This is a genomic window from Streptomyces griseus subsp. griseus (assembly GCF_003610995.1).
Taxonomy (GTDB): Bacteria; Actinomycetota; Actinomycetes; order Streptomycetales; family Streptomycetaceae; genus Streptomyces.
The window spans coordinates 4,301,890-4,358,635 of record NZ_CP032543.1 but is presented as its reverse complement, the minus strand read 5'-3'; the positions used below and the strand labels follow the sequence as shown (position 1 = coordinate 4,358,635).

General features: G+C 72.9%; 50 protein-coding genes and 6 pseudogenes (2 of these 56 running past the window's edge). 26 read left to right on the top strand and 30 right to left on the bottom strand.

The genetic code is table 11. The features are described 5' to 3' along the window. On the top strand, positions 1-945 hold the 3' portion of the coding sequence (locus D6270_RS19640; RefSeq protein WP_109167360.1) for a helix-turn-helix domain-containing protein. Its footprint begins 174 nt before the window's first position; the window shows 945 of its 1,119 coding nt (coding positions 175-1,119); its start codon lies beyond the left edge, outside the window; its stop codon occupies positions 943-945. Positions 946-957: 12 nt separating this feature from the next. Continuing rightward, complete coding sequence (locus tag D6270_RS19635; RefSeq protein WP_109164258.1) at positions 958-1,539, top strand: HD domain-containing protein; 582 nt, start codon at positions 958-960, stop codon at positions 1,537-1,539. Between the two features lie 337 nt (positions 1,540-1,876). Here the strand turns inward: D6270_RS19635 and D6270_RS33265 are convergent, their stop codons facing one another. Together D6270_RS33265 and D6270_RS19630 are read right to left on the bottom strand one after the other, a co-directional pair. Then, positions 1,877-2,215, bottom strand: a complete 339-nt coding sequence (locus D6270_RS33265) for a hypothetical protein (RefSeq protein ID WP_225976907.1) — start codon at positions 2,213-2,215, stop codon at positions 1,877-1,879. A 29-nt stretch (positions 2,216-2,244) separates the two neighbouring features. Beyond that, the gene (locus D6270_RS19630; protein WP_225976906.1) at positions 2,245-6,342 is read right to left on the bottom strand and encodes a hypothetical protein; all 4,098 of its coding nucleotides are present in this window, start codon (positions 6,340-6,342) and stop codon (positions 2,245-2,247) included. A gap of 122 nt (positions 6,343-6,464) precedes the next feature. Here D6270_RS19630 and D6270_RS33260 point away from each other — a divergent pair, with 122 nt between their 5' ends. After that, positions 6,465-7,202 (top strand): hypothetical protein, encoded by a 738-nt coding sequence (locus D6270_RS33260; RefSeq protein WP_225976905.1) that lies wholly within the window; start codon positions 6,465-6,467, stop codon positions 7,200-7,202. 147 nt (positions 7,203-7,349) lie between these two features. On the opposite strand, the gene D6270_RS19625 is transcribed toward D6270_RS33260, so the two are convergent. From D6270_RS19625 to D6270_RS19590, 8 genes are all read right to left on the bottom strand, one after another. Further along, on the bottom strand, positions 7,350-7,958 hold the full coding sequence (locus D6270_RS19625; RefSeq protein ID WP_109164259.1) for a TetR/AcrR family transcriptional regulator: 609 nt from the start codon (positions 7,956-7,958) through the stop codon (positions 7,350-7,352). Continuing rightward, complete coding sequence (locus D6270_RS19620; RefSeq protein WP_109164260.1) at positions 7,946-8,680, bottom strand: enoyl-CoA hydratase family protein; 735 nt, start codon at positions 8,678-8,680, stop codon at positions 7,946-7,948. Before D6270_RS19620 ends, D6270_RS19625 begins: the two co-directional genes overlap by 13 nt. Beyond that, on the bottom strand, positions 8,677-10,269 hold the full coding sequence (locus D6270_RS19615; RefSeq protein ID WP_109164261.1) for a 4-coumarate--CoA ligase family protein: 1,593 nt from the start codon (positions 10,267-10,269) through the stop codon (positions 8,677-8,679). The genes D6270_RS19620 and D6270_RS19615 overlap by 4 nt, the downstream gene beginning before the upstream one ends. Positions 10,270-10,408: 139 nt before the next feature. Beyond that, on the bottom strand, positions 10,409-11,569 hold the full coding sequence (locus D6270_RS19610) for an acyl-CoA dehydrogenase family protein (protein WP_109164262.1): 1,161 nt from the start codon (positions 11,567-11,569) through the stop codon (positions 10,409-10,411). Then, a complete protein-coding gene (locus D6270_RS19605; protein ID WP_109164263.1) occupies positions 11,566-13,548 on the bottom strand; it encodes an acetyl/propionyl/methylcrotonyl-CoA carboxylase subunit alpha in 1,983 nt (660 codons plus the stop codon). The genes D6270_RS19610 and D6270_RS19605 overlap by 4 nt, the downstream gene beginning before the upstream one ends. Before the next feature lie 7 nt (positions 13,549-13,555). Further along, positions 13,556-15,154 (bottom strand): acyl-CoA carboxylase subunit beta, encoded by a 1,599-nt coding sequence (locus D6270_RS19600; protein ID WP_109164264.1) that lies wholly within the window; start codon positions 15,152-15,154, stop codon positions 13,556-13,558. After that, positions 15,151-16,884: an acyclic terpene utilization AtuA family protein gene (locus tag D6270_RS19595; protein WP_109164265.1), complete on the bottom strand. Its 1,734-nt coding sequence runs from the start codon at positions 16,882-16,884 to the stop codon at positions 15,151-15,153. The genes D6270_RS19600 and D6270_RS19595 overlap by 4 nt, the downstream gene beginning before the upstream one ends. Further along, on the bottom strand, positions 16,881-17,687 hold the full coding sequence (locus D6270_RS19590) for a TIGR03084 family metal-binding protein (RefSeq protein WP_109164266.1): 807 nt from the start codon (positions 17,685-17,687) through the stop codon (positions 16,881-16,883). Before D6270_RS19590 ends, D6270_RS19595 begins: the two co-directional genes overlap by 4 nt. Before the next feature lie 181 nt (positions 17,688-17,868). Between D6270_RS19590 and D6270_RS33255 the strand changes: the two genes are divergently transcribed. Both D6270_RS33255 and D6270_RS33840 read left to right on the top strand, forming a co-directional pair. After that, positions 17,869-18,009, top strand: a complete 141-nt coding sequence (locus D6270_RS33255; RefSeq protein WP_225976904.1) for a hypothetical protein — start codon at positions 17,869-17,871, stop codon at positions 18,007-18,009. A 45-nt stretch (positions 18,010-18,054) separates the two neighbouring features. After that, positions 18,055-18,192 carry a hypothetical protein gene (locus D6270_RS33840; RefSeq protein ID WP_318780027.1) on the top strand — a complete coding sequence of 46 codons (138 nt, stop codon included), beginning with the start codon at positions 18,055-18,057 and terminating at the stop codon, positions 18,190-18,192. A 139-nt stretch (positions 18,193-18,331) separates the two neighbouring features. On the opposite strand, the gene D6270_RS19580 is transcribed toward D6270_RS33840, so the two are convergent. Then, complete coding sequence (locus tag D6270_RS19580) at positions 18,332-19,294, bottom strand: EamA family transporter (protein WP_109164267.1); 963 nt, start codon at positions 19,292-19,294, stop codon at positions 18,332-18,334. Positions 19,295-19,586: 292 nt separating this feature from the next. Here D6270_RS19580 and D6270_RS19575 point away from each other — a divergent pair, with 292 nt between their 5' ends. Beyond that, a complete protein-coding gene (locus D6270_RS19575) occupies positions 19,587-20,438 on the top strand; it encodes a LysR family transcriptional regulator (protein WP_204117084.1) in 852 nt (283 codons plus the stop codon). A 79-nt stretch (positions 20,439-20,517) separates the two neighbouring features. On the opposite strand, the gene D6270_RS19570 is transcribed toward D6270_RS19575, so the two are convergent. After that, complete coding sequence (locus D6270_RS19570) at positions 20,518-23,511, bottom strand: FAD-binding and (Fe-S)-binding domain-containing protein (protein WP_109164268.1); 2,994 nt, start codon at positions 23,509-23,511, stop codon at positions 20,518-20,520. Positions 23,512-23,753: 242 nt separating this feature from the next. On the opposite strand from D6270_RS19570, the gene D6270_RS19565 reads away from it, so the two are divergent. The 8 genes from D6270_RS19565 to D6270_RS19525 all read left to right on the top strand — a co-directional run bounded on the left by D6270_RS19565 (position 23,754) and on the right by D6270_RS19525 (position 31,148). Continuing rightward, positions 23,754-25,298, top strand: a complete 1,545-nt coding sequence (locus D6270_RS19565) for a sensor histidine kinase (RefSeq protein ID WP_109164269.1) — start codon at positions 23,754-23,756, stop codon at positions 25,296-25,298. Continuing rightward, complete coding sequence (locus D6270_RS19560) at positions 25,295-25,717, top strand: roadblock/LC7 domain-containing protein (protein WP_109164270.1); 423 nt, start codon at positions 25,295-25,297, stop codon at positions 25,715-25,717. Before D6270_RS19565 ends, D6270_RS19560 begins: the two co-directional genes overlap by 4 nt. Next, entirely contained in the window at positions 25,714-26,085 is a 372-nt protein-coding gene (locus D6270_RS19555; RefSeq protein WP_109164271.1) for a DUF742 domain-containing protein, read from the top strand. The genes D6270_RS19560 and D6270_RS19555 overlap by 4 nt, the downstream gene beginning before the upstream one ends. Then, on the top strand, positions 26,066-26,713 hold the full coding sequence (locus D6270_RS19550) for a GTP-binding protein (protein ID WP_109164272.1): 648 nt from the start codon (positions 26,066-26,068) through the stop codon (positions 26,711-26,713). Before D6270_RS19555 ends, D6270_RS19550 begins: the two co-directional genes overlap by 20 nt. Continuing rightward, positions 26,710-27,972, top strand: coding sequence for a cytochrome P450 (locus D6270_RS19545; protein ID WP_109164273.1), 1,263 nt, complete (start codon positions 26,710-26,712; stop codon positions 27,970-27,972). Before D6270_RS19550 ends, D6270_RS19545 begins: the two co-directional genes overlap by 4 nt. After that, complete coding sequence (locus D6270_RS19540) at positions 27,969-29,198, top strand: cytochrome P450 family protein (RefSeq protein ID WP_109164274.1); 1,230 nt, start codon at positions 27,969-27,971, stop codon at positions 29,196-29,198. The genes D6270_RS19545 and D6270_RS19540 overlap by 4 nt, the downstream gene beginning before the upstream one ends. 96 nt (positions 29,199-29,294) lie before the next feature. Next, positions 29,295-30,413: a phosphoserine transaminase gene (gene serC / locus D6270_RS19535; RefSeq protein WP_109164275.1), complete on the top strand. Its 1,119-nt coding sequence runs from the start codon at positions 29,295-29,297 to the stop codon at positions 30,411-30,413. 210 nt (positions 30,414-30,623) lie between these two features. Then, entirely contained in the window at positions 30,624-31,148 is a 525-nt protein-coding gene (locus D6270_RS19525) for a DinB family protein (protein ID WP_109164276.1), read from the top strand. A gap of 13 nt (positions 31,149-31,161) precedes the next feature. Here D6270_RS19525 and D6270_RS19520 read toward each other — a convergent pair whose 3' ends face one another. The 3 genes and pseudogenes from D6270_RS19520 to D6270_RS19510 form a co-directional block, all read right to left on the bottom strand. Further along, positions 31,162-31,575, bottom strand: coding sequence for a DUF4259 domain-containing protein (locus D6270_RS19520; protein ID WP_109164277.1), 414 nt, complete (start codon positions 31,573-31,575; stop codon positions 31,162-31,164). Between the two features lie 22 nt (positions 31,576-31,597). Beyond that, positions 31,598-32,307, bottom strand: a pseudogene (locus D6270_RS19515) (class I SAM-dependent methyltransferase). Positions 32,308-32,389: 82 nt separating this feature from the next. Next, positions 32,390-32,653 (bottom strand): annotated as a pseudogene (locus tag D6270_RS19510) (ABC transporter permease); the annotation flags it as partial. 134 nt (positions 32,654-32,787) lie between these two features. Here D6270_RS19510 and D6270_RS19505 point away from each other — a divergent pair. After that, positions 32,788-33,759 (top strand): TetR/AcrR family transcriptional regulator, encoded by a 972-nt coding sequence (locus D6270_RS19505; protein ID WP_109164279.1) that lies wholly within the window; start codon positions 32,788-32,790, stop codon positions 33,757-33,759. A 31-nt stretch (positions 33,760-33,790) separates the two neighbouring features. Beyond that, positions 33,791-34,192 carry a PPOX class F420-dependent oxidoreductase gene (locus D6270_RS19500; RefSeq protein WP_109164280.1) on the top strand — a complete coding sequence of 134 codons (402 nt, stop codon included), beginning with the start codon at positions 33,791-33,793 and terminating at the stop codon, positions 34,190-34,192. 24 nt (positions 34,193-34,216) lie between these two features. On the opposite strand, the gene D6270_RS19495 is transcribed toward D6270_RS19500, so the two are convergent. Then, entirely contained in the window at positions 34,217-35,245 is a 1,029-nt protein-coding gene (locus D6270_RS19495) for an SdiA-regulated/phytase-like domain-containing protein (RefSeq protein ID WP_109164281.1), read from the bottom strand. 175 nt (positions 35,246-35,420) lie between these two features. On the opposite strand from D6270_RS19495, the gene D6270_RS19490 reads away from it, so the two are divergent. Beyond that, positions 35,421-36,140 (top strand): GDSL-type esterase/lipase family protein, encoded by a 720-nt coding sequence (locus tag D6270_RS19490; RefSeq protein WP_109164282.1) that lies wholly within the window; start codon positions 35,421-35,423, stop codon positions 36,138-36,140. On the opposite strand, the gene D6270_RS19485 is transcribed toward D6270_RS19490, so the two are convergent. Beyond that, complete coding sequence (locus tag D6270_RS19485) at positions 36,124-36,840, bottom strand: N-acyl homoserine lactonase family protein (RefSeq protein ID WP_225977070.1); 717 nt, start codon at positions 36,838-36,840, stop codon at positions 36,124-36,126. The two genes, D6270_RS19490 and D6270_RS19485, sit on opposite strands and share 17 nt — an antisense overlap. Positions 36,841-37,094: 254 nt before the next feature. On the opposite strand from D6270_RS19485, the pseudogene D6270_RS19480 reads away from it, so the two are divergent. Beyond that, positions 37,095-37,391: pseudogene (locus D6270_RS19480) on the top strand (HAD family hydrolase); the annotation flags it as partial. Between the two features lie 21 nt (positions 37,392-37,412). On the opposite strand, the gene D6270_RS19475 reads toward D6270_RS19480, so the two are convergent. Together D6270_RS19475 and D6270_RS19465 are read right to left on the bottom strand one after the other, a co-directional pair. Beyond that, on the bottom strand, positions 37,413-38,054 hold the full coding sequence (locus D6270_RS19475) for a TetR/AcrR family transcriptional regulator (protein WP_109164283.1): 642 nt from the start codon (positions 38,052-38,054) through the stop codon (positions 37,413-37,415). Positions 38,055-38,736: 682 nt separating this feature from the next. After that, positions 38,737-39,324 carry a MarR family winged helix-turn-helix transcriptional regulator gene (locus D6270_RS19465; RefSeq protein ID WP_109164284.1) on the bottom strand — a complete coding sequence of 196 codons (588 nt, stop codon included), beginning with the start codon at positions 39,322-39,324 and terminating at the stop codon, positions 38,737-38,739. Between the two features lie 19 nt (positions 39,325-39,343). Here D6270_RS19465 and D6270_RS19460 point away from each other — a divergent pair, with 19 nt between their 5' ends. Beyond that, positions 39,344-40,285 carry a DMT family transporter gene (locus D6270_RS19460; RefSeq protein ID WP_204117086.1) on the top strand — a complete coding sequence of 314 codons (942 nt, stop codon included), beginning with the start codon at positions 39,344-39,346 and terminating at the stop codon, positions 40,283-40,285. 53 nt (positions 40,286-40,338) lie between these two features. Here D6270_RS19460 and D6270_RS19455 read toward each other — a convergent pair whose 3' ends face one another. Continuing rightward, positions 40,339-42,621 carry an exo-beta-d-1,3/1,6-glucosidase gene (locus tag D6270_RS19455; RefSeq protein WP_109164285.1) on the bottom strand — a complete coding sequence of 761 codons (2,283 nt, stop codon included), beginning with the start codon at positions 42,619-42,621 and terminating at the stop codon, positions 40,339-40,341. 188 nt (positions 42,622-42,809) lie between these two features. Here D6270_RS19455 and D6270_RS19450 point away from each other — a divergent pair, with 188 nt between their 5' ends. Then, on the top strand, positions 42,810-43,409 hold the full coding sequence (locus D6270_RS19450; protein ID WP_109164286.1) for a TetR/AcrR family transcriptional regulator: 600 nt from the start codon (positions 42,810-42,812) through the stop codon (positions 43,407-43,409). A gap of 51 nt (positions 43,410-43,460) precedes the next feature. Here the strand turns inward: D6270_RS19450 and D6270_RS19445 are convergent, their stop codons facing one another. Further along, positions 43,461-44,363 (bottom strand): CPBP family intramembrane glutamic endopeptidase, encoded by a 903-nt coding sequence (locus tag D6270_RS19445; protein WP_109164287.1) that lies wholly within the window; start codon positions 44,361-44,363, stop codon positions 43,461-43,463. Between the two features lie 573 nt (positions 44,364-44,936). Continuing rightward, on the bottom strand, positions 44,937-45,515 hold the full coding sequence (locus tag D6270_RS19435) for a TetR/AcrR family transcriptional regulator (protein WP_109164288.1): 579 nt from the start codon (positions 45,513-45,515) through the stop codon (positions 44,937-44,939). A 97-nt stretch (positions 45,516-45,612) separates the two neighbouring features. Between D6270_RS19435 and D6270_RS19430 the strand changes: the two genes are divergently transcribed. After that, positions 45,613-46,059 carry an anthrone oxygenase family protein gene (locus D6270_RS19430; RefSeq protein ID WP_109164289.1) on the top strand — a complete coding sequence of 149 codons (447 nt, stop codon included), beginning with the start codon at positions 45,613-45,615 and terminating at the stop codon, positions 46,057-46,059. Positions 46,060-46,313: 254 nt separating this feature from the next. Here D6270_RS19430 and D6270_RS19420 read toward each other — a convergent pair whose 3' ends face one another. The 3 genes from D6270_RS19420 to D6270_RS19410 all read right to left on the bottom strand — a co-directional run bounded on the left by D6270_RS19420 (position 46,314) and on the right by D6270_RS19410 (position 48,787). Further along, on the bottom strand, positions 46,314-46,958 hold the full coding sequence (locus D6270_RS19420; protein WP_109164290.1) for a dihydrofolate reductase family protein: 645 nt from the start codon (positions 46,956-46,958) through the stop codon (positions 46,314-46,316). Positions 46,959-47,261: 303 nt separating this feature from the next. After that, a complete protein-coding gene (locus tag D6270_RS19415) occupies positions 47,262-47,585 on the bottom strand; it encodes a hypothetical protein (RefSeq protein WP_109164291.1) in 324 nt (107 codons plus the stop codon). Positions 47,586-47,686: 101 nt separating this feature from the next. Next, positions 47,687-48,787: a hypothetical protein gene (locus D6270_RS19410; protein ID WP_109164292.1), complete on the bottom strand. Its 1,101-nt coding sequence runs from the start codon at positions 48,785-48,787 to the stop codon at positions 47,687-47,689. Positions 48,788-49,011: 224 nt separating this feature from the next. Here D6270_RS19410 and D6270_RS19405 point away from each other — a divergent pair. Together D6270_RS19405 and D6270_RS19400 are read left to right on the top strand one after the other, a co-directional pair. After that, positions 49,012-49,340 (top strand): annotated as a pseudogene (locus D6270_RS19405) (SAM-dependent methyltransferase); the annotation flags it as partial. A 69-nt stretch (positions 49,341-49,409) separates the two neighbouring features. Further along, complete coding sequence (locus D6270_RS19400; protein ID WP_109164293.1) at positions 49,410-49,889, top strand: NUDIX hydrolase; 480 nt, start codon at positions 49,410-49,412, stop codon at positions 49,887-49,889. Positions 49,890-50,018: 129 nt separating this feature from the next. On the opposite strand, the pseudogene D6270_RS33245 reads toward D6270_RS19400, so the two are convergent. Beyond that, positions 50,019-50,333 (bottom strand): annotated as a pseudogene (locus tag D6270_RS33245) (hypothetical protein); the annotation flags it as partial. Between the two features lie 7 nt (positions 50,334-50,340). On the opposite strand from D6270_RS33245, the pseudogene D6270_RS33240 reads away from it, so the two are divergent. Further along, a pseudogene (locus D6270_RS33240) lies at positions 50,341-50,595 on the top strand (RNA polymerase subunit sigma-24); the annotation flags it as partial. Positions 50,596-50,691: 96 nt separating this feature from the next. Here the strand turns inward: D6270_RS33240 and D6270_RS19380 are convergent. The 4 genes from D6270_RS19380 to D6270_RS19365 form a co-directional block, all read right to left on the bottom strand. After that, entirely contained in the window at positions 50,692-51,018 is a 327-nt protein-coding gene (locus D6270_RS19380) for a nuclear transport factor 2 family protein (protein WP_109164294.1), read from the bottom strand. A 223-nt stretch (positions 51,019-51,241) separates the two neighbouring features. Then, positions 51,242-52,243, bottom strand: coding sequence for a hypothetical protein (locus tag D6270_RS19375; RefSeq protein WP_109164295.1), 1,002 nt, complete (start codon positions 52,241-52,243; stop codon positions 51,242-51,244). Positions 52,244-52,433: 190 nt separating this feature from the next. Further along, positions 52,434-53,336 carry a LysR family transcriptional regulator gene (locus tag D6270_RS19370; protein WP_109167364.1) on the bottom strand — a complete coding sequence of 301 codons (903 nt, stop codon included), beginning with the start codon at positions 53,334-53,336 and terminating at the stop codon, positions 52,434-52,436. A gap of 33 nt (positions 53,337-53,369) precedes the next feature. After that, a complete protein-coding gene (locus D6270_RS19365; protein ID WP_109164296.1) occupies positions 53,370-54,128 on the bottom strand; it encodes an SDR family oxidoreductase in 759 nt (252 codons plus the stop codon). A 349-nt stretch (positions 54,129-54,477) separates the two neighbouring features. Between D6270_RS19365 and D6270_RS19360 the strand changes: the two genes are divergently transcribed. Next, positions 54,478-55,230, top strand: coding sequence for an SDR family oxidoreductase (locus D6270_RS19360; protein ID WP_109164297.1), 753 nt, complete (start codon positions 54,478-54,480; stop codon positions 55,228-55,230). Positions 55,231-55,321: 91 nt separating this feature from the next. Continuing rightward, on the top strand, positions 55,322-56,746 hold the 5' portion of the coding sequence (locus D6270_RS19355; protein ID WP_109164298.1) for a serine/threonine-protein kinase. It continues 717 nt past the right edge of the window; only the first 1,425 of its 2,142 coding nucleotides appear in the window; the start codon lies at positions 55,322-55,324; its stop codon lies off the right edge, out of view.

Here is a 56,746-nt window from a genome sequence, read left to right as displayed (position 1 = left end):
TCGGGACGCCGCCCGCTGATCGCTGTACCGGTCGGGCAGATGCTCGTATACCGTCATCAACTCTTACGGCTGGGCAGCGCGCCCTCCTTGCTCATGGCCCTGGAACGGGCTACGGAAGCCGACGTACTGCTCGCAGCTGCCCTCGACGGGGACGTAGCAGCCCGTGACAGCCCCCTCGGGGCGTGGGTTATGCAGCGTGAACTGGTCGAGCTGCTGTCCTGGCCGCTAAACGGCGTGACTCCGACACCGTTGCGCACACTGACCGACCCGCCGAGACCACGTCGGGGCCCCGTACCGCGAGGACCGGAGCTCCCCGCTGCCGACCGCAGACGCTTCTTTTCGCGCATGCGCCAGGCGGCAGAGCAGGCGCTTGGCGCGGACCGTTTTCTGCTGCGCCGCCAAGCCCTTTACCTGGCCGGGTACGACGGCGCAGCCGACACCTCCGAGTGGCTGGCTCAGCAGCAGCGAGCCGAGCGCCCGGACGGCTGGCTGTCCGACTGGCTCAACGCCCGTTCGGTCTCGGCAGTCGCCGCAAGGCAGGGAGACCGGGACCGGATGGAGCACTTCATCACCACGGCTCTCGCCGATGACGACGCGGGCGAGGCGGCGAACCTCAACTACTGGGCATACTGGATCGGCGAGGCACCACATGTCCAGCTGTCCGACGACTTCATCGCCGAAACGATCCCAGGCCAATGGCCAGGCGACAAGCTGATGCGTCACCTGGTGCGGGGCTTGACCCCGGACCACGGATTCTTCGACCTGAACGTCCACACTTTGTGGGCGCTGATCGCCGCCCGTCCCAACCTGTTGCGCCCTGGAACTGTGATCGGTGGCGAACTACGCGCATCCCTCCCCGTGATGTTGGATGGTCGGGAGCTGTCGGCGCGGACGCGCCGGGAGTTGGAGGGCATCCGGTACGCAATCCGCCTCGCTGAGGCGTGAGAGGAGAACGCCGTGGCTGACGACCTATCCGCGGTGGGCCGTTTCCTGTACGAGGCGGGCACGCTCAAGCATGCGCGGCGTACCGGTTGGTGGATGGCCGGGGTGCATGACCCGGAGAGTGTTGCCGAGCATTCGTGGCGTACGGCGTTGATCGCGACGGTCATCGCGAAGCTGGAGGGTGCCGACCCCGCCCGGGCCGCCTATCTCGCTGTGTGGCATGACACACAGGAAAGCCGGACCGGGGACGTGAACCACCTGGGGAAGAAGTACGCGCCCGCCGGCGACCCGCAGGAGGTCACGGCCGATCAGACGGCTGGCATGCCCGAGGTGCTGGCCTCGGCTGTCCGGGAGCTGGTGGCGGAGTACGAGGCGAAGGAGTCGCCGGAGGCGGTCTGCGCCCGCGACGCGGACAAGCTGGAGTGCCTGCTCCAGGGCATCGAGTACAAGGCGCAGGGCTACGCGAGCGCCCAGCGGTGGATCGACAACAGCCGGGACCGCCTCGTCACGCGGACCGCGAACCGGCTGGCCGACGAACTTCTGGCACAAGGGCCCCTTGACTGGCTGCGCACCGCCCTCGGGGAGGGCAAGGAGTAACCCTGGTCCAGGGGCGGGAGACGGCTTTCGACCCGGTACGACACTGAGCACGTCAGGCCGCGTGGCGTACCTCCGGGTCTCGCCCGCCCCGCAACCCCGGGGGCCTTTCACAGAGGCTGACCAGGTTTGCACTGAGCGAACGCGCCCCGGCCCTTCCGTTTTCGTCGTCGCCGCAATGCCTCAACTCGGAGATGGGGTGGACTTTCCTTCTGAACCTCGCCCAGGTTGAACGCTTTGCCAGGGGAACCTGGCTCACGAACGGTGGTCCCCGCGCACACGGGCCCCCGCCCACCCCGGCGTCAGATCCCCGTCCGTAGGCCCCGCAAGCAGCGCCCCCTCACGGCCCCGTGGACGGCGGCGGAACCGCCGCCGCTGCTGCCGCCGCCCGCAGCCCCAGCCGGTCCCCCGGGTCCGTGAGCGCCGTCGGGTGGGTGGTCAGGAGGCGGGTGGCCATCGGTTGGGGCATGCGGATCACCACCGGGGCCGGGAGGGTCACGTCGCGTTCCGACACCTGTGTACGGGACGTGCGTACGCGGTCCGTCACCCGGGCCACCACCCTCACGTCCAGGGTGAACGCCACCAGCACCGAGGCGAACTTCGGCTTGTGCAGTGGCATCGAGCCCGCGCCCTGTGCCGCCGCGCCGCTGCCCGAGCCCGAGCCGCCCGCGTTGGCCATCAGCTGGTTGAGGCGGAACTCGTCGGCGTTCAGGACCCCGGCGCCGAACAGGCCGCGCCCGTACCTGCCCTGTTCGGCCGAGCTCTGGCCGTCCGCCTGGGTGGGGCGGGGTGCCCCAGGTCGCTCTGGGCCACCGTTTCGAACGTCATCTTGTCGCCCACCCCCAGCACCTGCCCGTCCCTCAGCCGGGCGTGGACCGAGACCCGCAGGTCCTGGCCCTTCGCCCCGCTCGCGTGCACCGGCGGCAGCTCCGCACCGGCGTTGGTGAGCAGGGGCAGGGCCGAGATCAGCCACTCGGTGGAGACCGCTTCGCCCAGTGTGTAGGCGGCGGCCTGGCCCTTGCGGCGGAAGCGGTCGTTGCCGCCCGCCGCCCGTACCGCCGTGTCCACCAACGCCCTTACGCGCGGCGCACCTTGGAAGCCGTTCACCTGCGCCTCCATCGGCAGCGGCACCCCGCCGGCCCGCCAGGCGCCCAGCCCGGCCGAGCCGCCGGGCGGCCCGGCGGCCGGTCCGGCACCGCCCGGTGCGTTCAGCGCGGTACGGGGCAGGGCGCTCACCCGGCCCAGCGCCGTGAGGTCGCTCTCCAGGACCCGGTGGACCAGCGACGTAGGGCCTGATTCGGCCATGGCGACCCTGCGGCCGGCCGCGTGGAGTTCGAGGAAGGCCCTGATCGGCACCCGCATCCTCGCCGCCTTCGCCGTCTTCGCCTCCGCGACCGTCTTCATACCCAGCTGGCCACGCGCCGCGCCGCCACGGCGCCGTCCCGCACCCGAACCGATACCGATCCCGCCCGCCGCACCCGCGCTCTTCAGCTGCCCCACTCCGCCGTCCGGCTTCCCGGAGCCCGCGAGGACGCCCTCCACACCGGAGGTCTCGCCCTCCTCGTGCGAGCCGGCCTGCTGGGCGACGGCCGAGGTGATGTACTCCATGTCCCGGCCGTCGTCCGCCTCACCGTCCCAGACGCCCGCGGCGGTGCGGGCGACCCTGAACACCGCCCAGTACGGCGTCCTGCGGCCGTCCAGCAGCTCCACCGTGACCCCGCCGTCCATGGCGCTGCCCAGCAGGCCGGCGGAGCCGTCCCGGTCCAGGACCCGCAGCAGGCGCTGCACGTTGTCGTTGCGGTCCCGCAGCTGCTGCCGGGGCAGCAGGTCGTCGGCCAGGTCCTGCCGCCCCATGGCCGCGAGGCGGTCGCGCAGGCCCCCCAGCAGGGGCACGAAGTCCGGCAGGTCCTCGATCATGCCGAAGCCGAGCGGCAGGGACCGGGCGAGGGCGGGCCTCGGGCGGGTCGGACCGCCACCACCGGCAGCCGCCGCTGCCGAGCCTGCGGCGTGGGCGGCCGCGGGCCCGGTGGGGACGGTCTGCGCCCCGCCGGCCTGACCACTGCCCGCCGCCGTAGCGGCGGCACTGCCCGTACCGCCCGTCCTCAGCGCCCTGCGCGCCGCCGCGGGCAGGGCCACCCCCGCCGCCCGCAACTGCTCCGCCGTCAGCCACACCGCCGCCGCCCCCGGCAGCGTGCGCGCCGCCCGGGCGACGTACGGGCCGCCGCCCGTGACCTTGACCTCCGCCACCATGGTGACCACCAGGTCGCACCGGACGAGATACAGCGGCGCCTTCTTCGGCGTATGGGCGTTGCGCTCCACGGTCCCCGACACGGTGGCGGCCTCGGAGTCGCCCCTGCTGATCGACCCACCGGCCGACAGCCCCTCACCGATCCGCCACTCGGGCCCGTTCTGTACGCCGGTGCCCCCGGCCTGCACCGTATCGGTGACGCCGCTCCCCCGCTGCCCGCCCGCCTGGTGGCCGCCCAGCACGAACGTCTCGGTGCCCGGTCCCGCGGCCTCGTGCACCAGCCGGGGCGTGGTCAGCGCCAGCCGGGTGCCCACCGCGCCGTTCAGCGCGGCCAGCCGGCGCGGGTACCGCAGGTTCTTCACCACCCACCCGGAGGACACGGCCTGCCGCAGCGAGGCCATGATCGCCCGCGGGCTGAAGCGTTCCTCGACCGCCAGCCGGGGCGCGAGCCCCTCCGTGGACAGCGCCTGGTCCCGGGCGGCGGCCCTGGCCAGGAGGGCGAGGGCTAGCTCACGGACCGGCTGCCCGTCGCCGATGGTCTCCACCAGCTGCCAGTCCCGTACCGGCCGCCCGTCGGCCGGGCGCGGCGCCATCCCGGCCAGATCCCCGATGCCGCCCGCGTCCACGGCCCGCACCGGGCCGGGGGCCTGCCCACCGCCCGCGTCCAGCCGCGCCTTCCCCGCCGTGTCGACGGTGAACTCGGACGGCGTGAGCAGACGTACGTCCTGCGAGCCGACGTCCAGGTCGCTCAGCGTCCGGACGTCCGGTACGTCCCGGCCGGGGGCGCCCGGGGTCACCGCGCGGGCCAGCTTCCGCTTCCGCGAGGTCATGGTGACGTCCACGTTCAGCCGCAGCGCCGCCCCGAACGCGCTCGCGCTCTCCGATCCGTTGGTGAGGACGTCGGTACGGGTGGTGGGGCCGGCCTGGTTGCGGCGGGTGCCGGTGTTCTGCCGCTCGTAGCGGACCGAGCCGGTGAGCACCCCCGGGACCACCCGGGCCTGGGCCAGCACCATGCCGCCGATCGACCGCGAACTGCTGCGCCCGCTCTGTACGCTGGCGGCCACCCCCGCGTGGCTGCGCACCAGCCAGTCGTCGATGTCGCCGAGGTGGCTCGGCTCGCCCATGACGCCGCGTACCCGCACCTGCACGTCGTGGGAGTGCATCGCGGACTTGCGGCGCAGCCGGACGCGGATGCCGGTGGACAGCAACTGGTCCTTGTTCACCCGCAGGTTGGTCTCGGAGAGGGCGGCCATCAGCTCGCGGTAGTTGGTGCGCTGCGCCTCGTGCTCCTCCTTGCTGATGTCCGCCGCGGGCCGTGTGGCGCCGAAGGCGGGGAGATACCCGGCCAGTTGGGCGTCATTGACGAACAGGTTCTGTACGGCCCGCACCATGGGCCCGGTGTCGATCCGGCCCAGCGTGACACTCGATCCCATCGCGCCGAACGGGAGGTGCCGCGCGTCCGGGGCCGGGGCCGCTGTCCCGGAGGCCGGCCCACCCGTCGTCGCTGCCTCTGCCGCCGGGGCCGCACTCGTACCGGCACCGCCCCCGGCCCCCGCCTGCGGCACCGGCCTCTTGATGAAGTCGCCCGCCGTCACCCCCGGCGGCAGCGGCAGTCCCAACTCCTGCGCCTCGTCGGCCCGCAGGCTGATCCACACCCGCATCGCGTGCGTGGCGACCCGTGTCTCCGGGCGCAGGATCATCCGGGCCGACCGGGGGCCGGTGCCCTCCGCCGTGAACTGCACCGTCCCCAGGTACAGCACCTTCTCCCCGCGCACCTCCGCGCCCTGGCGCGTGGAGACGGTCTGCTCGTTCACGCTGAACCGGGCCTTGCGGGCCGCCGCGACCGGCATCGCGGTGGCCCGCACCACGGCCGCGTCGGGCGCGCCCCCGAACCCGATCGCCGGGCCGGCACCGGCGGTGAGGGCGCGGCCCTTGCCCGCCGTCTCGGTCTTGGAGTGCTGAGCCTGCTGGTGGGTACGGAGCTGCGTCTTCCCGGTGCCCCAGGCGGGGGACAGCCCGGTGACGACGGCGCGCATCCGGTACGTGCCCGCGATGCTGCCGTCCTTGGACTGGAGGTCCTCTCCGGTGACGCCGTCGCGCAGCAGCCGGGGCAGGTCCTCCAGCACGTTCTGGGTGGAGGTCGCCCCGTACAGCCGGGAGCGTCCGGGGGCGCCGGGCGCGGTCAGCGAGGGGTGCAGGACCGAGGCGACCGTGTCGAAGAGGCCGCCGCCGCCCTCGTGCGGCGCGGCGGTGTCGGACACGCCGACCGGGGCCGACGAGTCGGCCAGCGAGATCTGGCGTGCGAGGCCGCCGCCCACCGGCTGCGGCCGGGCCGGCGCATCGGTGCCGTCCGGTACGAGGTGCTCGGTGGGCACCCGCTGGGTGAGCCCTCCCGAGCCCCGGAAGAGCTGCTGGGTCCCGCCCTCCTGCCGCCGGATCCGTACGACGTAGACCACCCGGCGGGGCACCTCCACCGAGCCCTTGTCGCTGCGCAGGACGCGGGGTTCGGCCAGGCCGCGCTGGCTGCGGGACTCCCGTGAGGACTGCCAGGGCTGCACGCTGCCCGTCGCCGCCGCGCCCAGCCACAGCCCGGTACGACCGGTGCGAGCCCGAACGCCGTGCCACCCGCCCCCTTGGCGGCGGAGCTGCCGGCCGAACTGCTCACGGAGGTGGCGCTGTTGTGCTGGACGTCGACCTTGGTCTCCTTGCCCTCGGGGTCGTCCAGCGCGGCGAACGGCGTCCCGTCCGGGTGGGGTGCCGCCGTCGCGAGGTCGGCGGCCGGGTGGAACAGGGGCAGCTGGTCGTCGGGGGCGCGGGCGATGGACACGGTGACGTCGAACCCGTCGCCGCCCTCGGCACCCTCCACCGCGAACGCGCGGCCCTGGCCGAAGAACGACTCGGGCCGCCCGGCCAGTTCGGCGGTGATGGCGGCCACCGTGCCGTCGCCGTGCCCCACGACGGTCGCGATCGCGGTGCCCACGAACTCCTGGCCGGTCAGCCCGTACGCGGTGGACAGCCCGCCCGTCTCCAGGTCTCGCAGGTACGACGGCAGGACGAGCCCCTGCTCGGCGCTCTCGGGGATGGCCGTGGGCAGGGCGACGGGCCGCCTCCCGCGCCGCACCGCCCGTTGGGGACCTTCGTCGGCCATCCCCCGCCGCGCGCCCAGCCCGGCACCGGGGCCCCCGCCCTCACCCTCCTCCTCGATGACCGGCGGCGGTACGAACGGCTGCTTCCCCCGCCGCACGGCCCGTGCCGTGGCCGCGTTGCCCAGCGTCTGCTGCATGCCCCGCAAACCCTGCGGGCCGCCGCCGAGGACGCCCGGTCCGGCCGGGCGGGCCGGCCGGGGTGCCCGCACGGTCTCCTCGGACGCGTCCCGCGCGCTCGAACTCGCGCTGTTGCCGACACCGTCGTTCCCTGACCGTTGTTGCCTCCGCACAGCGTCAACGTAGCCAGCGGTACGGTGCCCCACGGCCGTTCAGGCGGCCGTCCGGATGTTCGCCGCCGACCCCTCATCCGCGCGCCAACTCCCGTACACCGGTACGTCGGTGGCGAACCGCCCCCGGCCTCAGCCCAGCCCCTCCTCCACCAGCGCCGCCCACTGCGCCACCACCCGCGCGCGCCGGGCCGTGTCGTCGGTGAGCAGGTTGGCGAGGCCCAGGCCCCGGGCCATGTCCAGCAGGCCCTGGACCGTCTCGCGGGCGCCGGGGCGGGACTCGTCCGCGCCCAGGAGTTCGACGGCGATGCGGTGCGTCTCCCGGCCCACCCGCGCCTCCAGCTCCGTGACGCGCGGCCGCAGCTGCTCCTCGTTGGACGCGGCCACCCAGAGCTGGAGCGCGGCCCGGAACAACGGACCCGTGTACAGGTCCACCAGCGCCGCCACCACCTCCGCGCGCCCCTGCACGGGGAGCGCGCGCAGGGCGGCCGAGCGCTCCTCGGCCACGTACTCCACCGCCCCGGTGAACAGGTCCTCCCGGGTCGGGAAGTGGTGCTGGGCCGCGCCCCGCGAGACCCCGGCCCGCTCGGCGACCACCGAGACGGTGGAGCCCGCCCAGCCGTGTTCGGCCAGGCAGGCCACCGCCGCCTCCAGGAGCCGCTGCCGGGTCGCCCGGCTGCGGTCCTGCTTGGGGGCGTGAGCAGCCCGGGAAGCAGAGGAGGAAGATGTCACCGCACCCATGCCGGGTCCCGTCGTTCAAGGAAGGCCGTCATCCCCTCCCTGGCCTCCTCGGAGGCGAACAGTTCCGCTGAGCGGGCGATGAGGTCTTCGGCGTACTGGTCGAAGCTCCTCAGCACCGTAGCCGTGACCAGCTCCTTCGATGCGGCCAGCCCCTGTGGTGACGCCCGGCGCAGGCCGTCCAGGACCGGGGCGAGGGCCTTGTCCACGTCCTCGGCGGCCACCGTGACCAGTGAGATCCGCGCCGCCTCCGCCGCGTCGAACCGCTCCCCCGTGAGGTAGTAGCGGTTCGCTGCCGTACGGTCCACGCGGGGCAGCAGCGTCAGGGAGATCACCGCCGGGGCCAGGCCCAGCCGCGATTCCGTGAGGGCGAAGGACGACGTCGGGCCCGCGACCGCGATGTCGCACGCCGCCAGCAGGCCCAGCCCCCCGGCCCGGACGTGCCCCTCGACCCGGGCCACCACCGGCTTCGGCAGCGCCACGATCTCCCGCATCAGGCCCACGAACGCCTCCGGGTCCGGGGGCGCGGTCAGATCCGCCCCGGCGCAGAACGTCGTCCCGGTATGGGTCAGCACCACCGCCCTTACGGTGTCGTCGGCCGCGGCCTCCGCCAGCGCCTCCCGGGCCTCGCCCACCAGCGCGGCCGAGAGCGCGTTGCGGTTGGCCGGGGAGTCCAACGTCAGGGTCGCGATGGACCGTTCCCGGGATGTGCCGATCGCACTCACTGTTCCTCCGTCTTCTCCCGGTCGCGCAGCTCGCGCCGGAGGATCTTGCCGGACGCCGCCCGGGGCACCGCCGCGATGAACTCGGCCCGCCGCACCTTCTTGTACGGGGAGACCCGCTCGGCGACGTACGCCATCACGTCGTCCGCGCTCAGGCCGTCCGCCGCCGGGGACCGCACCAGGAACGCCTTCGGGACCTCGTTGCCCTCGGCGTCGTACACCCCGATCACCGCCGCGTCCGCCACCTGCTCATGGGTCAGCAGCAGCGCCTCCAGCTCGGCCGGGGCGACCTGGTACCCCTTGTACTTGATCAGCTCCTTGACCCGGTCGACGACGTACAGCCAGCCGTCCTCGTCGGCCCGGCCGACGTCCCCCGTGTGCACCCAGCCGTCCGCGTCGATCATGTCGGCGGTGGCGTCCGGGCGGCCCAGGTAGCCCTTCATCACCTGCGGGCCCCGGATCAGGATCTCGCCGTCCGTCCCCGGCTCCGCGTCCCGCGCCGGGTCCTCCAGCGACACGATCCGCATCTCGGTGTTCGGCAGCAGCCTGCCCACCGTGCCGGGCGGCGGCTCCTCCACGGAGAGCGGCACCACATGCGTCCCGGGCGACAGCTCCGTCATCCCGTACGCCTGCCGCACCGGCGGCAGCCCCAGCCGGGCCGAACAGGCAGCGGCCAGCTCGGCGTCCAGGGGCGCTGCAGCGCTGACGATGTACTGGAGCGACGACAGGTCGTACTCCCCCACCAACGGGTGCTTCGCCAGCGCCAGCACGATCGGCGGGGCCACGTACAGACCGGTGATGCGGTGCGTCTGGATGGCCTCCAGGAACTGCGCCAGGTCGAAGCGCGGCAGGACGACGACGGTGGAACCGCAGCGCAGGGGCGCGTTCATGAGCGCCGTGAGCCCGTAGATGTGAAAGAAGGGCAATACCGCCAGAATACGGTCACCCTCCCCCATCGGGATGAACGGTCTCAGCTGCTCCAGGTTCGTCCCGATCGACCGGTGCGTCAGCATCACGCCCTTGGGCGTGCCGGTCGTGCCGGAGCTGTACGGGAGCGCCGCCACGTCCTCGCCGGGGTCGATGGCGATGAACGGCTCGGGGGCGGTGGAGGTGAGCATGTCCAGGATGGAGATGTGCCCCTCCGAGGCCGGCGCCCGGTCGCAGACGTAGATCTCCTGGACGCCGCCGGTGAGTTCGGCCGCGCGGCGGGCCGTCTCCAGGAGCGGGGAGACGGTGACGATCCACTGCGCGCCGCTGTCGGCCAGCTGCTTGGCGAACTCCTCGGCCGTCGCCAGCGGGTGGACCGTCGTGACGGAGGCGCCGGCGCGCGTTGCGCCGTAGAAGACGGCCGGGTACGCGATGGTGTTCGGGCTGTGCAGGGCGAGCACGTCGCCCTTCCTGAGCCCTGCCTCGGCGAGTGCGGCGGCGATCCGCCGGTGGAAGCCGTCGAGTTGGGCGTAGGTGAGGGAGGTGCCGTTCACCCCGTCGATCAGGGCGACGGTGTCACCGAAGCTCGCGGCCTCGCCGAGGACCGCTTCGTGGATGGGGACATCGAGGGCCGGCACATCTGCGTACTCGCTGCGGAACACCATGGCGGTCAACCCCTGTCGTCGCGGTGGCCCCGCGCCGCCCGGGAGGCGGCGCGGGACGCCGTGCGGGTGTGGAGAGTCAGAATCGCCCCTGGGGGCGGGAAAGGGGGAGAGGTCGGACGGGTCCGGTCCGCCGCGGGTTCTAGTACGACTTCGGCAGGCCGAGCGACTGGTGCGAGACGTAGTTCAGGATCATCTCCCGGCTGACCGGCGCGATCCGGGCCACCCGGGAGGCGGTGATCAGGGAGGCGAGCCCGTACTCGCGGGTCAGCCCGTTGCCGCCGAGCGTGTGCACCGCCTGGTCGACCGCCTTCACGCACGCCTCGCCGGCCGCGTATTTCGCCATGTTCGCCGCCTCGCCCGCCCCGATGTCGTCGCCGTCGTCGTAGAGCCGGGCGGCCTTCTGCATCATCAGGCGCGACAGCTCCAGGTCGATGTGCGCGGTGGCCAGCGGGTGCGCGATGGCCTGGTGGGCGCCGATCGGGGCCTTCCAGACCTGGCGGGTGCGGGCGTACTCGACGGCCTTGCCGAGCGCGAACCGGCCCATCCCGATCCCGAACGCGGCCGTCATGATCCGCTCGGGGTTCAGCCCCGCGAAGAGCTGGAGCAGCCCCGCGTCCTCGTCGCCGACCAGGGCGTCGGCGGGCAGCCGTACCTCGTCCAGGACCAGCTCGAACTGCTTCTCCGGGGCGTGGAGTTCCATGTCGATCTGGTGACGCCCGAAGCCCTCGGCGTCGCGCGGAACGATGAAGAGACAGGGCTTCAGCTTCCCCGACCGGGCGTCCTCGGTGCGGCCCACGATCAGGGTCGCGTCGGCTATGTCGACGCCGGAGACGAAGACCTTGCGGCCGGTGAGGACCCAGCCGTCGCCGTCGCGGCGGGCGGTGGTCGTGATCCGGTGGGAGTTGGACCCGGCGTCGGGTTCGGTGATCCCGAAGGCCATGGTGAGGGTGCCGTCGGCGAGGCCGGGCAGCCACTGCCGCTTCTGCCCGTCCGTGCCGAAGCGGGCGATGACCGTGCCGCAGATCGCCGGGGACACGATCATCATGAGGAGCGGCGAGCCGGCAGCCCCCAACTCCTCCAGCACGATCGACAGTTCGGCCATACCTCCGCCCCCGCCCCCGTACTCCTCGGGGAGGTTCACGCCGAGGTAGCCGAGCTTGGCGGCCTCCGCCCACAGCTCGTGGGTGTGGGAGCCCTCGCGGATGACGGTGGTCATGTAGTCGCGCCCGTAGCGCTTTCCGAGGGCGGCGACGGCGGCGCGCAGCGCCTGGTGCTCTTCGGTTTCGAGGACGGTGCTCATGCGTTCTCCTCCGGTACGGATGCGGTTACGGGGGCGGGGCCCAGGTCCTCCTGGACCACGGCGAGCAGGGCGCCCACCTCGACCTGGTGGCCGGGGGCGGCGTGCAGGGCGGTGAGGGTGCCGGAGGCGGGGGCGAGGACGCGGTGCTCCATCTTCATCGCCTCCAGCCAGATCAGCGGTTGCCCGGCCTCGACCACGGTCCCGGGCGCCAGCCCTTCCGCGAGGCGGACGACGGTGCCGGGCATGGGGGCGAGGAGCGAGCCGGGGTCGGTCTGCGTCGCGGGGTCGGTGAAGCGGGGCAGGGCGGTGAAGGTGTACGAGGCTCCGGCGGTGTCCACGTAGAGGCGGTCGCGCTCGGTGGTGATCGTGAAGTGCCGTGTGAGGCGGTCGAGTTCGAGGGTGACGTGGTCCGGGGTGGCGGTCAGGACCCGGACGCCGGGGGCGTCGTGCGGTTCCGGGATGCCGGTGCGCGGGGTGCGGTAGGCGATCTCGTGCTCGGTGCCGTCCGGTTCGCTGCGGTAGCGCTTGGCCTGGGGCTGCGAGGGGACGTTGCGCCAGGCACCGAAGCGGGTGGGGGCGGGGCCCGGGGCGCTCGTGGCGCGTACGGCTTCCGCGAGGGCGGCGGCGAGGGCGGCCGTGGCGGGGTCGCCGGACCCTGGGGCGGTGAGGTCGGCCAGGTTCCGGTCGTAGAAGCCGGTGTCGAGGCGGGCCGCCACGAAGTCCGGGTGGCGCAACGACCGCACGAGAAGGGCCCTGTTGGTGACCGGGCCGTGGATACGGGCACGCTCCAGAGCCCCGGCCAGCAGGCGTGCCGCCTCCGTGCGCGTCGGGGCGTGGGCGATGACCTTGGCCAGCATCGGGTCGTAGTGGACGCCGATGGTGTCGCCGCCGGTGTATCCGGTGTCCAGGCGCAGGCCTGGCCCGTCCGGCACCTCCAGTGTGCGCAGCGCTCCGGTCTGCGGCTGCCAGTCGCGCGCGGGGTCCTCGGCGTAGAGCCGGGCCTCGACGGCGTGTCCCGAGGCCGCGGGAACCACGACGTCCAGCGGCTCCCCCTCCGCCACCCGCAGTTGGAGCGCCACCAGGTCCACCCCGAACACGGCCTCCGTCACCGGGTGTTCGACCTGGAGGCGGGTGTTCATCTCCAGGAAGTACAGCCTGCCCCCGGCGGAGACCAGGAACTCCACGGTCCCCGCCCCCCGGTACCCGACCGCCCGCGCGGCCGTCACCGCCGCCTCGTGGAGCCGGGTCCGCAGCGCGTCGTCCAGGCCGGGCGCCGGGGCCTCCTCGATGACCTTCTGGTGGCGGCGCTGGAGCGAGCAGTCCCGGGTCCCGAGGGCCCACACGGTGTCGTACGCGTCCGCCATGACCTGCACCTCGACGTGCCGGCCCCGCTCCACGTACGGCTCCGCGAAGACTTCACCGTCCCCGAAGGCGGACGCGGCCTCGGCGGCAGCGGCCAGCAACTCAGCCGGAAGCGAGTCGAGTTCGCGGACGATCCGCATACCGCGCCCGCCCCCGCCCGACGCCGCCTTCAGCAGCAGCGGCAGATCGTCCCCGGTGGCCGTCGCCGGGTCCACGGGGGCCAGCAGCGGCACCCCGGCCCCGGCCATCAGCTCCTTGGCCCGGGTCTTGGACGCCATCAGCTCAATGGCTTTCACCGGCGGACCGATCCACGTGAGCCCCGCGTCCCGCACGGCGGCGGCGAACGCGGCGTTCTCGGAGAGGAAGCCGTAGCCGGGATGCACGGCGTCCGCCCCGGCGGCCAGGGCCGCGGCCACGACGAGGTCGCCGCGCAGATAGGTGTCGGCGGGGGCGGACCCCGGCAGCCGCACGGCGAGGTCCGCCTCGCGGACGTGGAGGGCGGCGGCGTCCGCGTCGGAGTACACGGCGACCGTGGTGATGCCCAGGTCACGGCAGGTGCGGAAGATCCGGCAGGCGATCTCGCCCCGGTTGGCGACGAGAAGGGTCGAAATGGTCATCCGGGCCTCACATTCGGAAGACGCCGAAGCCGCCACGGGCGCCCTCGACCGGTGCGGTGTGGATCGCGGACAGGCACATCCCGAGCACGGTCCGGGTGTCGCGTGGGTCGATCACCCCGTCGTCGTACAGCCGCCCGGACAGGAACATCGGCAGCGACTCGGCCTCGATCTGCTGCTCCACCATGGCGCGCAGCCCGGCGTCCGCCTCGTCGTCGTACGGCATCCCCTTCGCGGCGGCCGACGCGCGGGCCACGATGGAGAGGACGCCCGCGAGCTGCTGCGGCCCCATGACGGCGGACTTGCTGCTCGGCCAGGCGAAGAGGAAGCGCGGGTCGTAGGCGCGCCCGCACATGCCGTAGTGCCCGGCCCCGTACGAGGCGCCCATCAGGACCGACAGATGCGGGACCCGGGAGTTCGCCACCGCGTTGATCATCATCGCGCCGTGCTTGATGATGCCGCCCTGCTCGTACTCCTTGCCGACCATGTAGCCGGTGGTGTTGTGGAGGAAGAGCAGCGGAATGTCCCGCTGATTCGCCAACTGGATGAACTGGGCGGCCTTCTGCGACTCCTCGCTGAACAGCACGCCCTGCGCGTTGGCGAGGACCCCGACCGGGTACCCGTGCAACCGGGCCCAGCCCGTGACCAGGCTCGTCCCGTACAGCGGCTTGAACGCGTCGAAGTCCGAGCCGTCGACCAGCCGGGCGATCACCTCGCGCGGGTCGAACGGCACCTTCAGGTCGCCCGGCACGATCCCGAGCAGCTCGTCCTCGTCGTACTTCGGCGGCTCGGCGGGACCCGGATCGGCGTGTGCCTTGCGCCAGTTGAAGCGGGCGACGATGCGCCGGGCCTGGCGGATCGCGTCCTGCTCGTCGACGGCGAAGTGGTCGGCGAGCCCCGACGTACGGGCGTGCATCTCGGCCCCGCCCAGGGACTCGTCGTCGCTCTCCTCACCGGTCGCCATCTTCACCAGCGGCGGTCCGCCCAGGAAGACCTTGGAGCGCTCCCGGATCATCACGGCGTGGTCGGACATGCCGGGGACGTACGCGCCTCCGGCGGTGGAGTTGCCGAACACCACGGCCACGGTGGGGATTCCGGCGGCCGAGAGCCGTGTGATGTCCCGGAACAGCGCCCCGCCCGGGATGAAGATCTCCTTCTGCGACGGCAGGTCGGCGCCGCCCGACTCCACCAGGCTGATGCACGGGAGCCGGTTGGCGAAGGCGATCTCGTTGGCGCGCAGGGCCTTCTTCAGCGTCCAGGGGTTCGAGGCCCCGCCGCGTACGGTCGGGTCGTTGGCGGTGATCAGGCACTCGACGCCCTCCACCACCCCGATGCCCGTGATGAGCGAGGCGCCGACCGCGTAGTCACTGCCCCAGGCGGCCAGCGGCGACAGCTCCAGGAACGGGGTGTCGGGGTCGACCAGCAACTCGATCCGCTCGCGGGCCGGGAGCTTGCCTCGCTCGCGGTGCCGGGTCACGTACTTCTCGCCGCCACCCGCGAGCGCCTTGGCGTGCTCGGCCTCCAGCTCGGCGAGCTTGGCCAGCAGCGCGGCCCGGTTCGCGGCGTATTCAGGGCTGTTGGTGTCGATCCCGGTGGGCAGGACGGTCATACGGATACCTCCGGTACGGGGACGCCTTCCAGCAGGGCCACGGGGATGGGCAGCCACCGCGACCGCAGCCACTCCCCCAGCGCCTTGGCCTGCGGGTCGAACCGGGCCTGCGCGGCGACGCCCTCCCCCAGGAGGCCGTGGACGGTGAAGTTCAGGGCACGCAGGTTGGGCAGGACATGGCGTACGACGGTCAGTTCGGCGGTCTCCGGCAGGAGTTCCTTCAGCCGCCCCACGGTCAGCTCGTGGGCCAGCCACCGCCACGCGTCGTCGTCGCGCACCCAGAGACCCACGTTGGCGTCACCGCCCTTGTCCCCGCTGCGGGCGCCCGCGACGAGCCCGAGGGGGGCGCGGCGGGTGGGGTGACCCGAGGGGTACGGGGAGGGGAGCGGCGGTGCGTCCACGGCAGCCAACTCCTGCGTCCGGGAAGGTGGTTCCACGAACTCGCGGGTCCCGTCCGGCAGCACGGCGGCGTGCGCGACCTCCCCGGCCGGTACGTGGATCGCTTCGAACACCCCGTAGGGCGCGCCCTTTCCGGGTGGGGCGGTGACGTGGAAGCCCGGATAGCTGCCGAGGGCCAGTTCGACGGCGGCCCCGGAGACGGTCCGGCCCACCGCGTCGGCGTCCTGGTCGCGGACGACGAGCCGGAGCAGGGCACTGGCCCGCTCCTCGGTGTCGGCGTCGGGGCGGTCGGTCCGGGCCAGCTCCCAGCGCACCTCGGCCGGCGGCCGCCCACCGCCCCGCTCCAGGGCGTCGGCGAACTGGTCCCGCACCAGGCGGGCCTTGGCCTCGATGTCCAGGCCGGTGAGGACGAACACGACCTCGTTGCGCCAGCCGCCGAGCCGGGTGAGCCCGGCCTTGAGCGTGGGCGGCGGGGCCTCGCCGCGCACCCCGTCGATGCGGACCCGGTCCGGGCCGTCGGAGGTGAGCCGTGCGGTGTCGAGGCGGGCGGTGACGTCGGGTCCGGCGTACCGGGCTCCGCCGGTCTCGTACAGGAGCTGGGCGGTGACCGTGCCCAGGTCGACGACGCCTCCCGTACCGTCGTGCTTGGTGATGACACAGGAGCCGTCGGCATGGATCTCGGCGAGCGGAAAGCCGGGGCGGCGGATGTCGTGGTCGCCGAAGAAGGCGTAGTTCCCGCCGGTCGCCTGCGTACCGCACTCCAGGACGTGCCCGGCGACCACGGCCCCCGCGAGCGCGTCCAGGTCGTCGGGCCCCCAGCCGAAGTGGGCGGCGGCCGGGCCGGTGACGAGGGCCGCGTCGGTGACCCGGCCGGTGACGACGACGTCCGCCCCGGCCCGCAGGCAGGCGGCGATCCCGGCGCCGCCGAGATAGGCGTTGGCGGTGAGGAACCCGTCCGGCACGGGCAGGCTGTCGCCCTCGACGTGGGCCACGGTGACCGGGACCCCCACCTTGGCCGCCAGCTTTCGCACAGCATCGGCGAGGCCGGCCGGGTTGAGACCGCCCGCATTGGTGACGATCTTCACCCCGCGCTCGTGGGCGAGGCCGAGGCCTTCTTCGAGCTGGCGCAGGAAGGTGGTGGCGTACCCCTTCTCCGGGTCCCTGAGGCGGCTGCGGCCGAGGATGAGCATGGTCAGCTCGGCCAGATAGTCACCGGTGAGGACGGAGAGAGTGCCGCCGGTGAGCATCTCGCGTACGGCGTCGAAGCGGTCCCCGTAGAAGCCGGAGGCGTTGCCGATCCGGAGGGGCGCGGGGGCGGGGGCGCCGTTCATCGGTGGCCGTCCTGCTCCGCGCGGGGCAGGCGACCCGGGCCGGGAGGTCCGGCGAAGGCCTGGGCGATCCCGAGCCACTGGTCGGCCTCGCGCCCCTCGGCGGTGACCGCGAGGTCGGACCGGTGGGCTCGCTGGGTGACCAGGAGGCAGAAGTCGAGGAGCGGGCCGGTGACACGCTGGGCGGCACCCTCGGGGCCGTACGCGATCAACTCGCCTCCGGGAGCCACCAGTTCGACGCGGAACTCCTCCAGGGGCGCCGTGATGCCGCGTACCGCGTAGGCGTAGTCCCGGGCCCGCACCCCGATCCGCGCGACATGCCGCAGGCGGGCGGTGGGGGCGCGGGTGGCACCGAGGGCGTCGGCGATGTCCTGGCCGTGAGCCCAGGTCTCCATGAGCCGGGCGGTCGCCATGGACGCGACGCTCATCGGCGGCCCGTACCAGGGGATCCGGGTCCCGGCGGGGGCGTCCCGCAGCACCTTGCCCAACCGCTGCCGCCCGTCCCGCCACCGGGCGAGCAGGGCGTCCGGGGCGTGGGCGACGGCCACGGCCTCGGCGGCCTCGTCGACGAAGGACTCGGGGGCGGCGAGCGCCTTGGCCACCTCGTCGCCGAACCGGGCAGGCTCGGTGGCCGCCAGCAGCGCGACCTCGTCGGTCCAGGTCAGGTGGGCGATCTGATGGGCGACGGTCCACCCTTCGGCGGGCGTCCGGTCGCGCCATCGGTCCGCCGCCAAGGCGCCCACCAGCGCGTCGAGTTCGTCGCTCTCCTCGCGCAGATCGTCGACCACCGCTGCGACATCGGACACGTGCGCTCCCCTCGGGACCGGGTGTGGTGCCCAGGAGCATGGCAGCGGACCGAGAAACAATCAAGCGTGCTTGCATGATTTTCAGCCCGTCAGCCAGGTGGGGCGGGCGGAGGGGCCGACCGGTGTCCGGTTCCCGTTCCCGGGACCGGCTGCCATCCGGCACCGCTGCTCATCTCCGCCGATGACTGCCGAACCGCACCTGGTGGAGCCGCACTTCGACGGCGACCGGCTCATCCTGGAGGAGCGCGGCGAGGGCGGATCCGTCCGCTACGCCTTTCCCGGTACGGCGGCACCCCCGGGGAGGCCGCCGTACGGGAGCTGAGCGAGGAGACCGGGCTGCGCGGGAGCGTACGGCGCGAGGTGGCGCGTGTCCGGAGGGGGGCGGCACGAGCACTACGTCCGCAGGGCGGCCGAGGGGAGCACCGGCTCCCCCGAGGCGCTCGACACCCATGGCGGCACCCTCGCCTGGCTCCCCGTACAGGAGCTGCCCACCACCGCCCTGTGACCGCACCGGCTCTCCTGGCGGATCGAACACTGGCACCGGACGGGGTGGCCCGCACACCCGGCCGAACTCGCCGACTCCGTCACGAACCTCAAGGCGCCCTGCACAGGGTGACCGGCGCCGACAGCTGAGGCCTCCTCCCTCACCCCTCCCGCCGCGCCCCCGTCTGGCTGCGCACCGCGCCCATGCTCGCCCCGATGACCAGGGCGATGGCGAGGGCGTCCGTCGTGGAGAGGGCCTGGTTCAGGATCAGGAAGCCCGCCGTGGCCGCGATCGCCGGTTCCAGGCTCATCATGACCGCGAACGTGGAGGCGGGGAGGCGGCGCAGGGCCATGAGTTCCAGGGTGTACGGGAGCACCGAGCTCAGGACCGCCACCGCCGCGCCGAGCGCCAGGGTGGAGGGGACCGTGAGCTTGGCGCCGGACTCCCAGATGCCGAGCGGGAGCGAGAGGACCGCCGCCACCACCATCGCCAGGGCCAGCCCGTCCGCCTGCGGGAAGCGGCGGCCGGTGCGGGCGCTGAACACGATGTACGCCGCCCACATGGCCCCGGCGCCCAGCGCGTACGCCACACCCACCGGGTCCAGGCGGTCGAAGCCCCCGCCGCCCAGCAGGACCACGCCGACCAGGGCGAGCCCGGCCCACAGGACGTTGATCAGGCGGCGCGAGGCGAAGACGGAGAGCGCGAGCGGGCCGAGCACCTCCAGGGTGACGGCGATACCGAGCGGGATGCGGTCCAGCGCCTGGTAGAACAGCGTGTTCATGCCGCCCATCGCGACGCCGAAGGCGACCACCGTGCCCCAGTCCGCGCGGGAGTGGCCGCGCAGCTTCGGCCGGCACACCACCAGCAGGATCAGCGCGGCCGCCGCCAGCCGGAGCGTGACGACGCCCAGCGCCCCCGCCTTCGGCATCAGCAGCGCGGCCACGGCCGAGCCGAACTGGACGGAGAGGCCGCCCGCCACCACCAGCACGACCGGCACCAGCGCGGCCCGGCGGCCCGGTCCGCGGCCGGCCCCCTCCTGCCCGGCACCCTCCAGGGCAGGCACCGCCTCGGGTACGACGACGGCTGCGGCGGCCGACTCTGCGGCACTGCGCTGGACGTTCACGAGAGGCCTTCCGGAGACAGGAGAGGTGCGGGGGTGCGGGACGGCGTACGGGCTCCACGTTAGGGACCCGCGCGCGTCCCGTGAAATGAGTTCTGGGCTCCCGTTATGCTCCGGACGCATGAGCCATCCGGAAGAGCCGAAAAGCGCGGCGGCCCCGGGGCGCCCCGGACACCCTGCGCCCCCTTCGGCCCCGGGGCACTCCGGACGCCCGGCGGCCCCCGCAACCCCACCGCACCCAGGACACCTGGCAGCCCCACCGCCTCCCGAGCGCCCGGTCCCTGCCTCCCGTGCCGTGGAGCTCCGCCATCTGCGGGCCTTCCTCGCCATCGCCGAGGAGGGCAACGTCACCCGGGCCGCCGCGCACCTCGGCCTCACCCAGCCCGCCGTCTCCCGCACCCTCGCCGCACTGGAGCGCCACCTGGGCCTCCGGCTCGTCGACCGGTCCACCCACCACCTCTCCCTCACTCCGGAGGGTGTCGCCTTCCGGGACAAGGCCGCCGCGGCGGTCGCCGCCTTCGACGAGGCACTCGACACCGGGCGCCTGCACCACTGGCCCCTGCGGCTCGGGCACGCCTGGTCGGCCTTCGGCCCGTACACGACACCGCTCCTGCGGGGCTGGCAGGAGCGGTACCCGGCCACCCCGCTGGAGCTGCTCCGGATCGACGACCGCACGGCGGGGCTCACCCGGGGCGAGGTCGACGCGGCGCTGCTGCGCGGACCGGTCAACGCGCCGGGGCTCGTCACCGAGGTGCTGTTCACCGAGGCGCGGGTGGCGGCGGTGACGGCGGACGGCCCGCTGGCCTCCCGTACGTCGCTGCGCCTCGCCGACCTCGTGGGCGGCCCCGTCGTCCTGAACACCGTCTCCGGCACCACGACCCCCGAGCTGTGGCCGCCGCACGCCCGGCCCGCCGCCACCCTCACCGTCGCCAACACCGACGACTGGCTCACCGCCATCGCCGCCGGGCGCGGCAGCGGGATCTCGGCCGCCTCCACCGCCGCCATGCACCCGCACCCGGGGGTCGCCTACGTGCCCCTCGACGACGCCCCGGGCGTCCCGGTCCTCCTCGCCCGCCGCGACGGCCCGGGCCACCCCGCCCTCCCGGAACTGGCCGCGCTGGCCCGGGAGATCGTCGCGCGGGGGTGAGGCCGGGCGAACGCCGTCCCGGGGATCCGGCAGACGGGGTCCCCGGCCGACCGCGCAGCCGCAAAGCCCACGCCGGCCTTCACCGGCCCTCCTCCAGCTCCCGGAACCGCGGCCCGTCCTCGCTCACGGAAGCGGTCCCCTCCCCGATCCCCTCCGCGATCACCTCCGCCAAGTGCCGCGCCCGCCGCCCGGCCAGCTGGTCCAGTTGCGTACGGCAGGAGAACCCGTCCGCCAGCAGCTCCGCACCGGGCTCCGACCCCCGTACCGCAGGCAGTAGTCGCTCCTCCGCACACGCAACGGAAACCTCCCAGTGGCCCTTCTCGAAGCCGAAGTTCCCGGCCAGCCCGCAGCAGCCGCCGCTCAGCTCCCCGGTCAGCCCCATCCGCTCCCGCAGCCGCCGCTCCGCCGCGTCCCCGAGGACCGCGTGCTGGTGGCAGTGGGTCTGGCCGGCGACCGGGCGGTCCAGGCGGGGCGGGGTCCAGTCGGGGGCGTACTCCTCCAGGTACTGGGCCAAGGTCCGCACGCTCGCGGCCAGTTCGGCGGCGCGCGGGTCGTCGGGGAGGAGTTCGGGCAGGTCGGTACGGAGGGTGGCGGCGCAGCTCGGTTCGAGGACGACGAGCGGGTGGCCGGGGAGCGGGTCCACCCGGTCCAGGGTGCGGCGCATCACCCTGCGGGCCGCGTCCAGCTGGCCGGTCGAGACGTAGGTGAGGCCGCAGCACACCCCGCTCGGCGGCGGCAGCACCGTGCGTCCCGTCGCCTCCTCCAGCACCCGGACCGCCGCCCGGCCCACCTGCGGGGACAGGTGCTCGGTGAAGGTGTCCGCCCAGAGCCGCACCACCCGGTCGGAGGGGAGGATGCGCGCCCCCCTGCCCAGATGCCCCCGCAGCCAACGGCTGTACGTCTCCGTCGCCAGCACCGGGATCGCCCGCTCGGGCGCGATCCCCGCCAGCCGTTTCGCGAGGGCGGCCAACGGGCGCACCCGGGCCAGGGCGTTGAGGGGGCGGGCGAAGGGTGTGGCCAGGCGCAGCCACCGCGGGAGGCGGCCCATCGCGTAGTGGGCGGCGGGGCGGAGGCGGCCCCGGTAGTGGTGGTGCAGGAACTCCGCCTTGTACGTGGCCATGTCGACACCCACCGGACAGTCGCTGCGGCACCCCTTGCAGGAGAGGCAGAGATCGAGTGCGTCCCGCACCTCCGTGCTCCGCCAGCCGTCCGTGATCACCTCACCCGCCAGCATCTCGTGCAGCAGCCGGGCCCTCCCCCGCGTCGAGTGCGCCTCCTCGCCGGTCGCGCGGAAGGAGGGGCACATCACCCCCGCGCCCGGGGCCGCCTCCGTACGGCACTTGGCGACGCCGACACACCGCCGTACCGCGCCCGCGAAGTCGCCGCCGTCCTGCGGGTAGCCGAACTCCACGTCCACCGGGCGCTTCGGCAGGACGGCGAAGCGGAGGTTGGTGTCCAGGGGCGCCGGGCGGGCGAGCACACCCGGGTTCAGGCCGCCGTCCGGGTCCCACAGGTCCTTGAACGCGCCGAAGAGGGCGACGAGTTCGTCCCCGTACATCCGGGGCAGCAGCTCCGCTCGCGCCTGGCCGTCGCCGTGCTCGCCGCTGAGGGAGCCGCCGTGCGCGACGACGAGGTCCGCCAACTCCTCGGAGAAGCGGCGGAACCCGGCCACACCCGCCGGTGTCAGCAGGTCGAAGTCGATGCGCACGTGGATGCAGCCGTCGCCGAAGTGGCCGTACGGCGTTCCGCGCAGGCCGTGCTGGGCGAGCAGGGCGCGGAAGTCGCGGAGGTAGGGGCCGAGCCGGGCGGGCGGGACCGCGCAGTCCTCCCAGCCGGGCCACGCCTCCCTGCCGTCGGGCATCCGGGTCGCGGTGCCGGAGGCGTCCTCGCGGATGCGCCACAGGGCCCGCTGTCCGGCCGGGTCGGTGACGACGGTGCCGTCCACCGCGTCGGCCGCCCGCAGGATGCGCTCGGCGTGCGCCTTCGCCTCGGCCGGGGTGGCGCCGCCCGTCTCGACGAAGAGCCAGGCGGCCCCGCGGGGCAGCCCGGCCGGTTCGCGTACGAGGTCGGCGGCCATGCCCTCGACGGTGAGCGGGCGGTACGGGAGGAGGCCGGGGGCCGCCTCGGCCGCCGCGGACTCGTCGGCGTACCCGAGGACGGCCAGGGCCCGGGCGCGCGGGGCCTCGACCAGGCGGACGGTCGCCTCGGTGACCACGGCGAGGGTGCCCTCACTGCCGCAGAAGGCCCGTACGGGGTCGGGGCCGCCGGGGTGTTCGGGGAGCAGGGCGTCCAGCGCGTAGCCGGAGATGCGGCGCGGGAGGCCGGGGTAGCCGGTGCGGAGGAGGGCGAGGTGGGCGTCGACGAGTTCGCGTACGCCTTCGGGGCCGTGAAGCGTCTTTGCGCGTACGGCTTCGGGGCCGTGAGCCGTCCTTCCACGCACGCCACGGGAGCCGTGAGCCGTCTCTTCGCGTACGCCGCCGGGGCCGCGCTCCTTTCCTCGCCGGGGCGCCCCCTGCTCCAGCCGCAGCGCCTCGCCCCCGTACCGCACCACCGACAGCGCCCGCACGTTGTCCGCCGTCGTGCCCCAGGCCACCGAGTGCGAGCCGCAGGAGTTGTTGCCGATCATGCCGCCGAGGGTGCAGCGGCTGTGCGTGGACGGGTCGGGGCCGAAGGTGAGGCCGTGCGGGGCGGCGGCCGTCCGCAGGTCGTCCAGGATGACGCCGGGCTGGACGGTGGCGGTGCGGGCGGCCGGGTCCAGGTCGAGGATCGCGCGCAGATGGCGGGTGAGGTCCAGGACGAGGCCCGTGCCGGTGGCCTGGCCGGCGATCGACGTGCCGCCGCCGCGCGGCACGACGGGGACTCCGTACTCCTGGCAGACCGCCAGCGCGGCCGCGATGTCGTCGGTGTCGCGCGGGGCGAGGACGCCGAGCGGGACGCGGCGGTAGTTGGAGGCGTCCATCGTCGTCAGAGCCCGGGCGGTCGGCCCGAAATCGCTCTCGCCGCGCACGGCGGAGCGGAGCGCGGCGGCGAACCCGTCGGGGACTTCGGCGGTCGGGCGATGCTGTTCGGCCATGGCTTCAGCATGCCGTCGGTACTGATGAACTCTTGGGATGCGGGCGGACAAATTCCCTCAAGCGGCACAAAAAAGCCCACAAGTTCTTCCCAAACAGACCGTCAAGTCTCCTATAGTGACCAAGACTTGAGCAGGAACTATCAGCTCCAGTTGTGCACGATCGCCCGTACCCGTGGTGAACTGTCCGGATTCGACCGGCGCGGTTTCACCTCTTCCGCCCCGTCCGCCACCGAGGACTCCGATTGCGCCCCTCATTCAGGCCCACCGCACTCGCCCTGCTGATCTCGGCAGCCGCCACCGGCACGCTGACTCTGTGGGCCGTGGCCACGGCCCCCGATTCGGTACGGACCCCGCTGGCCTGGGGCGCGGGCGCGGCCGCCGTGCTGCTGAGCGTCTGCGTGGCCGTCACCGTCCACACCCTGGGTGCCGCGCGCACCCTGCGCTCCCTGCGGGCCGCCGACAGCCAGCGGTTCACCTCCGAGACCTCGCGCCTGGTCTCCGCCTCCGCCGCCGAGGCCCAGCGCTTCACCGCGGAGACGGCCAGGATCAAGGCCGCCGCCTCCGCCGAGACCGCCCGGGTCACCGCCGAGGCCCGCGCCGAGAACGAGCGGATCGCCGCGGAGGCCGCCACCGAGCGGTCCCGGCTCTCCGTCACCGTCGACCGGCTCACCGCCCGCGCCACCCGCGCCGAGACCGAGCGGTCCGCCGCCGTCGCGGCCTGCGCCAACGCGGCCGGGCGCATGCAGGCCCTGGCCACCAGCATGCTGGCCGACCTGCGGGAGATGGAGCACCGGCACACCGACGAGTCCGTGCTCGGGGACCTGCTCTACCTCGACCACCGCACCGCCCAGGCGGGCCGGCTCGCCGACTCCATCGCCGTACTGACCGGGGCGCGTTCCGGGCGGCGCTGGGCCAAGCCGATCGTCATGGAGTCGATCCTGCGCGGCGCGATGGGCCGCATCGGCAGCTACCAGCGCGTCCGCCTCCACTCCACCAGCGATGTCGCGATCGCCGGGCACGCGGCCGAGGGCGTCATGCACGCGCTCGCCGAACTCCTCGACAACGCGGCCAACTTCTCGCCGCCCACCGCCGAGGTCCACGTCTACGTGGAGGAGGTCCCGGCGGGCATCGTCATCACCGTCGAGGACAGCGGCCTGGTCATGAGCGAGGTGCAGCTGCGCCGCGCGGAGAAGGCCGTCTCGGCCGAGAACCAGGACCTCACCAACCTCTCCGGCACCCGGCTCGGTCTCGCCGTCGTCGGCCGGCTGGCCCGCAAGCACGGACTGACGGTCTCCTTCCGGCCCTCGGCGCGCGGCGGTACCGGCGCGCTGATGATGCTGCCGCAGGACCTGATCTCGCGGGTGACCGCTCCGTCGCCCGGCCCGGCCGCCGCACTCCCGGCCGGCACCGCCGCCTCCGCGTCCGCCGAGCCGGAGCCGTCCCACGCCTCCGCCGAGGGCACCGGCGCCTCCGACGCCGCGCCCACGGCCCGGTCCCTCGCCGGCGACGACACCTCCTCGTCGCCCTCCCCGGCGGGAGAGCCGACGCCGCAGTCGGAGTCCGAATCCACCGGCACCGTGCCCGCGCTCGGCGAGAGCGGCCTGCCCAAGCGCCGCCGCGGCCGCACCCTGGCCGCCGCAGAGTCCCGTACCGGCAACGCCACCCCCGGCAGAGCCGAAACCCCCCGGGCCCGTACCACCGACCCGAAGGTCCAGGCAGCGCGCTTCAGCACCTTCAGCCGGGCCGTACGTGCCAACTCCCCGCACCCGGAAGGCAACACCCGATGACCGCGACCACCGACGAGAAGCTCAACTGGCTGCTGGAGGGGCTGCTCGACCGCACCCCCGGAACCCGCCACGCCCTCGTCCTGTCCCGCGACGGCCTCAAGCTGTGCCGCACCCCCGAGCTCTCGGTCGACCAGGCCGACCAGCTGGCCGCGATCTCCGCCGGGATCCAGAGCCTCTCGCACGGCGCGTCCATCGAGTTCGGTGACGGCACCGGCGGCGTACGCTCCGCGATGGCCGAGTTCTACGGCGGTGTGCTGTTCATCGTCGAGGCGGGCGCGGGCGCCCACCTGGCCGTCGTCGCCGACGAGGAATCCGACGTGGGCCTGGTGGGCCACAACATGAGCGAGCTCGTCGAACAGCTCGGCGAACACCTCGTCGCCCCGCCGCGCACACCCGCGGCAGAGAGTCCGGCCGTATGACGACGGCGCCCCGCCCCCGCCCGGGCCGCGACGACGATCCGGACCGGCTGTACACCCTCACCGGGGGACGCAGCCGCTCCGACTCGGCCGCCTTCGACCTGGTGACCCTCGTCGTCGCCGAGTGCGACCCGGCCCCCGGCATGCAGTCGGAGCACGTCGCGATCCTGCGGATGTGCCTGGGCCCCACCGCCGTCGTCGAGATCGCCGCGAACCTGAGCCTGCCGGTCAGCATCGTCCGCATCATGCTGTGCGACCTGCTGGACACCGGCCGGATCAGCGCCCGCCACCCCCGTACCGCCCGTGTCGCGGACCGGCTCCCCGACCCCGACATCCTGGAACAGGTGCTCGTTGGACTCCGCAACCTCTGACCGCGCCACCCTGAGCGACACCGCGGACAACGGACTCAAGATCGTTGTCGTCGGCGGCTTCGGGGTCGGCAAGACCACCATGGTCCGATCCGTGAGCGAGATCCGTCCGCTCAACACGGAGGAGACGATGACCCGCGCGGGCGAGGCCGTCGACCACCTCGACGGCGTGCAGGCCAAGTCGTCCACCACCGTGGCGTTCGACTTCGGCCGCATCACCCTCGACGAACGCTCGGTGCTGTACCTCTTCGGCGCGCCCGGACAGGAGCGGTTCTGGTTCCTGTGGGACCGGCTGTTCTCCGGCACGCTCGGCGCGGTCGTCCTGGTGGACACCCGCCGGCTCGCCGACTCCTGGTACGCCATCGACCGCCTGGAGCACCACGGCACGCCGTTCATCGTGGCGTGCAACGACTTCGGCGGCCCGCTCCACAGCGAGCAGCAGATCCGCGAGGCCCTGGACCTCGCGGACGACGTGCCGCTGGTGGAGTGCGACGCCCGGGACCGGTCCTCCAGCAAATACGTGCTCATCACGCTCGTGGAGCACCTCGCCGCGCTCTCCGCGGCCCGCCTGCTCGCCGCCCCCGGGGCGGCGCTCGCGGCGGCCGCCCCGACCCCGGAGCCCGCCCCGTGACCACCACCTCCGGCTGCCCCGTCACCCACGGGTCCGTACCCCTGTCCGGGCCCCGCTTCCAGAGCGACCCCATCCAGCTCTACCGGGAGATGCGGCGCGACCACGGCGCCGTCGCCCCGGTCGTGCTGGACGGCGACGTGCCCGCCTGGCTCGTCCTCGGCTACCGCGAACTGCACCAGGTCACCGGCGACCCGGTCCTCTTCAGCCGGGACTCCGAGCTGTGGAACCAGTGGGAGCGCATCCCCGACGACTGGCCGCTGCTGCCGATGATCGGGCGCAAGCAGCCCTCGATCCTCTACACGGTCGGCGAGCGCCACAGCGTCCGCGCGATGATGATCAGCAACGCGCTGGAGGGCGTCGACCCGTTCTCCCTGAAGCGGTACGCGGAGGAGTTCGCGGACGAGCTGATCGACCGGTTCTGCACCAGGGGCGCGGTCGACATCATCGCGGAGTACGCCAAGCTGCTCCCCGCCCTGGTCCTGGCCAGGATCTACGGCTTCTCCGACGAGGAGGCGTACCCCCTGGTCGGCGCGATCAACGACATGATCGACGGCCGGGAGCGGGCGCTGGCCGGACAGCAGCACCTGGGCACCTCGATGTTCCAGCTGCTGGCCGACAAGCACGCGGAGCCCGGCGACGATGTCGCCACCCGGATGATCGCCGACCCCGGCGGGTTCACCGACGAGGAGGTCGCCCAGGACCTCATGGTGATGATGGCGGCCGGGCACCAGCCGACCGCCGACTGGATGGGCAACTCGCTGCGCCTGATGCTCACCGACGACCGGTTCGCCGCCTCGCTCTCGGGCGGCCGCCACAGCGTCGCGGAAGCGATGAACGAGGTCCTCTGGGAGGACACCCCGACGCAGAACGTGGCGGGCCGCTGGGCCGCCCGCGACACCCACCTGGGCGGACGCCACATCCGCGCCGGTGACCTGCTGCTCCTCGGCCTCGCCGCCGCCAACGGGGACCCGCAGGTGCGGACCGACGGCTCGGCGCTGACCGGCGGCAACAACGCCTTCCTCTCCTTCGGGCACGGCGAGCACCGCTGCCCGTTCCCGGCCCAGGAGACCGCCGAGGTCATCGCCCGTACCGGCATCGAGGTCCTGCTGGACCGGCTGCCGGACGTGGACCTCGCCGTCCCCGCCGAGCAGCTCACCCGCCGCCCTTCGCCGTGGCTGCGCGGTCTGACGGACCTGCCGGTGATCTTCACACCCACGCCCGCCCTCGGCAGACCCGGAAGCCTCGGAGGCCCCGCATGACCCGCATCGCGCTCGACCCCTTCGTCAGAGACCTCGACGGCGAGGGCGCCGCGCTGCGGGCGGCCGGTCCACTGGCCGAGGTGGAGCTGCCGGGCGGGGTGCACGTCTACGCGGTCACCCGCCACGCGGAGGCCCGCGCGCTGCTCACCGACAGCCGGGTGGTCAAGGACATCAACGTCTGGAACGCCTGGCAGCGGGGCGAGATACCGATGGACTGGCCGCTGATCGGCCTGGCCAACCCGGGCCGCTCCATGCTGACGGTCGACGGGGCCGACCACCGCCGGCTCCGTACGCTGGTGGCGCAGGCGCTCACGGTGAAGCGGGTGGAACGGCTGCGGGCAGGCATCGAGGCGCTGACGCACGCGAGCCTGGAGAAGCTGGCCGCGCTCCCGGCCGGGCAGCCGGTGGACCTGAAGGCGGAGTTCGCCTACCCGCTCCCGATGAACGTGATCAGCGAGCTGATGGGCGTGGACGCGGCGGACCACCCGCGCCTCAAGGAGCTGTTCGAGAAGTTCTTCTCGACACAGACGCCGCCGGAGGAGGTCCCGCAGATGATGGCGGACCTGGGCGCCCTCTTCACGAAGATCGTCAACGACAAGCGGACGAACCCCGGCGACGACCTGACGAGCGCCCTGATCGCGGCCTCGGAGAACGGCGACCACCTCACCGACGAGGAGATCGTCAACACGCTGCAACTGATCATCGCCGCCGGACATGAGACCACGATCAGCCTGATCGTCAACGTGGTGGAGGCGCTCCAGACCCACCCGGAGCAGCGCAAGCAGGTCCTCAACGGCGAGATCCCGTGGGACGGCGTGATCGAGGAGACGCTGCGCTGGAACACCCCGACCTCCCACGTCCTGATCCGCTTCGCCACGGAGGACATCGAGGTGGGCGACAAGGTGCTGCCGAAGGGCGAGGGCCTGATCATCTCGTTCGGCGCACTGGGCCGGGACGAGGAGCAGTACGGCCCGACGGCGGGCGAGTTCGACGCCACCCGCACCCCGAACCGCCACATCGCCTTCGGCCACGGCCCGCACATCTGCCCCGGCGCGGCCCTGTCCCGCCTGGAGGCGGGCATCGCGCTCCCGGCGCTGTACGAGCGGTTCCCGGAGCTGGAGCTGGCGCTCCCGGCCGCCGAGCTGCGCAACAAACCGATCGTGACGCAGAACGACCTGTACGAGCTGCCGGTGGAGCTGGGCTGCCCGTTCGGCCACGACGCGTAGATTCCCTCGCAGACGTACGTCCACGGGTCGGAGTGCGCGTCTCACCGGACGGACACGGTTGCTGAGCCGTGCCACCGAGGGGCTACGCTCCGACTCGTGGCCGACATCCAGATTCCCGCTGACATCAAGCCCGCCGACGGACGCTTCGGCGCCGGTCCTTCCAAGGTGCGGACGGAGGCGCTCGACGCGCTGGCCGCCACCGGCACCTCTCTCCTCGGTACGTCCCACCGCCAGGCCCCGGTCAAGAACCTGGTCGGCGAGGTGCGCGACGGTGTACGCAGCCTCTTCTCCCTCCCCGAGGGTTACGAGGTCATCCTCGGCAACGGCGGCTCCACCGCCTTCTGGGACATCGCGACGCACGGTCTGATCGAGTCGAAGTCCCAGCACCTGAACTTCGGTGAGTTCTCCTCCAAGTTCGCCAAGGCCTCCAAGCTCGCGCCCTGGCTGGCCGACCCCACCGTGATCGCCTCCGACCCGGGCACCCACCCGGACCCGCGGGCCGAGGCGGGCGTCGACGTCTACGCCTTCACCCACAACGAGACGTCGACGGGTGTCGCGGCGCCGGTCAAGCGCGTCGCGGGCGCCGACGAGGGCTCCCTGGTCCTGGTGGACGCCACCTCCGGTGCGGGCGGCCTCCCGGTCGACATCACCGAGTCCGACGTCTACTACTTCGCCCCGCAGAAGTCCTTCGCCTCCGACGGCGGCCTGTGGATCGGCGTGTTCTCCCCGGCCGCGCTGGAGCGCGCCGCCCGCGTCCACGCCTCGGGCCGGCACATCCCGGAGTTCTTCTCGCTCCCGACGGCGATCGACAACTCCCTGAAGAACCAGACGTACAACACCCCGGCACTGGCCACCCTCTTCCTGCTGAACGAGCAGCTGAAGTGGATGAACACCCAGGGCGGCCTGGACTTCACGACGGGCCGCACGGCCGCGTCCTCGGGCCACCTCTACGGCTGGGCCGACGAGTCCAAGTACGCGACCCCGTTCGTCACGGACCCGGCGAAGCGCTCGCAGGTCATCGGCACGATCGACTTCGCGGACGAGATCGACGCGGCGGCCGTCGCCAAGGTGCTCCGCGCCAACGGCATCGTGGACACCGAGCCCTACCGCAAGCTGGGCCGCAACCAGCTGCGCGTGGCGATGTTCCCGGCGATCGACCCGGCGGACGTGCAGGCGCTGACGGCGTGCGTCGACTACGTGATCGAGAAGCTGTAGCTCTTCGCTTCTCCCACGGCCGTACGGAGACGGCCCGGCACCCGCGTGGGGTGCCGGGCCGTCTCTGCTTCACGCGACCGGGTGGCACCCGCCTCCATCGGTGCCGAGGTCACCCCCGATGTCACCGAGCGGGTGCGGGCGGGCCGCCCGAAACGCTGAGGGCGGGCCGGACGCGGGGAAGGGCCGGGGTGCGCCACTAGGGTGCCGCCCATGAGCTCCCCCGTACCTCCCGCCACCCCCGCCTCCCATGTCCCGTACACCGGAGGCGAGAAGGAAAGCCTCCACACCAGCCTCGACCGGCACCGGGACGTGGTGCTGTGGAAGCTCGAAGGGCTGGACGACGAGCAGCTGCGCCGTCCGATGACCCCCACCGGGACGAATCTGCTGGGCCTGGTCAAGCACCTCGCGACCGTCGAATACGGCTGGTTCTGCTCGCCGTTCGGCCAGGCGACCGAACCGTTCTGGTTCGACCCGGTGACCGAGGACATGGCGGCCGGCCCCGATGAGACGACCGCCGACCTCCTCGCCTTCTACGCCCGCGCCCGCGCGGCCGCCGACGCCTCGATCCGGAAGACGGATCTGGAGACGACGGGCACCGTCTGGGACGGGCGGGTCGTGTCGATGCGGTGGGTGCTCATCCACATGCTGGAGGACACCGTGCGGCACGCCGGGCACATGGACATCGCGCGGGAGCTGATCGACGGCGCGGTGGGCACCTACCCGGGCGCCGACTGACCGAGCCCGGCCCTCACTCCCCCGGCGCCGCCGCCAGCACCGCGCGCAGGGCTGCTATCCCCGCCAGCCACTCCGCCTCCGCCCCGGCCTCGGCCCACAGGTCCAGCGGCTCCGCGTTCGCCGCCGCCGCCCGGTCCAGGGCGCGGACCGCCAGCGGGCGCAGGTCGGCCGGGAGCGGGGGCAGCGGGTCCTTGGGGCCGTACGCGGTGGTGACGGGCTCCCCGCCGGGGCACTGGGCGGCGACCAGGGCGGCGGCCGCCACCGCCTCCTCGCCGCTGTCGAGATAGTCCTGCGGGGCGGTGCCGGCGGCGGCGGTCAGGACGGCCCGGAGCACATCCGCCTTCTTCTCCGGCTCGGCGTCGTCCACCCGCCCGCCGAAGTCGGCCGCGGTGTCGTTGTCGAAGTGCCCGATGTCCCAGGCGCCCATGGGGTCCCCCTCTGTCTCTGCCTCAGCGTTCTGCGTCGGTGTCCCCATCCTCACAGCCACCACTGACAACCGGCCTCCGCGCCAGCACGAACCCCTGCGGCGCCCGCTCCGGGAACGGCCCCTCCGTCTCCCGCTCCTTCCGCAGCACGGCCCGCACCTCCAGGCCCGCCGCCCCCAGCAGTGCGGCCATCCGCTCCGGCTGCCGCCGGTGGAAGACCAGCGAGATCTCATGGCCCCAGGCCTCACTCATCCGCAACGGCTCGTCGCCGACCTGGAAGCCGAGCTGTACCGGGGCGCCCGGGCCAGGACGCGGTGGAACTCGGCGAAGGCGCGCGGCAGGTCCTCGTCCGGGACGTGGATGGTGGAGTACCAGGCGAGCAGCCCGCCGAGCGACCCGTCCGGCAGATCGAGGCCGAGCATGGACCCCTCCTCGAAGCGCAGCCCCGGGTGCTCCTCCCGCGCCACGGCCAGCATCCGGGGCGCGAGGTCGATCCCGAACACGTCGAGTCCCCGGCCGAGTCCGTGCAGATGCCCCGTCACCCGGCCGGTCCCGCACCCCACATCGGCGACGGGGAGCCCGCCTCCGTCGGCGGCGGCCAGCTCGGCGAAGGCGGCGAGCACGGACCGCTCCACCGGCTTCGCCGCCAACTCCTCGCGGGAGAAGGCGGCGTAGTCGGGGGCGAGGGTGTCGTAGGAGGTGCGGGTGGCGCGGAGGAAGGCGGGTTCGGTCATGGGGAGGGACTCTAGGGCGTTCCTGTCACGGGGACGTCAGGGCTTCCCGGACCAGGGGACCTCAGGACCTCCGGCTCTCCCCTCACCGACTCAGCCGCCGGAACCTCCGTACCGCCAACGGCAGGAAGACCAGCGTGATCACCAGCGGCCACACCACCGCCATGAGCAGCCCGAACGCACCCGCCGCCGCGGCTGCCCCGCCACCCGCGCGCCAGCCGATCAGCAGCGCCGTGGCGGCCAGGATCGCCAGCTCGGCGACGGCGACCACCAGGTCGGCCACCCCGCGTCCGGAGGCGAAGGCGGAGGGGGCCATCGGCATGGACCGGAAGCGGTCGACGACCCCCTGCTTCTCCGGTCCGCTCCGGGCTTCCCCGACGGGCCCGATAGCGAATCGAGTACACCGCATCCCAAACTGAGTACGGTGTACCTAGATACGAGTACGGCGTACCCACATTCCCTCCGGCGCACTACGCTGCCCCCATGGCGAAAGACGGATCGACTGCGGCGGCGACGGACGGCACCACGACCGGGAGCGGCGACATCGCCCGCAGCCTGGAACTCCTGTGGGGCACCGGGGACCGCCCCAGCCGGGGCCCCAAACCGGGCCTCACGCTGGACCGGATCGTCACGGCCGCCGTCGCCGTCGCGGACGCGGAAGGGCTCTCCGCCGTCTCCATGCGCCGGCTCTCCACCGAGCTCGGCACGGGCACGATGTCGCTCTACCGGTACGTCCCCGGCAAGGCCGAACTCCTGGACCTGATGCTGGACCGGGTGCTGGGCGAGCCCCTGCCCGCCGCACGTGAGGGGGCGGTCGGCGCCCCCCAGGGTCCGGCCGGCGGCTCCGAGACCGGAGGCAGCGGCTCCGAGACCGGAGGCAGCGGCTCCGAGACCGGAGGCAGCGCTTCCGGCGAACGGGACGGCGGACCCGGCCACCGGGACAGCGCCCCCGGCGACTGGCGGGTGGCGATCGACACCATGGCCCGGACCTACCTGGAGAACCTGCGCCGCCACCCCTGGCTGCTGAAGATCAACCAGGCCCGTACGGTGCTCGGCCCCAGCGCCCTGCGCGGCCTGGAGCTCGCCCTCACCGCGCTGCGGTCCATGGGGCTGCGCGACCCCGAGCTGATCGGCGTGATCATCACGGTCAACAGCTTCGTCGAGGGCCTCGCCCGCACCCAGGCCGACGCGGCGGAGGCGGTGGCGCAGACCGGGCTGAGCGACGAGGAGTTCTGGGCGAGCCAGCGCCCCTACCTGGAGCGGGCCATGCTCAGCGGTGGGTACCCGGTGATGGCGGGGATGTCGGAGGACACCTTCAGCGCCGGCTTCGACCACTTCACGTTCGGGCTGGACCGGCTGATCGCCGGTTTCGAGGCCTTGGTGGCGGAGCGGACGGCGGCCCCGGCGGCGAACCCGGCGGAGGTGGCCCCGGTCCCCGCCGCGGACCGGACATGACAACACGCCCTGCCCATGCCCCAATGGGTAGATGGACGCCAGCCGGGAGCTAGCCCCCTTCGTGAAGCAGTACGCCGTCCTGCTGAGCACCCGCCGGCAGGACGGCACCCCCGTCGGCACCCCCGTCAACATCGCCGTCGAGGGCGATCACGCCTTCATCCGTACGTTCTCCTCCGCCTGGAAGGTGGAGCGGATGCGGAACCACCCGAAGGTGGAACTCGCCCCCTGCACGGTCCGGGGCAGACCCACGGGACCCCAGATCAGCGCCCACGCACGGCTGCTGCGGCCCGGCACGGAGGAGAACACGCACGCGGCGCGGATGCTGTCGCGGAAGTACCCGGTCGTGCAGGGCGTGCTCGTCCCGCTGGTGCACCGGCTGAAGCGGGACAGGACGCTGCACTACGAGGTGTGGCCGATGACGAACGGCGACTGAGGCCGTCCACGGCACCCGTGAGCCTCACCCCTGCCCCCGCTTCCGCCGCAGCGCGAACCACAGGGCCCCCGCCCCCACGATGATCACCGCACCGAGCCCGACGCTGCCCTTGCCGTCACCGTCCTCGCCTTCACCCGCCCCGTGGGCCGGGCTCCCACTCCCGCTCCCCGAGGGCTTCCCCTTCTCCGTACCGCCCCCCGCCGGCTTCCCGCCCCCCTCGACCTCCACGCGCACGACACCGCTGCGCACACCCTCGGAGCCGAACATCAGGGCCGAGCCGTCCGCCGTGTACGTCACCGACTCCGCCTGCCGCTGGAAGGGCGCGGCGACCGACCGGCTCTCCCCGAGGCGGCCGTCCCGGAACTCGTACACCCGGGCGCTGAAGTACGAACGCAGCACCAGCGATCCCCCGTCGGGCGAGAAGGCCCCGTCCGTCACCCACGGCACCTCGCCGACCCGCCGGAAGGTGTTGACGGACCCGGTGGTGAGCTCGGCGGGCCCTTCGTAGAGCCCGCCGCCGTCCTCGTTCTTGGACGCGATGTAGACGCGCCCGGTCTTGGGGTGGACCATCAGCGACTCGGCGTTGCGGGCCCCGTCGGCGTACTTCACGTCGTACTGGACGGCGGTGACGGTGGCGTCGCGCAGGGTCTTGGGCTCGGGAAAGCGGTAGATCCAGACGTGGGACCAGGTCCCGTCCAGGTTGTCCCCGATGTCACCGACGTAGATGTCCCCGTCGGGCCCGATCGAGATGCCCTCCACATCACGCGGCTCACCGATGCCCCGCATGGTGATGGTCGCGACGGTCTTCCCGGTGCGGGAGTCGACGGCGAAGACGTAGGGGCCGTCGTCGCTGTCGTTGTGCGTCCAGTAGACGCCGGGGTGCAGACGGCTTGCGGCGAGGCCGCTGGACTCGGTGATACGGGGGTCCTCGATGGTGAAGTCACGGTCGGGCTCCCCGTCGGCGGCGACGGCGGGGCAGGCGGCCCCCAGGAGGAGCAGCAGGGCTGCGGCGGGAACGGCGAGACCTGCCGGACGGCTCGGATACGGACGCATGGCCCAAGTGTCCACGGTCGCGGCCCCGTCCACGGCCCGGCCCGGTCCGCGCCCCCGGCCCCGGGCCCGGCTGCTGAAGGGCCCACCCCCGTCCAGCTCGGGGCCCACCGCCGCCCACCCCACCGTGTCCATCGTCACGTCGCAGGCCACAGCCGTGATCGGCCATGATGACGCCATGCGTTTTCTCCCGGTCGGCGACTCCATGACCATCGGCGCCACCGGCGACTTCACCTGGCGCTACCGCCTGTGGCAGCACCTTGAGGCGGTCTGCCCGACTCCGTACGAGATCGTCGGCCCGCGCACGACGCTGTACGACCCCGAGGCGAACGCCCCGCTCTCCCACGCGTACGCCGACCCGTCCTTCCCGCCCGACGCGCGCAGGCACCTGGCGGGCTGGGGCGAGGGGTGGCTGCACATGGCCCCGGCGATCGCGGACGCGGTGCGCGAGGCGGAGGCGGACGTGCTGCTGGTCTCGCTGGGCCTGATAGACCTCGGGTTCTACACGGACGCCGAGCAGACGGCGGCCAACGCCCGCGCCTTCATCGAGGCGGCCCGCACGGCCAACCCGCACATCCGGATGGTGCTGCTCCCGGTGATACCCAACGTCCGGGCCGACTCGGACGCCCCCTTCGCCGCCTCCTGCGCCCGCTTCAACGAGCTCCTGGCCAAGGCCGTGGCGGACCTCGGCACCCCGGCCTCCCCGCTCCTCCTGGCCTCGCGCCCGCCGGGCTACGACATCCACACGGACACCTACGACGGCACCCACCCGGGCCCGACCGGCGAACACCTCCTCGCGGCCGCCTTCGCCGACGCGATGCACCAGGCGTGGGGTCTGGGCGGGCGGTACGCGCGCCGGCCGACGCTCGTCGGCGGCCCGGTCACCGCGGAGGGCTGACCCGCCCCGACGCCGGTTCCCACACCGAGCAGTCGTGCGCGAAGAACACCCGCCCCGGATCGAACGCGGCCAGCCGGTCCATCCAGGGCGGGTAGGGCGGAAGCGGCTCCGCCACCCCGTCGCGTACGGCACGGCGGGCGAGTTCGTGGGAGGCGTGGTGCGAGGCGAAGTCGTGGGCCTGCCCGGCGAGCACGACGACCGTCCCGTCCGCCCCGTCCCCCTGCCGGACGACGAGCGACTGGTGGCCATCGGTGTGCCCGGGGGTCGGCACGATCCAGACCCCGGGCCAGATCTCGGCCTCGCCGGACAGCTCCTCGTAGCGGGCACCGGGAAAGTCGACGAGGGCGTCGATGGTGTACCCGCCCCTGCGCGCGGCCGCCAGCTCGGTCTCCTGCACGAACACGGGCACGCCCGCCAGCAGGGGGTTGCCACCGATGTGATCGAAGTGGAGGTGGCAGTTGACGACGACGCTCACGTCCTCAAGTGCCGTACCCACGGCGGCCAGTGCAGCCTGCAACGGCCGTCGCCGGGGCCGGTAGTGCGCGTCGGCCCCCGGGTCCCCGGCGCCGATGCCCGTGTCGAAGAGGAGCCGTCCGCGCTGATGCTCCACCAGGTAGGCGAGCACCGGTTCGACTCGGGGGTGCGGCCCACCGGCCTCGACTGCGGGCCGCACGAAGAAGCCGAGATCGAGGCGATGCACGGTGACGGCAGCGGTCTCGGTCACGGCCCGGGCCCCGGGCCCGGCTTCCCTCCGGGTCACGGCCGGGGTCCCGGCTTCCCTCCCGGTCACGGCCATGGGCCCGGCTTCGCTGCCGGTCACGGCCCGGGTCCCGGCACCGCCCCCGGTCTCGTTCGTACGCTGCTGCGTCATGCAGCCAGCCTGGCAGCTGGGCGGGTCGGTGTCGGGGCGCTCTGCCGACAGCAGAGCCGGAGTGGCCGCACCGAGACCGGCGCATCCACCCGCGCTTCGACGGCCGCGTCTTCAGCGCCACCGAGGTGAAGCACGGCAATCCCGCGCCTGGTCTGTTCCTCCACGCGGCGCGGTGGATGGACGTCGCGCGCGAAGTGTGCGCCGTGGTCGGGGTGTGCGCCGTGGTCGAGGACAGCCGGTACGGTCTTCAGGCTGCCCGGACCGGCGGGATGCGCGCCTTCGCCCACGGGGGAGGCATGGCTCCCCCGCACCCTCTCGAAGGCCCCGGCACCGTCGTCGACGACATGCGCGCCCTGCCCGGCCTCGTCGCCGGCCGGTGACCGCCTTGTGTCTCCTCCCCCTCACCCCACCCTCTGCGACCCCAGCATCGTCAGTGCCAGCTGCGTCAGCTCGCCGGAGACCTCCTCCGGGCGGGCCCGGCGGGAGCGGCGGGTGTGGTGGGCCATCAGTTCGTGGACCGTGCCGACCATCACCATGACGTCCACGCGGTGGTCCCGGTCCTCCGCCTCGCCCCGTTCCACCGCCCGCTCGGCCTCCCCCGTGAGGAACTCGGTCCACAACGCCCGCCAGAGCTTGCAGTGCTCGTCCACCACCGCGCTGACGCCCAGCACCTCGACGAAGGTCACCCGGGCCTCGCGCGGGTCCCGGGTGACGGCCTCCACGTACGCGTCGAAGAGGCGCCGGACCCTCTCCCCGATCCCGCACTCGTCGATCCCCTCGGAGAGCAGGGCCGCCTCCGCGGCCCGGAGGCCGATGGTGGTGACGCGGTTGTGCAGGGCGATGAGCAGGCCCTCTCGTGTCCCGTACTCCTGCCGGAGCGCCTCGGGGGTGACCCCGGCCGCCTCGCACAGGTCCGCCTCGGAGGTCTCCCGGTAGCCGACGACTCCGTACAGCTCCCGTGCGGCGTCCAGCAGTTGTTCCCTCGCCTGGGTACGGGCCTGGTCACCGGGCCCTGTCCGCTGAACCGCCCAGCCATCAGCCACCGGTCCTCCTTCAGCGCAAGGTGCGGGAGAGGGCCTCGGCACCTCTTCACGAACCGCCGCCCCATTGTGCTCGCCCCGAGGGCCGCCGGAGTGCCGCGCCACACCCGTACAGCGCAACGCTGTCAAGCCGAAACGCTTCTTCGCCGCACGATTCACCGCCGGGTACCTCCACCGCCTCTTCCGGGCCGCGCTTGACCCTGACCCACGGGTCAAGGGTCGGCGTCACCGCACCCGCCGCCCCTACCCTTCCCGCGTGCGCGCGCCGCCCGCCGCCCGGCTCACCGAAGCCGCGCCCGACGGCATCGACGTCCTCGTGGACACCGTCGGCGGTGAACAGCCGGCGGCGGCCGTCGGCGCGACCCGGCAGGGGGCGCGCTCGGCCTTGGTCGGGGCGTTGTCCGGGCAGATGTCGGCACGGCGGGCGGGAGGCAGCGCGCCGGTGTGGACCGACCCGTTCCGCATCGTCGTGCAGGGCCTCTCGCCGCGCCGTCACAGCGGTGCGCCCCCGGCATCGAGGAGGAGTGGACCGAACGGTTCGGGGACCTTTGTCCCTGGCCGGTCGCCTCCACCTCCTCACCGAGGGCCCGCCGCCCCGGTGCGGGTCCCCCCGACGCCCCGGCGGGCCCCGGTGCGGGGGGCGTCGGCCGCCGCCTGGCCACCCTCGACGCCGGGATCGATCACCTCACCCGGCTCCGCGCGGAGCTGGCGCGCCGGGTGTTCGGGGAGGCGTAGCGGGCCCGCCCGGCGACTCCACCCGTCCGAGCCACACGGTCAGCAGTCGCTCCAACTGCGCCGCCTCCTCCGGCTCCAGCGCGTCCAGCAGGTTCCGCTCGTTGTGCATGTGCTCGGTGAACGCCCGGTCGATCAGCGACCGGCCCGCCGGGGTGAGCGCGACCACCCGCCCCCGGCCGTCCGCCGCCGAACGGCGCCGGGTCACCAGGCCGGCACGCTGGAGGCGGTCGATCCGTTTGGTCATCGCGCCCGTGGTGACCATCGTGTGCGCGGCCAGCGCGCCCGGTGCCCGCTCGAAGGGTGCCCCGGCCCGGCGCAGTGTGGCCAGGACGTCGAACTCGCCCTCCGACAGGCCGTGGGCGGCGTAGACCACGTCGAGACGGGCGGTCAGGAGGTGGCCCAGGCGGTGCAGGCGGCCGATGACGGCCTGCGGGGAGACGTCCACGTCCGGGCGCTCCCGCGCCCACTCTGCCTGGATGCGGTCCACGTGGTCGGGTTCCGCGTCTTCCGGAGCCGCATCCCAGAAATTACCTTCCATGGAAGGCATAATAGCTTCCATGGAAGGTAATCTGAAATGGTCGCTGGTCACGGCGGTGGCTCCCGTGGCCTGGGGCACGACCTATTTCGTCACGCGCGAGTATCTGCCCGAGAGCCACCCCCTGTACGGCGCCGCCTTCCGGGCGGTTCCCGCCGGGCTCCTCCTCCTGGCCCTCTGCCGGAAGCTGCCGCAGGGGAGTTGGTGGTGGAAGTCCCTGGTGCTCGGCGCGCTGAACATGAGCGGCTTCTTCGCCCTCGTCTACGTGGCGGCGCAGCGCCTCCCCACCAGCCTGGCGTCGATCATCATGGCCCTCGCACCGCTGTTCATGATGATGCTCGCCTGGCCGCTGGTCGGTGAGCGGCCCGGCCGGAAGCACCTCGCCGGTGCCCTGACCGGCGTCGGCGGCGTCTGCCTGATGGTGTTCACGGCCGCCGGTTCGGTGGACGCGATCGGGGTGCTCGCCTCCGTCGGGGCGATGGCGATGTCCTCGTACGGCTACGTCCTGGCCAAGCGGTGGAGCGGCGAGGTGGACGTACTCGCCGCCACCAGCTGGCAGTTGCTCGGCGGCGGGCTGCTGCTCGTGCCGGCCGCGGCCCTGGTGGAGGGCGCGCCGCCCGCCCTCGACGGCCCCGCGCTCCTCGGTTTCGCCTACCTGGCCGTGGTGGCGACCGCCGTCGCCTTCGCCGCCTGGTTCCTGGGGCTGAAGCACCTGCCGGCGGGGACGGTCGGGCTGCTGGGACTGCTCAACCCCGTGACGGGCGTGCTGCTGGGGCTTCTGCTCGCCGGGGAGAGCCTGTCCGGCCGACAGGTCGTCGGCCTGGTGCTCACGCTGTGCGGCGTCGTGCTCGGCCAGCGCGCCGCCCGCACCCCCGCACCACCACCCGAGGCCCCCGAACCCTCCGAACCACCCGGGCCCCCGACCCCCTCCGAGCACCCCTCCCACACCCACCGCTCACCGTGACGACCGCCCGGCCCACCCACCGGGCGCGCCCCCTCACCGCGACCTCCCGAGACTCACCCCTTGACCGTGAACTCCGCCCGCAGCAGCACCTCGTCCCGCGACGACGGCCCCACCAGCAGCTCGAAGCGCCCCGGCTCCACCACGCGCCGCCCCTTCGCGTCCACCAACGTGCATGCTGCGACCGGAAGGTCGATCACCACCTGGCGTGACTCCCCCGGCTCCAGGGCCACTTGCTCGTACGCCTTCAGCTCCTTCTCCGCCCAGGTCACCGAGGTCACGGTGTCACTCACATACACCTGGACCGTCTCCAGCGCGGGCCGGGCACCGGAGTTGGTGAGCGTCACCCGCGCCCGTACGGTCTCGTCCGGCTCGACGACCGCCGTCAGCAGCTCCAGACCGGTGTACGTGACCGTCGTGTAGCTCAGCCCCTCCCCGAATGCGAACGCCGGGTTCTGGGTGAGGTCCGCGTACCGCGTGCCGTGCTGGCCACGCACCTGGTTGTAGTACGTCGGCTGCTGCCCCGCGTGCCGGGCGAAGGAGAGCGGGAGCCGGCCGGTCGGTTCGATCAGCCCGAGAAGCAGCTCCGCCACCGCCGTACCGCCGAGCATCCCCGGGTTGGCCGCGTACACGATCGCCGCCGCACCGAGCGCGGACGGCGGCAGCACCAGCGGCTTGGAGCTGATGACCACGACGACCAGCGGCTTGCCGGTCGCCGCCAGTGCGTCCAGCAACGCGACCTGGTCGCCGACGAGTTCGAGGGTGGCGGTCGACTTGCCCTCACCGATCAACTCGATCCGGTCACCGACGACCGCGACCACATGGTCGGCGGCCTCCGCGGCGGCGACCGCCTCACCGATCAGGGCCGGGTCCGGCGCGGCCGGGACGACGACCTCGGGGCGGGGCTGCCCGTCGGGGAAGAACTCCCCCTCCGGGTCGGGCCCGACGTCCAGGATGCGGGCGCCGGGGGCGTACGAGACGGTCCAGTCGGCGGGCACCTTGTCGCGGAAGCCGTCGAGGACGGTACGGATCATGGCGCGCGGCTGCCCGTCGGGGAGCCAGTCCGCCTGCCCGGAGGAGCCCGCCCAGTCCCCCAACTGGGTCTGCGCGTCATGAGCGTTGGGACCGACGACGGCCACGGTACGAGGACCGGGCCCCGTGGCCCGCCCTTCCCCGGCCCGCTCCAGACCGCCCGCCAGCGGCAGCGTGCCGTCATTGGTCAGCAGCACCAGCGAGCGCCGGGCCGCCTCCAGGTTGAGGGCGGCGTGCTCCGCGCTGCCGATGAACTCGGCCTGCCGGGCGGCGTCGGGGTGGCGGGGGTTCTCGAAGAGGCCGAGCTCGAACTTGAGCGTCAGGATGCGGCGTACGGCGGCGTCGATCTCCGCCTCCGTGAGCGCGCCCTCCGCCACCGCCTCCTGGGCGCCCTCGAAGAACTTCGACGTGGTCATCACCATGTCGTTGCCCGCGCGGACCGCCGCCGCCGAGGCCTGCGCGTAATCGGCGTAGATCTTCTGCTCCCACACCATGCGGCCGACGTTGTCCCAGTCGGTGACCAGCGTGCCGGTGTAGCCCCACTCGCCGCGCAGCACCTCGCCGAGGAGCCAGTCGTTGACGGTGATCGGCACGCCGTCCATGGACTGGTAGCCGAGCATGAACGTCCGGCACCCCTCCTTGGCGACCCGCTCGAACGGCGGCAGGAACCATGAGCGCAGCTTGCGCCGGGAGATGTCGGCCTCGCTCGCGTCCCGCCCGCCCTGGGTCTCGGAGTACCCGGCGAAGTGCTTGGCGCAGGCCAGGATCGCGGTCGGGTCGCCGAGCCCCTCACCTTGGTAGCCGCGCACCATGGCGGAGGCCAACTCGCCGATGAGATGAGGATCTTCGCCGAAGGTCTCACTGACCCGGCCCCACCGCAGGTCCCGGGTGATGCAGAGGACCGGCGAGAACGTCCAGTGCACGCCGGTCGCCGCGACCTCCACCGCCGTCGCCCGCGCGATCCGCTCCACCAGGCCGGTGTCCCAGGTGGCCGCCATGCCGAGCTGCGTCGGGTAGATCGTCGCGCCCTCCCAGAAGGAGTGCCCGTGGATGCAGTCCTCCGCCACGAGGAGCGGGATGCGCAGCCGGGTCTTCTCGGTGAGGGCGGCGGCCTCCAGCACACGCTCGGGCGAGGCGTGCAGGATCGACCCCGCGTGCAGGTCCTCCACGAGGTGCCGCACGCCCTCCTTGGCGTTGAGCTGGAGCATCTGGCCGACCTTCTCGGGCAGCGTCATGCGGCCCAGGAGATCGGTGACCCGGTCCGCGACGGGGAGCGCGGGGTCGAGGTACGGCGGCAGGAGGCCCACGGGAGTTCCTTTCACGACGGCACTCCGCAGTACCGTACGCTCAATACCGACCGCTTGGTAAGTATTGGAATGGTAAGTATTCGTCCCTGTGAGAATCTGGGGCGGAGCACCGGCCCCCACCAGGAGAGGGCTCGGCGGCAGCGCGGGGCGGAACGAGAGAGGCGTCCGATGACAGCGGGTGAACGCGCGTGACCTCGGAAACGCGGCGCGGCTACGCCAAGGGCCGGGCCAAGCGGATCGAGATCCTCGACCAGGCCATGACCCTGTTCGGCGAGGCGGGCTACCGGGGCGCCTCGCTCCGGGTCATCGCCACCCGCTGCGGCATCTCCCACCCGGGCCTCCTGCACCACTTCCCGACGAAGGAGGCCCTGCTCCTCGCGGTGCTCCAGCGACGCGACGACGTGGACGACGAGTGGCTGGCGCTCGGCGTCACCCGGGGCGTCGACCATCTGCGCCGGCTGGTGGACCTCGCGGAGCTGAACGCCAAGCGGCGCGGGATCGTCGAGTTGTTCTCGGTGGTCGCGGCGGAGGCCACCTCCCCCGACCACCCGGCCCACGCGTACTTCGAGGCCCGCTACCGTACGTCGGTCGCCAACACCGAACACGCCTACGCCCAGGCCCGGGAGGCGGGCGAACTACGCGACGGCGTCGAACCGGCCGCCGCCGCGCAGCAGTTGATCGCCCTGATGGACGGCCTCCAGATCCAGTGGCTGATCAGCGGCTGCACGACGGACATGGCGGGCGTCCTGCGAGCCCATGTACAGGCGCAGTTGACGGTACGGTTCTGAGCTGCGGCCCACCCGGGAGGGCTCGCCGCGGGAGGGCTCGCCGCACCGGGTTCAGGCGCTCACCCGCTCAACGCCCCGCCGGTCCGCGAGCCACGCCATCCCCAGGCAGTACAGCGGCGCGAAGACGAACTCGACGACCATGGCCTGCCAGGGCGCGTCGGCCGCCGTCCCGGTGGAGGAGAGTTCGCCGAAGCCGGCCGCGAGGCCGAAGGCCAGCAGGTTGTTGGCGACGTGGAGGGTGATCACCGCCTCCAGGCCGCCGGTGCGGATCACCAGCCAGCCCCACCACAGCGCCGAGTAGAACAACAGGATGAACCCGCTGAGCTGACCGAACCCGTGGGCCAGGGCGAAGAGGAGCGACGCGACGACGACGGCGGGCCACGGCGACCGTGCGGTCCGCCCGATCACCTGGACGAGCCAGCCCCGGAAGACGTACTCCTCGGCCGCCGCCTGGAACGGGACCAGCGCGCCCAGCACGGCCAGGCTCACGAGAAAGGCGGTCCAGCCGGGGAAGCCGTCCCCGGCCGGTTCGGCGGACTCCTCGCCCCAGGTCCACGCGATCATGACGCCGAACTGGACGATGATCAGCGGAAAGGCGACGGCGGCGCACAGCCCCAGCCACTTCCACCGCAGCCGCCCGACGACCGAGGAGACGGTCCCGGCCGGGCGCCGGCCCAGGTAGCGGGCGCCCCAGAGCACGATCGGTATCCCGATGGCGATGCCGATGAGCTGGAGGGCCATGTCGGCCACGGGGTCCTCGAAGAACACCTCGCTGTCCGCCGCCGTGGGCCCCGCGTCCAGCACCTCCGCGAGGACGGCCCCGATCCCGGTGACGACGACGATGCCCACGACGACCAGGAGCAGGACGAGCGACAACTCCCCGAGCCACCCGAACCTGCCGCCCACCCCGTTACGCCCCTGCTGGTCGTAGCGGGCCCCGGCCTCGGCCCGCACGGGCCCGGGCGGGGGTGGTACGGGGCCGTGCGGAGGCACCTGCCACCCCTGCTGCCAGCCGGGGCCGGGTCCGGGGCCTTGCGGCCAGGCGGATCCGTCGGAGGCGGACGGGGGCGGGGGCGGGTCCCAGGGCGAAGGAGGTATGTCAGGTTTCACACCAAGGATCTTGCTGGCGCCCGGCACCCCGGGTCAATGCGCCATCGCCCCGCCGAGGGTGTCTCCAGGACGTCATGGCGCAGGGACGCACCTCCTGCACGGTCCACCCGTGTTTGCGCAGCACGCTGCTCGCACAGTGCAGCAGCGACCCGACGGGCGGCTACCCGACGCCGGGAACGACCAGTGCGACACGGTCGGGGTCACCGTCGAAGCGGGTGGGAAGGGCTTGGGAAGGGCTGAGGAAGAGGAGGCTGCGGCGACAGAGGCATCAGGCATGGCGGCAGGCCAACCGGGAGGCAGGCACGGGCCCCAGTCCCGTCCGCCCTGTCCGTCCACCCGGCCGTTCACCTGCCTGCCCTCCGCCTGCATGCCCTCCGCCTGCCCGCCTGCCGGAACGGCGCGTCAGACCACGGCGCGTCAGACCACGGCGAGCCGGTCCACCAGCAGTTCCACCCGCCGTTCGGTGTGCTCCGGCGGTAGCCGTCCCGCCCGGGCCAGGGTGGCCAGCCCGTGGAGTGCAGCCCAGAACACCTCGGTGAACAGAGCCGGGTGGACGCCGTCCCCGGCGACCTCGCCGAGGGTCTCCAACAGGGCGGCGAAGGCGTCCTTGAGCGGCTCCGGAGTCTCCTCGGCCGCGAAGGCCAGGCCGCCGTCGAGCTGGAACATGGCGTCGTAGACCGCCGGGTTGCGGTCGGCGAAGTCGAGGTAGGCGCGGGCGAGGGCGGTGACCCGGTCGCGAGGGCCGTCCGCCGCGGAGGTCGCGGCCCGCAGCGCCACGGCCATCTCGGCAGCACCCGCAAGGGCGACGGCGCCGATGATCTCGCGCTTGCCGCGGAAGTGGCTGTAGAGCACGGGCTGGCTGTACTCGATGCGCTCGGCGAGCCGACGCGTGGTGACCGCGTCCCAGCCCTGCTGCTCGGCTAGTTCACGGGCCGTCGCCACGATGAGGCGCTCACGGCTCTCCCGTTCCCGGGCCTTGCGTTCCTGTACCGACATGATTCGATCCTAGCACCGCTAGACAACGAAGCATCGACAGGTCTAGCGTTGCCACATCACCTAGCGCCGCTAGATTCCAGTCTCGGAAGGGGCCACCATGCTCAACGCACTAGAGGTCTTCACCACCGTGATCGTCGGCCTGATGGTGGGTGTGGAGTTCTCCGTCGCCTTCGTCATCAACCGGATCCTCGACGCACTCCCCGGCGACAACGGCCTGCGCGGCCGCGCCCATGGGGGCCGGATGCTCGGAGCAGTGATGCCGTTCTGGTACATCGGGTCGCTCGTCCTGAGCGCGGTATGGGCCATAGCCGGATGGAACACCGAGGGCACCGGCCTCGTCGTCATCGCCGCCGCGCTGCTGATCGTGAGCGTGATCATGTCGATTCTGCTGCTCGTCCCGATCAACAACCGGGGCAAGACGTGGACCCCCGAGAACGCGCCCGAGGACTGGAAGGAGCAGATGAACCGCTGGGACCGCTACCACTTCATCCGCGTCGCGGTCATCATCGCCGCCTTCACCCTGCTGGTCGTCGCACGCGGCTGAGGGTCGAACCACTCCCGTACCTCCGCCTCAGTGGAGGGCCGTCGGGTGTGCCGGCGCCGGATCTCAACGTCACGCCAGGCCGAGAGGGACGCGGAGGCGTCCCGCACCTCCCAGAGCAGCAGCAGACCACCGGAGGCGGTGAGCACGGGCTGAGGGAAGCGGCGAGCGAGCCGGCGGAGATGACGGGCGGCGTCGAGAGGGCGCGAGGGCGAGTCACGCGGCCATACCCGGCGACGGACCCGCCCCCTCACCGCTCACCTCCGCCAGAACAGGTGGTGCGTCACCCCGCTCGGGCTGGGGACGGCCTCCAGGTGGAACCGGTCGAGAAGCTCGTCGGGCGAGTCCCAGAGCCGTAGCCCGGTCTCCAGCTTCACCGGCGCGACCACCACGTGCAGCGCGTCGACGAGGTCGGCGTCGAGGAACTCCCTGATGGTGGTGACCCCGCCCCCGAGCCGCACATCCTTGCCCTGAGCCGCCTCCCGGGCCTGCGCGAGCACATCGGCCGGGTCGCCGCCGACGAAGTGGAACGTGGTGTCGGAGAGCGTGAACGAGGGGCGCTCGTGGTGGGTCATGACGAACACCGGCGTATGGAAGGGAGGCTCCTCGCCCCACCAGCCGCGCCACGCGTGGTCGGGCCAGGGCCCGCGCTGGGGACCGAACTTGTTCCGTCCCATGATCTCGGCGCCGATGTTGCGCTCGAAGTCCCGCGTGAAGTAGTCGTCCAGCCCCCGGCTTCCCCCCGCCTCCGTACGCATCGGCCAGCTCGCCGTGGCGCCGGCCCACGAGAACAGCCGCCCCGGGTCGACATGCCCGAAGGGGTGCTCAAGGGTCTGGTCCTCACCGGCCGCGACCCCGTCACTGGAGACGGTGAAGTTCTGGACTCTCAGCAGCTGAGCCATGTGTTCCTCCTACGTTGTCGACGACGGTACGAAGACGTGCCGAACCGGGAAAACTCATCGCGCGCACCACACAACGCCGGAACGGCCCGGCCGCGACCGGCCGTAGAAGCGCTGCCGACACCGATGCTGCCAGCCACCTCTGACAACGGCCCCCACCCACGCCGCGTGGCCCACTCCCTCCCCGGCACCGCCCACGCGATCCAAGTTCGCCGACACCTTTCGCACGCTGGAGGCCAAGGCGCGGAGTACCGACTGATCCGAGCGCCGCCGAAGAGACTTGGCGCACCGCGAAGCACCGACCGGTCAGACGGGATCGGTGAAGGAGACGGGTTTGCCGGCGCCGCGGGCGTACGTGATCTCCCGCCTCGTGGACTCACCGATGTACCCGCCGGGGTTGACCACCAGAACCCGGTCGGCCAGGTCGATCTTCCGCAGGTGGAGCGCGTCCAGAGCGGCCTTCTGCTCGCCGGTGATCCTCTCGCCTGTTTCGCGGTCCCCGGAGTGGGCGAAGACGCCGGGTGCGACGACGATGACGCCGGCGAAGGTCAGCTCCCGGTTGGCCGCGAGCATCTCCTCCGCGAACCGGGTGGAACCACAGATACACACGATCTCGGGCCGGTCGGGCACGTCTCAGTCCTCCAGGTGGAACGGCATAACCACCAGCGCACGCACGGAGGTTACGGACAGCCCACCACAGCAGCCACGACCGACCCCTCCAGCAACACGCCTCACAAGCCACCCCCCTCCGCGTCCGCGGCGGCTCCGTCCACCGCAACGGCCGCAAACCGCTCCCGCCACGGCGGAGGTTCGGGCACTGCCTCGGCCCGGGCCTGCGCATCGGCCCAGAAGGCGCGTTGCTCCTCCCGGTAACAGGGCCCACAGGTCGTGGCCCACGGAACATGAGGCCGGAACAGGTGCTCCTCGCCCGGCCCGGCGCAGGCGATCAGGGCCGGTGGCGGCGGGGGCGGCTCCGACGCAGGCCCGCTCTCGGGGGCGGCGGGCAGCTTCTCGCGGAGCCGGTGCGCCAGGAACCCCACCGCCGTCCGCACCCCCTCCGACGGCAGCCCGCTGCACAGGACCCGGCGCAGATCCGCAGCGGTGACGCCGCGCCGTAGCCACTCGGCGGCGAGCCCGGCGAGGGTACGGGCCTCACGCACGCCGAGATGGAGTTGGCGCTGCTCGTGGCGGAGGGAGAGCAGTACGCGCTCGGCGGCGGCCACTTCAGGCCCGTCGGAGGACCCACCAGGAAGCTCCTCGCGAGGCCCCCAGGAGGCCCCCTCAGCCCCGTCGGCCCCTTCCGGCTCACCCCCACCCTCACTCTCAGCCTCGTCCACGTCCTCGCCCGGACTCGCTTCGGTGGGTGGGTGGGATGCGTTATTCCCCAGTTCTTCGCCTGCGGGTAATAGACCACCGGCCACCCGAGGACTCGGAACACCGACCGTCGGAATGTGCGCACCCGGAGCGGAGGCCGTGCCCAGCAGCTCGTACCCGTCGGCCGGGATTCCGGCCCGCACTCGCGCGGCCTGGTCCTCCGTCAGCGGGGAGTTGGAGAAGACCTGCACGGTCCGCCACCGCCCACCGGCGACGGACTCCCGCTTCTCATGGAGGTAACCGCTCGCCACCAGCTCGGACTTGGCCTTCTGGTACCGCCGCCCGGTGATGTGAAGGGCACGGGCGTGCTCACTGAGGGCCTTGTCACGATCGCCTTCGGGTAGCCCCTGCACGTAGATGACCAGAATCTTCGCGTCGCTGCCCAGACGCGACTGTCGTACAAGGCCGTTGGGGACCTTCGTGTAGCCCCGAGGGGGCGGGATAACATGCGACAGCATCGCGGGTGGACCTTTCTCTGTTTATCCACTGGTGGTGAAGGTCCCCGGGCCGGTGCTCGAACACCGCCGGGGGCCGCTCCATACGCGCATGCATGCCGGTAACCCCGCACACATGCGCACACGGCGCGTGATGACACGATTACGGTACCGCAACCTGATGACTCAGGATCTGCCGAAGCCTTGAGGACACCGACCCACGCGGGTCACTCCTTCATGACCTCGGGGAGACGTACGACGCCGTCCACTCGGTCTTCGGAGCCGCCTGGTTCACCGATCCAGCCGCCTCTTCCCTCTCGTACGCCAACGGCTCTCTCCCGGAGGGGTGTTCACCCTCTCGCGGCCTCCGGCCATCCCCGGTGCGTACAGGCCGCAGGGCAGGTACAAGGGCGGTTTCGCGGGCAAGGCGATGTTCACGTACCGCCACAGCTACCACCCGGCCGTGTGGCAGCGGCTGCTGACCCGGGCCGGGTTCGCCACGACCCACGCGGAAGTGCTGGACGCCCCGCACCCCGGACACATCGGTACGCTCCTGGTCCGCGCCGTCGCTCGGTGACGGGGGAGCCCTGCCCCCGGCCGTTCGCAGAAGCCGTAGCCGGAGCCGCTGCCAGAAGGAGCCGCCGAAGTGACCTTCCTCCTCCCCGACTCGGTCACCGAGGGCCTCCTCGCCAACGCCCGGCGGGACGGGATCGAGAAGTACGTCGTCGGCGCGCTGATCACCGACGAGGACGGCCGGGTGCTCCTGCTCAGGCGGCGGGCCGACGACTTCCTCGGAGGGCTGTGGGAGCTGCCGAGTGGCGGGGTCGACGCCGGCGAACGGCTCGAAGTCGCCCTGCGCCGGGAGGTCATGGAGGAGACCGGGCTCGCTGTCACCCAGGTCACCGGGCACGCAGGAAGCTTCGACTACACCTCCCGAAGTGGCCGCAGCACCCGGCAGTTCACTTTCGCGGTCAGCGTCACCGCCGGAGCCCCCGGAGCCGCCGGAGCCCCCGGAGCCCCCGGAGCAATCATCCTCAGCGAGCACGACGGATCCGCCTGGGCCGACCCGGACGATCTCCCGGCCGTCAGCGACGAGACGCGCGCCCTGCTGGAGGGCCCCCGATGATCACCTGGCGTCGGCTCACCGAGGACGACTTCCCGTTGCTGATCTCGTGGCTGGAGCGGCCGCACGTGGCCCGGAGGTGGAACCATGAGACCTCGGTCGAGGCCGTACGACGGGACTTCGGGCCCGCCGTCAGGGGGAGGAGCCCTCGGAGGAGCCGCTCGCCCACCTCGACGGCGGACCGTGCGTACTGGTGCCTGGGCCGGCCGCCGACCGAGCCTCCTGGCGGGTCCCGGAGAGGCCGGGTTCCTGCGGGTCGCCGAGGGGGAGATGGGCCGACGGCAGGTGCGCGATACCGGCCGCCCCCTGAGCTGATCCGAGGGCCAGGAAGCCGGTCGCGTACCAGAGGGGTCTCGGCGATCCACCGCCCGGCTTCCAGGCCGGCACCGCAGCGAGCACGGACAGCATCGACGCCCCGTACATCACGCGCGCTCCGACGCTGTGCAGCACCCACTACGCCTTCGCCGAGGTCGCCGTCGTCCTCGGCCGGGCCTCCGCCGCCTGCAAGCAGCTCGCGGCCTCCGCCCGGCGGCGGGCGCGCGGCGCCCCGGCACCGGACCGGCCGCCGGGATCCGGGCAGGCCGAAGACGTACGGCGGGTCGAGGAGGCGTGGGAGAGCGCGGACATCGCCGCCCTCGTCGGCCTGCTCGGCCCGGCCGCCGTGATGACCGCCGACGGCGGAGGCCTGGTCGGTACGGTCCTGCGGCCGTGGCTGCGGGACAAGTGAGGCGGGCCCCTCAGGGCCGGTCGCTCAAGAAGCGCCCCCAAGGAACGGGCTCACGAAGCATCCTGGAGGAGCGGGGCCTCAGGCGGGTGCCTGGCCCGTCTCGAAGCGGCTGACGCGGTCGCCGGTGACCGTGAAGGACCAGCGCGTCCGCATCGTGCCCCAGGTGTCGTTCGTGTAGTCGACGACCAGGGTGCGGCCGTCGTCCGAGGCCTGCACGACGTCCATCCGGCCGTTCGCCTTCGGAGAGAAGATCTCCTTCTCCGTCCAGGCGGCCAGATCCCGTTCGCTGCCGTCGTCGGACATCGTGGCGTCGTCGGTCAGGACGGCTTTGAAGGCGCTCTCGTCGCCCGCGTTGACGGCGGCGACGAACCTCTCGACCACCGGGTCGCTGATCGATGTGGTCATGGCGTTCCTCCTCGGTACGGGCAGGCCGGGAACGGGGTCCGGCCTCGGTGATCGATCCGTACCGAGTCTCTGCCGGTCGGCCCGTCGCCGCATGTCGAGGCGGCGGGCCGACCGGCGGGCGAAGCGGTCGCCCTCCGTCGCAGAGCCGGGGAGGGCGGCCGTCGCCTAGATGATGCGGAGTCCGGCGCGCAGGAGGTAGCAGGCGCTCATCCGGCCCGGTGAGTCACGCGCGGCCGCCGCGCCGCGCAGCACGGCGGCCGACGACGGCGAACACGGCCCCCAGCAGGATCAGCGCACCGCCGATACCGAGGACCATCGTGGTCGCCGTATCGCTTCCCGTCCGGGCGAGGTGGTCGCCCGCATCGGAGGCGGCTCCTGAAGGACCCGTCCCGGGCTGGGTGAACTCCGGTGCGGGAAGGGGATGAGCGGAGGCCGTGGCAGGGCCGGGACCGGAGCCGGGTGACGAGGCCGGGCCCGGATGCACGGAGGGCTCACGGCCCGGGTCCACGGAGGGGCCACGGCTCGGGTCGGCGGAGGGATCATGACTCGGATCCATGGAAGCGCTGGGATCCGCCGAAGGAACCGGAGAGGGGTCGGACGACGGGCCCGTGGAGGGGCCGGGACCGGCCGATGGCTCCGGGTCAGGCCCGGGACCAGCGCCACGGACGATCTCCGAGACTTCCCAGTAGTCCTCGTCACAGCTCTCCGCATGGTCCTCGTCGGCCCGTGGGCCGAGGAAGAACCGGACGGACGGAGCGTCCCCGGAGAACTTCATCCGCATCGGGATGACGGTCTCTCCGGGTGGCAGCGTCATGCCTTCGACGGGGAGCAGCACGTCCACGTCCCGCGCTCCCATGTCCCACAGCTCCATGTCCTGCCACGAGCCGTCGAGCATCGCCCGGACGGACATGTGCGACGGAAGAAGGGACGGGTCGGGGTGGTAGGTGATCACCTGGAAGTCCAGCGTGAAGTCGGACATCTCCTTCCCCGTGATGTTCGTCAGCACGAGGTCGAACTCCCGCCAGGCGCCGCCCGCCAGGAACTCTGCGGGCACCCTCCTGAGCCCTGTCACGAGACCGCCGCTCCGCGCACTCCGGCGGTCATCGCTCGTCGTCCCCTCCGTCGCCTGGACGGGACGAGGCCGCTTGCTCACCGGGTCGGCGACGGCGGACGCGCCTCCCAGAAGTACCGGGGTGGCCACCGAGACCGCCACCAGCAGGGCCATGCATCTACGTTTCACAGAACCATCGATTTCGTTCGCAGGGGCTGGAAATCATCAGCTTCCCGGCGATTCGGCGGTACGGATAGCCTCTTTCTTCCTCTCGACCCATAAAGCGAACTTATGGCACCAAGGCGCCCGAAAACCCGTCCCCGACACTCCGGCGCCTTCGTCACCCCTCCCCCGGACGCCCCTGTCACTCCGTGAGGGAGTCGCTTCCCCGCTCCCCCGCGGTCCGTTCGAGGAAGAGGTCCCGCCCCGGACACGTCGTGTGCGCGGGCCACAGCGCGTGGACCGGTACGTGGACCGGCGGGTCCAGATCCACGACGTACGCCGCGCCGCCCGCCGCCGGGCCCGCGGGCGCGGTGACGAAGGCGATGCGGCCCGTCGCGGTGACGGCGGTGATGGGTGGCGTGCCCTGCACCGGGTTGCGCTGGGTGTCCGGCTCCACGCCCGCCTGGCGGCACAGGCCGATCAGGAGGTCCGTGTACGCGGAGGAGCCGGACTCGCCCCACACCGTGATCGGCTCCCCGCGCAGGTCGGCCAAGGCCACCGTGGGGCGCGCGGCGAGCGGGTGGCCGGCGGGGACGGCGACCCGGAGGCGGTGTTCGGCGATCCGGGCGCGGGTGAGGCCGGTGTCGGCGGGCATGGACCGGCTCAGCCCCACGTCGCACGCGCCCGTGAGGAGTTGGTCACGCAGTTCGTCGGGGAAGAGCTGGCGTACGTGGGCCTGGATGCCCTGCTCCTCCGTACGGGCCCGGGTCAGCAACTCCACCACCTCCTCCGCCGTGACCGCCGGGGTGTGGCCGATCCTCAGGTGCCCGGCCTGCCCCCGGCCGATGCGCCGGGCGCGCTCCAGGGCGGCGTGCGCCTGGGCCTGGAGCGCGCGGGCGTCATCGATGAGGGCCTGCCCGGCGGGGGTGGGGGTGACGTGCTGGTGACCCCGGTCCAGGAGCTGGACACCGACGTACCGCTCAAGGGTGCGGATCGAGGTGCTCAGCGCCTGCTGGCTGAGGTGCAGCCGCTCGGCCGCCCGGGTGAACCCGCCCTCCTCCGCGACGGCGACGAGGTGTTCCAGCTTGTGCAGGTCCAGAGTCACGCGGCCCATTCCCTCCCGTACTCCTGAAGACGGTCAGCGGACCGTGTAGCCGCCGTTGGCGAAGATCGTCTGGCCGGTGATCCAGCCGCCCTCGGTGACCAGGAACTTCACCAGCGGCGCGATGTCCTCGATCTCCGTCAACCGGCCGCCCATCGCCTGCGACTTGTGGAACTCCACCCGCTCCGGCGTCTCCTGCGGGTAGAAGAACGGCGTGTCCATCGGCCCCGGGGCCACATTGTTCACGGCGATCCCGCGCGGGGCGAACTCCTTGGCCGCCGCCCGGGTGAAGTGCTCCAGCGGGGCCTTGGCGCCGGCGTAGGTGGCGTACCCGTCGGTGAAGGCGGCGAGCAGCGAAGTCACCAGGCTGACGATGCGGCCACCGTCGTTGAGCCGGGCGCCGGCCTCCTGGAGGAAGAAGTACGCCGCCTTGGAGTTGATCGCGAACATGCGGTCGTACTCCTCCTCGGTCGTCTCACCGATCGGCTTGCGGAGGACCATGCCGGTGGTGTTCACGGCCACGTCCACCCCGCCGAAGGCGTCGAGGGCCTGATCGAAGAGGCTGCGTACGCCTTCGACCCGGGTCAGGTCCTCCCGTACGACGAGGGCCTGGGCACCCGTGCCGCGTACCGCCTCCGCCGTCTTCTCGGCATCGGCGGCGGTGTTCTCGCCGTGGTAGTGCACGACCACGTTGGCCCCGGACTCGGCCAGGGTCCGGCTGATGAGGCCGCCGAGGTTCTTGGCCCCTCCGGCGACGACCGCGGTCCTGCCGTTCAGCAGCTGCTGCTCGCTCATGGTGACGGTCCCTCTCTCCGGCCGCATCTGTCGCTATGCGGCGTTGGTCTGCTTTCGTTGCGCTTTCCGTAGTCCACGCTAGGAGCGCCCCCGGGTCCGGGGGAAACACAGAGATCGCGTCGGCCTACCAGGAAGATGGGTCGTCGCAGGTCAGCGGGGGTAGGAGGCGCCCGGGTCCTGGCCGGGAAAGCCGTTGACGTACGCGTACGGGGCACGAAGGATCGACCCGTGACGATCAGCGAACGGCCTTCGACCGCCCCGGAGCGGGCGGCCCCGGCGCCGACCCCGGAGCGGGCAGCCCCGGAACAGGCGTCGGAGGAGGCAGCCCCGCGCCCGGCCCGTCGCGCTCATCACCGGCGTCGGCCGTTCCATCGGCATCGGCGCGGGCATCGCCCGACAACTCGCGGCCTCCGGCTGGGATGTCGCCTTCACCTACTGGACGCCGTACGACCGGCGCATGGAGTGGGGCGCCGAGGACGGGGCCGCGGCCTCCATCGCGCGGGAGCTGGAGAACGCCGGAGCCCGTACGACGGCGATCGAGGCGGACCTGACCGGGCCCGACGCCCCCGTCCGCATCTTCGACGAGGCGGAGCAGCGCCTCGGTCCGGTCACCGCGCTCGTCCTCTCGCACGCGGAGTCGGTGGACTCGGGGCTGCTGGACACCACCGTGGCGGCGTTCGACCGGCACTTCGCCGTGAACGCGCGCGCCAGTTGGCTGCTGATCCGCGAGTACGGGCTCCGCTTCCGCGGCGGGCCGGAGAGCGAGCCCGGCGCGGGCGCGGGCCGCATCGTCGCGCTCACCAGCGACCACACCGTGGGCAACCTCCCCTACGGCGCGAGCAAGGGCGCCCTGGACCGCATCACCCTGGCCGCCGCCCACGAACTGGCCCACCTCGGCGTGACCGCCAACGTCGTCAACCCCGGTCCGGTGGACACCGGTTGGATGAACGACGACCTGCGTGAAGCCATCACCCGGGGCACCCCGCTCGGCCGCCTCGGCACCCCGCAGGACACCGCGCACCTGGTGGACTTCCTGTGCTCGCCACAAGGCCAGTGGGTCAACGGGCAGTTACTGAAGAGCAACGGTGGCGCAGCGCCCTGAGCGCGCCTGCGAAAGCCATGCCTCGCAACCCTGTGGAGTGCTGGCGGAACGTCTACTGTTTGCCTGGTCCATGTAGTGCACAGGGGGTCGCATGCAAGGCGAAGACAGGTCCGGAGCCGGGGCCGAGGGCGGAGCCTGGGTCGGGCACGGAGCCGGGGCCGGGGACGGAACGGGGAACGGGAGTGGCGCGGCGGGCGGGGGTACCGCCGGTGGTCCTCACGGCCCGCAGGATCGCCGCCCGGGCGACGACCACCATCACGCGGACTCCGGGACCGCGCAGGCATGGCCCCGGACACCGCCGCGCGCTCCCTCACCACACAGGCCGCAGGTGGTGATCGAGGGCCGCTACGAGCTGCTGGAACCGATCGGCAGCGGCGGCATGGGCGAGGTGTGGAAGGCCCACGACCGGCGGCTCCGCCGCTTCGTCGCCGTGAAGGGGCTCCTCGACCGGAACGCGATGACCGCCTCCACCCAGGCCTCCGCGATGCAGCGGGCGCGCCGGGAGGCGGAGGCGATCGCCAAGATCGAACACCCGAATGTGGTGACCGTCCACGACCAGGTCGAGACCGACAACCAGGTCTGGATCGTGATGAAGCTCCTCGAAGCCAGGTCCCTGGCGGATCTGCTGCGCGCCGAGCGGGTGGTCGCCGTACCGAGGGCGGCGGACATCGGCCTCCAGATCCTCCAGGGCCTGCGGGCGGTCCACACGGCGTCGGTGGTCCACCGCGATGTGAAGCCGGGCAACGTGCTGGTCCGGGACGACGGGCTGGCGATCCTGGTGGACTTCGGGATCGCGACGTTCGAGGGCGCGGCCCAGGTGACCCGGTCCGGGAGCGTCATCGGCACGCCCCCGTACCTGGCGCCCGAACTCTTCGCCCCCGGCTCCCCCGGCCCCACCCCCGCATCCGACCTGTGGGCGCTCGGCATCACGCTGTACGAGATGGTCGAGGGCCGGGTCCCGTTCGCCGGCGGTGAGGTGTGGGAGGTCCAGGAGAACATCCGGCAGGCCCCCGACCCCGCCCTCCGGTACGCCGGACCGCTCGCCCCGGTGATCCAGGGCCTCCTCCTCCCGGACCCGCACGAGCGCCTGGACGCGGCGACGGCGGAGGCGATGCTGCGGGAGGTGCTCGGCGACCCGCCCCCTCGGAACACGACCGGCTCCGGGACCGGAACCGCCACGCACCCGCCCACGGAGGTCTCCGAACCGCGCCCCGACCCGCTCGGCCCGCCCGTGGCGGCGCCTCGGGCGGACGGATCACCAGCACGCCGCGGCGCCCGGAAGCGGCCGTGGCTGAAGGCAGCGACGGCGACCCTGTGCGTGGCCCTGCTGGGCACGGCGGGCTGGCTGGTCGCGAAGGGGGTCGGCGACGACAAGGACGGTACGACGGGCACCACCACGGCCGGCCCGGGCGACCGGGGCCGCGGCGGCAGCGCCGTGACGGAGAAGTGGAAGGCGACGAACCCCACCCTGAAGATCGGTGTCAAGGACGACCAGCCGGGCCTGAGCAAGTACGAC

Bases quoted from the DNA above. Each gene is read 5' to 3' on its own strand.
- D6270_RS19595 (WP_109164265.1), bottom strand. From the start codon at position 16,884: ATGAACGGCGCCCCCGCCCCCGCGCCCCTCCGGATCGGCAACGCCTCC.
- D6270_RS19460 (WP_204117086.1), top strand. From the start codon at position 39,344: ATGGAAGGTAATCTGAAATGGTCGCTGGTCACGGCGGTGGCTCCCGTG.
- D6270_RS19430 (WP_109164289.1), top strand. From the start codon at position 45,613: ATGCTCAACGCACTAGAGGTCTTCACCACCGTGATCGTCGGCCTGATG.
- D6270_RS19465 (WP_109164284.1), bottom strand. From the start codon at position 39,324: ATGGAAGGTAATTTCTGGGATGCGGCTCCGGAAGACGCGGAACCCGAC.
- D6270_RS33255 (WP_225976904.1), top strand. From the start codon at position 17,869: ATGACTGCCGAACCGCACCTGGTGGAGCCGCACTTCGACGGCGACCGG.
- D6270_RS19610 (WP_109164262.1), bottom strand. From the start codon at position 11,569: ATGAGCACCGTCCTCGAAACCGAAGAGCACCAGGCGCTGCGCGCCGCC.
- D6270_RS19380 (WP_109164294.1), bottom strand. From the start codon at position 51,018: ATGACCACATCGATCAGCGACCCGGTGGTCGAGAGGTTCGTCGCCGCC.
- D6270_RS19435 (WP_109164288.1), bottom strand. From the start codon at position 45,515: ATGTCGGTACAGGAACGCAAGGCCCGGGAACGGGAGAGCCGTGAGCGC.
- D6270_RS19605 (WP_109164263.1), bottom strand. From the start codon at position 13,548: ATGACCATTTCGACCCTTCTCGTCGCCAACCGGGGCGAGATCGCCTGC.
- D6270_RS19410 (WP_109164292.1), bottom strand. From the start codon at position 48,787: ATGCTGTCGCATGTTATCCCGCCCCCTCGGGGCTACACGAAGGTCCCC.
- D6270_RS19525 (WP_109164276.1), top strand. From the start codon at position 30,624: ATGAGCTCCCCCGTACCTCCCGCCACCCCCGCCTCCCATGTCCCGTAC.
- D6270_RS19495 (WP_109164281.1), bottom strand. From the start codon at position 35,245: ATGCGTCCGTATCCGAGCCGTCCGGCAGGTCTCGCCGTTCCCGCCGCA.
- D6270_RS19500 (WP_109164280.1), top strand. From the start codon at position 33,791: ATGGACGCCAGCCGGGAGCTAGCCCCCTTCGTGAAGCAGTACGCCGTC.
- D6270_RS19490 (WP_109164282.1), top strand. From the start codon at position 35,421: ATGCGTTTTCTCCCGGTCGGCGACTCCATGACCATCGGCGCCACCGGC.
- D6270_RS19555 (WP_109164271.1), top strand. From the start codon at position 25,714: ATGACGACGGCGCCCCGCCCCCGCCCGGGCCGCGACGACGATCCGGAC.
- D6270_RS19615 (WP_109164261.1), bottom strand. From the start codon at position 10,269: ATGGTGTTCCGCAGCGAGTACGCAGATGTGCCGGCCCTCGATGTCCCC.
- D6270_RS33265 (WP_225976907.1), bottom strand. From the start codon at position 2,215: ATGGCCAACGCGGGCGGCTCGGGCTCGGGCAGCGGCGCGGCGGCACAG.
- D6270_RS19505 (WP_109164279.1), top strand. From the start codon at position 32,788: ATGGCGAAAGACGGATCGACTGCGGCGGCGACGGACGGCACCACGACC.
- D6270_RS19365 (WP_109164296.1), bottom strand. From the start codon at position 54,128: ATGAGCGAGCAGCAGCTGCTGAACGGCAGGACCGCGGTCGTCGCCGGA.
- D6270_RS19540 (WP_109164274.1), top strand. From the start codon at position 27,969: ATGACCCGCATCGCGCTCGACCCCTTCGTCAGAGACCTCGACGGCGAG.
- D6270_RS19375 (WP_109164295.1), bottom strand. From the start codon at position 52,243: ATGGCCCTGCTGGTGGCGGTCTCGGTGGCCACCCCGGTACTTCTGGGA.
- D6270_RS19520 (WP_109164277.1), bottom strand. From the start codon at position 31,575: ATGGGCGCCTGGGACATCGGGCACTTCGACAACGACACCGCGGCCGAC.
- D6270_RS19560 (WP_109164270.1), top strand. From the start codon at position 25,295: ATGACCGCGACCACCGACGAGAAGCTCAACTGGCTGCTGGAGGGGCTG.
- D6270_RS19600 (WP_109164264.1), bottom strand. From the start codon at position 15,154: ATGACCGTCCTGCCCACCGGGATCGACACCAACAGCCCTGAATACGCC.
- D6270_RS19625 (WP_109164259.1), bottom strand. From the start codon at position 7,958: ATGGGTGCGGTGACATCTTCCTCCTCTGCTTCCCGGGCTGCTCACGCC.
- D6270_RS19420 (WP_109164290.1), bottom strand. From the start codon at position 46,958: ATGGCTCAGCTGCTGAGAGTCCAGAACTTCACCGTCTCCAGTGACGGG.
- D6270_RS19570 (WP_109164268.1), bottom strand. From the start codon at position 23,511: ATGGCCGAACAGCATCGCCCGACCGCCGAAGTCCCCGACGGGTTCGCC.